Below are 55028 nucleotides of genomic sequence, written 5' to 3'. Positions count from 1 at the left end.
CCTACGGTCATGGCCCGATCGCGGTGGTGACCGATCACGGTGCGCCCACCGTGGGTGGTCCGGTCGTGGTGGGCCTGGACGACTCGCCTGAGGCTGAGGCGGCGCTACGGATCGCGGTGACGGAGGCTCTTCGTCTGGAAGTCCCCGTCAAGGCGGTCCACGCCTGGGATCTCACTCCCTGGATGGTGGGTCCCATGGGAGTCTCCTCGCTGATGGCGTTGCCCGACACCGAGAAGTTGGCCGCAAGGATCGACGACATCGTCGCCCCGTACCGGGAGCAGTACCCGGCATTGACCATCACCGTTGATGTCGTCGAGGCACGGCCGTCGGCGGCCCTGGTCGAGGCCAGCGAGGGTGCCTCCCTGGTCGTGGTCGGATCGCGCGGGCTCGGTGGGTTCACCGGCCTGCTGCTGGGCTCGACGAGCAAGGAAGTGCTACGCGACGCGGCCTGCCCCGTCATCGTCACGCGCGCCCCTGCGCAGGCCTAGCTCTGGGTGGTACGCGGGGCGTCCGAGTGGTGGGACAATCGCTCCCGCGTGCCACTCCTAAGGTGGTGCCATGCAGTGGAGCGAAGGCACCTGGACGCATGATCCTGGCGCAGTAATCATGGAGGGCGACGACCTCGTGGTTGAGGCCGTGGAGGGATCCGACGCCTGGCGGATCACCTCGTATGGGTTCATCCATGACAGCGAACACGCGCTGGTGGCGCCGTTCCCGCCCGACAGCGCGGTCGAGGTCGAGTTCACGTTGACGCTGGAGGAACAGTTCGACCAGGCGGGCGTCTTTGTGCGCGCGGACGCGGAGAACTGGGTGAAGGCGGGCGTCGAGTTCGCCGACGGTACCCCAAACCTGGGGGCGGTGGTCACCCAGGGGCGGTCCGATTGGTCGTCGGCCCCGGTGCCCGAGTGGAGGGGGCGCCGCGTGACGATCCGTGCCAGTCGCAGCGAGGACGCGCTCACCGTGCGCGCCCGCGTGGGAGAGGAGCCTTTCCGCTTTGTTCGGCTGTGCCCCCTTGAGGCGACCCGTGCCCTGGTGGCTGGGCCCTACCTGTGCGCGCCAACGCGGTCGGGGCTCAGAGTCCGGTTCCACAGGTGGTCCCTCACCTCGCCGGACGCCTCCCTGCACTGACCCGGTGGCGCGGCGTCAGCCGGGCACAGTGGGTCGCTGAGGGGACACGACCACGTCAGCTCACCGTCGCGCACCGACGGCCAACTGGGGTGGATGTGCCCGGGACACGGACGGACGTCCCGGCCCCAGGACTCCTCAACGATGGCGTCGTAGACCTGCCCGACGAAGGCGTCGAGGGTGAGATCGTCGTTCCGTAAGTCGCCGCTGAACACGGGCGAGGTCGGCCACGAACGTCTCAAGCCCGGTGGGCATCACGGCGTCACCTCATTGGGGACCGCACCGCCGTAGCGGCGGTCCCGGCGGGCGTACATCTCCAAGGCTTGCCATAGGTCGCGGCGGTCGAAGTCGGGCCATAGCCGGTCCAAGAACACCATCTCGGCGTAGGCCATCTGCCACAAAAGGAAGTTGGAGGTGCGTTGTTCACCGGAACTGCGGATGAACAGGTCGACGTCGGGGACCTCGGGGGCGTACAGGTGGGAGGCGAGGGATTTCTCGCTGATCCGGTCCGGATCGATGCGTCCGGCGGCAGCGTCGCGGGCGAGCGCGCGAACGGCGTCGACGATCTCTGCGCGACCGCCGTAGTTGACGCAGAACTGCAAGGTGAGCGTCGTGTTGTGGGCGCTCATCTTCTCGGCGACTTTCAGTTCGTTGATGACGCTCTTCCACAACCGGGGAGCGCGTCCGGCCCACACGATCTTGACGCCTAGGTCGTTGAGTTCGGCGCGCCGGCGGTGGATGACATCACGGTTGAACCCCATGAGCCAGCGGACCTCATCGGGGGATCGCTTCCAGTTTTCGGTGGAGAACGCGTAGGCCGAGAGATAGCGCACCCCCGACTCGACCGCCCCGTGGATGGTGTCGAGCAGGGCGGCCTCGCCACGCGCGTGCCCATCGGTGCGGGGCAGGCCCCGTTCTTTCGCCCAGCGACCGTTGCCGTCCATCACGATGGCGACGTGGCGGGGCAGGAACTTGGCCGGAATGCGCGGCGCAGTGGCGCCGCTGGGATGGGGCCGGGGCGGCGTGGGAGTCACGCATGAAGGGTAGCGCGAGGCAACTGGCGGAGACCGGCCAGATGAGGGGGAGAGCGGCGCATGCTCTGGGTGACAATGGCGGGCATGCACGCATGGTTCGACATTTCCGCCGGGGTTGCCGGTGACATGCTCTTGGGTTCGCTGCTCGACGCGGGCGCGGACGCCGCCGCAGTCGAGGCCGCCATTGAGGCCGTGGCCCCCGGATCGGTGCGCTTGGAGGCTGAGGCTGTGGTCCGAGGTGGCCAGCGGGCCACCAAGGCACGGGTGCGGGTTCTGGTCGAGGATCCGCCGCACCGTCGCTGGGCGACGATCCGCGCAACCCTCACCACGGCGAACCTCGCCGAACCGACGCGCGAGCGTGCCCTGCACGCGTTCGGCCTGCTCGCCGACGCCGAGGCCCGGGCCCACGGCATCAGCCCAGATGACGTCCACTTCCACGAAGTCGGGGCGCTCGATTCCCTGGCCGACGTCGTCGGAACGTGCGAAGCGTTGCGGACACTCGGCGTCACGGCAGTCACCGCCTCGCCGGTGCGCCTGGGCGCGGGCCGGGTGCGTGCCGCGCACGGCGACATTCCCGTTCCCGTCCCCGCCGTCGCCGAGTTGGCGATCGGCTGGCAGGTCTATGCCACCCCCGAACGTGACGCGAACCACAGCCATGGACACACCCACGATGGTGGTCACGAGCACGAGCACGAGCACGAGCACGAGCACGAGCACGAGCACGAGCACGAGCACGAGCACGAGCACCACCACGGCGAGCACCACCACCACGGACATGGAAGCGACCACGACACCCCGGCAGTGGTGACGACGCAGGGGAGCGTGGGGGAACTTGCCACTCCGACGGGCCTGGCACTCGTGCGCGCCCTGGCGGACACCTGCGGTCCGTTGCCGGCGTTCACCGTCACCGGAGTTGGCGTGGGCGCCGGGGGGAAGGACTTCGTCGGGTGGCCCAACGTCGTCCGGGTCGTCGTGGGCCAGCCCCTCGAGGACGGGCCTCCCGAGCCCGCCGCCGCCCACCCGTCGGCCGCGCCTGGCCGTGCGCCGATCGCTGATCGGGGCAGGATTGCGGCGAGCGATCACCCCGGGAGGGACCTGAGTGAACTGCGTGCCAACGTCGATGATTTCGATCCGCGGCTGTGGCCCGGGGTGCTGGACGCGCTGATCGATGCGGGCGCGGTGGACGCCTGGCTGGTTCCGATCTTGATGAAGAAGGGGCGCCCCGGCTTCACCCTGCATGCCCTCGCCCCGGAGCCGCTCCTGCAGGCCGTCACGAGCGTGACACTGACCCGCACGAGCACGCTGGGCGTGCGCGCCACGCCCGTCTCCCGGACGGTCGCGCAGCGGCACTGGACGCGAGTGGAGGTCGTGGGGGAGCTGATCACGGTCAAAGTCGGATCCCTCGACGGCGTCATACTGCACGCCGAACCCGAGTTCGACTCCCTCGCTGCGGCAGCCGCCCGACTGCAGTACACCGAGTACGACCTCGCGCAGCGAGCGGTAGCCGCGATCGCTGCCGCGGGACTGCTCCACGGGCAGCCCCTGCCTGCAGGCCTCGACGCCGAGGAGTGACCTCGCGCCTGGCAACGGGTGGCAACACCCGGCGGCAACACGCCGTGATGGGGTGATGGTCCGCGACTAAGGTGGCGCACGAGGAGAGGAGTGCCGTGACGACGTCATCCATCGAGGCGGCCGACGTGTGGGAAGACCTCAGCGGCCAGGCACGCGCGGACGCTCTCGCGGTGGCGGCCTGCCTGCCAGCGACGGGACGCCTCGGCGTCGCCTATTCCGGCGGTGTGGACTCCGCGACCCTCCTGGCGGTGGCCGTCCTTGCGCTGGGCCCAGATCGCGTCGTCGCGCTGATGGGTGTCTCACCGTCCCTGGCAGCCGACGAAGCCCAGGAGGCTCGCGAGGGGGCCGCCATGATCGGGTCACGGCTTGTCGAGTTCCCCACACGTGAGGGTGACAAGCCCGAATACCGGGCGAACGGCGCGGATCGCTGCTTCCACTGCAAGGACGAACTGTTCACGCGCATCGGCGACGACATCGCCCAGCGGGAGGGACTCACGCACGTCGCCTACGGCGAGAACGCCGACGATGCGATCCGGATCGATCGTCCCGGTGCTGTGGCGGCAACCCAGCACCAGGTCCTGCGTCCCTTGGCCCAAGCGGGGCTGACCAAGGCCCGCGTGCGGGCGCTCGCGCGCGCGTTGGGGTTGCGCTCCGCCGACAAGCCCGCTGCTCCGTGCCTGGCCTCCCGGATCCCGCACGGTCAGCAGGTCACTCCCGAGAAGCTCGCCCAGGTCGAAGCAGCGGAGAAGGCGCTACGGGCGGTCGGTATTGAGGACTCACGCGTCCGTCACCATGGGGACATCGCGCGCATCGAGGTCGCCCCATCCGATCTGGGCACCCTCGTGTCGGACGGCGTCCGAGAGGACGTGGTGCGGGCAATCAAGGCGGCAGGGTTCGCCTACGTGGCCCTCGACCTCGCCGGGCTGCAATCGGGGGCCTTCACGCTGCAGGTGCTGACGCGACGTGGCTGACGACGACATCGCCGAACTCGACCTCGACCGGGGGGCGCGCCGCGGATACCCCGAGGCGATCTATTGCGAGGGCAAGTCGGTCGACCAGGTAGCCGCCATCGCCGAGCGCATCGCCCGACGCCCTGACGTGACGACGATCTTCACACGAGCCGACGAAGCCAAGGCCGCCGCGGTGCTCGCTGTCTTGCCCGACGCCTTTCATGACCCGGTGGCGCGTGCCCTGGTGTGGCCGCCTCGTATGCCAGCACCGAGCGGCGAATCGGTCCTCATCGCGTGCGCGGGAACCTCGGACCTCCCGGTGGCCCGCGAGGCGCTGGTCACCGCCCGCCATTTGGGGCGGCGAGCCGAGTTGGTCGTCGACGTGGGGATCGCGGGCCTGCATCGCACGCTTGCCAAACTCGACGCCTTTCGCGCGGCGGGCGTCATCGTCGTCGTCGCGGGCATGGATGGGGCGCTGCCCGGGCTGATTGCCGGGCTGGTGTCGTGTCCCGTGATCGCCGTGCCCACCTCGGTGGGCTACGGGGCCGCGTTCTCGGGTCTGGCGCCGCTGCTGACGATGCTCAATGCGTGCGCCCCGGGCGTCGGTGTGGTGAACATCGATAACGGGTACGGGGCCGGGCACTTGGCGGCGCAGATCGCGGCACCGCGCGGGTGATGCCGGAGGCCGCCCTGCTACGTCAGCGGGCGACGTGTTCGAGCGTGCGCAGGCCGCGCTCCAGATGCCAACTGGCGAATGCGGCGATCAGCCCGGAGGCACGGCGCTGCGTCGCGGAGTCGATCTCGCGCATGGCGGGCCAATCCCCGGCCAGCAAGGCAGCCAGGTACGTCAACGTCTCCGGGCTCACCAGCGGGGTTCCCGGTGGGCGGCAGTGGCGGCACACGGCGCCACCGGCAGCGGGCGAGAAGGCCGAGTGCGGGCCCGGCTCCCCACAGGTGGTGCATTCGCTCAGACTGGGGGCGAACCCCGCCGTGGCGAGGGCCCGCAGCAGGTAGGAGTCCATCACCATCGTCGCGGGGCGCTCCCCGTCGTTGGTGCCCCGGGTCAGGGCGTGCAACCCCCCGGCGAGCAGCCGGAACTGCGGCGGGGCGGGTTCGTTCTCGATACTGACCAGACGATCAGCGGTCTCCAGCATCACCTGACCGACCGTGTAGCGGGCATAGTCGGTGCACAGCGGCTCCGACCAGGCATGGAGGGTGACCGCCTCGGTGATCACATCCAAGGTCTTGCCCGTGGCGAACTGCAGGTCGACATGGCTGAACGGCTCCAGACGGGCCCCGAACTTCGACGAGGTACGGCGGACGCCGCGGGCGACGGCCCGCACCTTGCCGTGGCGTCGCGACAAGAGCGTGACGATGCGATCTGCTTCGCCCAGCTTGTGGGTGCGCAGCACCACCCCCTCGTCACGGTAAGTAGGCATCAGACCAGGCTGCACGCAGGACACAACCCACGCAACTCGATGGAATGCTCCACCTCGGAGTAGCCATGCTCGCCCGCCACCCGGCTGAGCAGATCTTCGATGCCGTCGAGTTCGAGTTCGACGGTGCGGCCACACTGGCGGCAGATCAGATGATGGTGATGATCGTGGGTGGCTTCTCCGCAGCCGCGATAGGACGCCTGCCCGTCGGGGGTGCGGATGACGTCCACCTCGCCGGCATCCGTCATGGACTGCAGGTGTCGGTACACGGTCGCGAGGCCGATCTTCTCCCCGCGGGAACGCAGCAGATCGTGGATGTCTTGAGCGGTCTTGAACTCGTCCAGGTCCGCCAGCGTGGCAGCGATCGTGGCCCCCTGCCGGGTCCGCCGCTGGGGTGTGCTGGTCATGGGTCCTCCTTGAACCGCCAGCGTACCTGGGTGCCGTTAGGGTGAGGCGCATGCTCGCCTTCAGCAGGTTTCGTGTCCCGGTACCCGAGCAGGAAGCCTTCGTGGCCCAAGCCGAGCAGGCCGCTGCCTGGTTCGCTGCGTGCCGCGGATGCCGCTTCGCCGAGGTGGTGGTCAACCTGGACGAACCCGAACTGCTTGCCCTGGCGTCAGGCTGGGACGACGTTGGCTCCTACCGCCGGGCGTTCCACGGCTACGAAGCGAAAATGCTGCTGATGCCCGTCCTCAACCGGGCGCTGGACGAACCCAGCGCCTGGGCAAGGCCAGACGAGGTCGGCTTCACCGTGCCGGGTGGGCGATGAGACCTCCCTTCGCACTGACGCCGTGGGGGAGCGCCGCTCAGGCGTGCGCGTCGTAGTAGCGGGCGTGCAGGCTACGCACGCGGTCGGCTAGCTGGGGAGCGGGCCCGCACACCAGCGCGTCCGGCACCACCGTCTCGATGGGCAGCGGCGCCACGCGTCCGGCGGCGAGGCCGAACCCACGGAGCCAGCCGTGCAACTGCTCGGAGGAGGAGGCGTAGACGATTCGTCCCAGGCCGACCCAACCGTGGGCGGCGGCACACATGGGGCAATGCTCGCTGGAGGTGTAGACCGTGGTGCGCGCTCGCTCGGCGGGTGCCATGTGGTGCGCGGCCCACCGGGCCAGGTTGAGTTCGGGGTGCTGCGTGTCGTCGCCGTTCGCGATCCGGTTCCGCTCGGCGTAGACCTCCTTGCCGTCAGCGTCCACCAGCACGGAGCCGAACGGCTGATCGCCAGCGGCGAGGGCTTCTTCGGCCAGGCTCAGGCAGCGTTCGAGGCGGGGGAGGTCGGTGTCGCGCAGGGGGGTGACGGGCATACCCCGATCCTAAATGAACCCTGAGAAAATGGCGAGTGTTCTCAGAATGGCGGGGCGTGGGGTCGGGACGACGGTGCGGAGGCAGGGCGGGGAGCCGATACGATTGGCCGACAGATTCACAGGGGATGCCGGCCGGGCACCCCCCGCCGACTAGGAGGCACCAGGTCACATGGCCAGCAAGCTCGACAACGTCATCAGCCTCACGAAGCGCCGCGGCTTCGTCTACCCCTCAGGCGACATCTATGGCGGCACCCGAGCGGCGTGGGACTACGGCCCCTACGGCGTGGAACTGAAAGAGAACATCAAGCGTCAATGGTGGAAGGCCGTCGTCCAGCAGCGCCCCGACGTGGTCGGCCTGGATTCCTCCATCATCTTGCCCCGGCAGGTGTGGGTGGCCTCGGGTCACGTCGGCGTCTTCTCGGACCCGCTCACCGAATGCCTGCACTGCCACAAGCGATTCCGCGCGGATCAACTCGAAGAGGCCTTCGAGTTCAAGAAGGGCCGCAAACCCACCGGTTTGGAAGAGATCAACTGCCCCGAGTGCGGGACGCTGGGCCAGTTCACCGAGCCGCGCGACTTCAACATGATGCTGGAGACGCACCTGGGCGTCATCAAGGACGAGTCGGGGCTGCATTACCTGCGCCCGGAAACGGCCCAAGGCATCTTCGTGAACTTCGAGCACGTCCAGCAGACGTCACGGATGAAGGTCCCCTTCGGCATCGGCCAGGTGGGCAAGAGCTTCCGCAACGAGATCACACCGGGCAACTTCATCTTCCGTACCCGCGAGTTCGAGCAGATGGAGATGGAGTTCTTCGTCGAGCCGGGCACCGATGAGGAATGGCATCAGCACTGGATCGACCAGCGCCACGACTGGTACGTCGACCTGGGCATCGACCCCGAGCACCTGCGCTTGTACGAGCACCCGAAGGAAAAGCTGTCGCACTACTCCAAGCGGACCGTCGATATCGAGTACGACTTCGGATTCGCGGGCGGGGACGGCTGGGGCGAGTTGGAGGGTGTGGCCAACCGCACCGACTTCGACCTGGGAACGCACAGCAAGCACTCCGGGGAGGACCTGTCCTACTTCGACCAGGCCAAGGGCGAACGCTACCTGCCGTACGTAATCGAGCCTGCAGCGGGCCTGACGCGCTCGCTGATGGCCTTCCTGGTCGAGGCCTACACCGAGGACGAGGCCCCCAACGCGAAGGGCGGCGTCGACAAGCGCACGGTGCTCAAGCTTGATCGGCGACTCGCGCCGGTCAAGGCTGCTGTCTTGCCGCTCTCGCGCAACGAGGCCCTCTCCCCGAAGGCCCGGGATCTGGCTGCCGAACTGCGCAAGCACTGGAACATTGAGTTCGACGACGCCCAGGCCATCGGTCGCCGCTACCGTCGCCAAGACGAGATCGGCACCCCGTTCTGCGTCACCGTCGATTTCGACACGCTTGAGGATGATGCCGTCACGATCCGCGAGCGCGACACCATGGCGCAAGAGCGCGTCGCACTGGATCAGGTGGCGTCCTACCTGGCTGCGCGCCTGCTCGGCGCTTAAGCCTGGCGTCCAGCGCTGCCCCCGGTCGTCATCGGCCGGGGGCAGCGCCGTACCACGGCGAGCGCCGACCTAGGTGTTCGGCCAGGACCACCGTTCCTGGTCGGAGCAGGTAATCGTGACCTGGGCTGTGGGGGAAAGAACGAGGCGTACCTCAAGCCAGGCGTCCCCACTCGTGGCGCGGTAGGTGATCCACGTGTTGTCCTTGCCCGTCACCTGCACGGCGGCTCGGGTGAGCCACGGGTGCCGACGACGAAGGCCGATCAGGGCGGTGTAGATCTCCTTCAGCCATGCACCCTGAGGAGCGAGATCGCCTGGTGTGGCGGGCAGCGGCGGACGGATGGGGAAGTCCGCGTGATAGCCCTCCCCGCGAACCCCGGTGAACCCCTGCTCGTCGCCGTAGTACACGCTGGGCATGCCGGGAACGGTGAAGAGGATCGCTGCGGTCAGCGGAGCCCGCTCCTCCCCGACGAGGGAGGCGATGCGGTCCACGTCGTGGTTCCCGACGAAGGTGTTGAGCACGACCGAGGCGCTGAACTCCGCGTGGCGGGTCAGCGCGTGGGCCAACTCCCAGAAGTTCTCGGCCTGCAGGGAACTCCAGATCCCCTTCCACAACTCGTAGGCGGTGATCGAGTCCAGGTGACCCTCCCGTGCCAGGGTCGCGTAGTCGCCGTGGATGACCTCACCGAGGAAGGTGGCCTTGGGGAACTCGCCACGCACCCGCGTCGTGACCTCCGCCCAAAACGCTGGCGGGACGGCGTAGGCGACGTCGAGACGCCAGCCGCTGATCCCGCGTCGCAGCCAGTGCAGCATGATGTCGGTGACGAAGTCGGCAACGTCGGGGCGGGTGTGGTCGAGTTCGACCAGGCCGTCGTGCCCCTCCCACACCGCCAGGGCGTCGCCTTGATGTTTGAGCATGGGGCTGTTCGCCGCCACGAGGGGGTGCTCCACGCCCACATGGTTGAACACGCCATCCAACATGAGCACTAGGCCCCGCTCCCGGCAGGCCTGCACGAGACGGTCGAAGTCTGCGTCGTCGCCCAAACGCGGATCGATGCGCCCATGGTCGATGGTGTCGTAGCCGTGTGCGGTGGAGGCGAAGATGGGGCCCAGGAGCAGGCCCGAGCAGCCCATCTCGACGACGTAGTCCAGCCATGGCTCCAGCCGCTCAAGCCGGTGATGGAGCCCGTCCTCTCGCTCCAGGACGGGGGCGCCGAGCGCTCCAAGGGGATAGACCTGCCACCAGATCGCGTGATCCACCAGGCCCATTCGCTCCTCCTGACGTTGCGTGCGGACGCTCGTTGTTGCTTGCCTGACGACGCTAGCGGACCCGCGCGGCGCATGCGACACGACCCCGAAGGTAGAATCCGCCGACGTGCCCCTTTACCCGCCGCTGAGTCTTCGCGCCCCTTCGGGGGGAACCGTCGAGGTTGCCACCCCGGTGGTGTTGGCCCCGATGGCTGGCATCACCAACCCCGCCTATCGCCAGTTGTGCCTTGAGCAGGGCGCCGGGTTGTACGTCTGCGAGATGATTACCTCGCGGGGGATCGTCGAGCGCAACCCCAAGACCTTCGACATGCTGGCGTTCGCGCCAGGGGAGACCGTCCGCTCGGTGCAGTTGTACGGCGTCGATCCGGAGGTGATGGCGCGCGGCACGCGGATCGTGTGCGAAGAACTGGGGGTCCACCACATTGACCTGAACCTGGGCTGCCCCGTCCCGAAGGTGACTCGCAAGGGCGGCGGTGGCGTCCTGCCCTGGAAGACGGACCGGCTCGCGGCGATCCTGCGCGCCACCGTGGCTGCAGCGGACGCCTACGGGGTTCCGGTGACCATCAAGACGAGGATCGGCATCGACGCTGACCACGAGACCTTCCTCGACGCCGGACGCATCGCCCAAGACGCAGGTGTCGCCGCGATCGCGCTGCATGCCCGCACCGTACAAGAGGCCTACGCGGGCCACGCGCATTGGGACAGGATCGCCGAACTGGTGGAGGCGGTGGACATTCCCGTTCTCGGCAACGGGGACATCTGGGAGGCCAGCGACGCGACGGACATGATCGCCCAGACTGGCGCCGCCGGGGTCGTGGTGGGCCGCGGATGCCTGGGGCGTCCGTGGCTGTTCGCCGACCTGGCGCGCGCCTTCGCCGGGCTCGATCCGCGGCCGTATCCCACGTTGGGTGAGGTGGCCGCGATGCTGCGGCGTCACGCAGAACTCCTGGCCGGCCTTCATGGCGAACGGTGGGGGCTGATTGACCTGCGCAAGCACATGGCGTGGTACTTCAAGGGGTTCCCCGTCGGTGGGGAAGTGCGTCGCGGCTTGTCGACGGTCTCCAGCTTTGCCGAACTCGACGACTTGCTCGGGCGCTTGGATCCCGACGCCACGCTGCCGGCCGACGAGTTGGGTAAGCCGCGTGGGCGACAGGGGACGTCACGGGCTCAGGTCACCCTTCCCTACGGCTGGCTCGACAGCCGCGAGGTGGGCGACGCGGACCTCTCCGACGCCGAGTCCGACGTGTCGGGGGGCTAGCTCGGCACCGGGGATTTGGCTGCCGTGTGTTGCCTTAGGGCTGGATGTAGGGCGCGAGCACGAACCCGATCGTGAGGATGGCGATGATCGGTGCGGCGATGCCCAGCAGGATGCCGCCGACGGCGTACTTGCGGCCTGCCCGGCGGGCGAACGCCACGATGCTCGTGATCCAGGCCGCGATCCCGGCGAAGACCGAGAAGGTCGCGAGGTAGCTGACCCCTTGGATGCTTTGGGCCAATGCCACGAACAGGGGGTTGGTGGAGTCGGCATTCTCCAGAACTTCGATGCCGTTGGTCTGCACGAAAGCGCCGATGGCATGCCCCATGAGCGCGCTGGTCACGACCAGCACGACGGTGAACACGGCGACTCCCGCGAACCCGATGATGCCCAGCGTCGGCTTGTTCTCTGGACGCGTTGACCCGACGGGCGGGTAGCCCTGCCCGGGATAGGTCGGGGCGTAGCTCTGCTGCGGATAGGTCTGCGGCGCGTACCCCCCGTCGTAGCTTTGTCCGGGGTAGCCCGACTGCGGTTCCTGTGCTCCATATCCGTAGGAGTAGCCCTGGGCGGGCCCGCCATAGGGCTGGCTGCCATAGGGCTGATCGGGGTAGCTCTGCGCGGGCGTCCCGTAGGGCTGGTTGGGGTCGGGGTAACCCTGCGGCGGCGCTCCGTAGGGCTGCTGTGACTCGGGGGTCGCCTGGGGGGCGTAGGGCGACTGACCGTAGTCGGGCTGGGTTCTCGTTCCCTCGGAGGAGGCAGGCCACTGCTGTGCGCCCGGCTCCGGCGGCAGGGGATTCTTGGGGCTCGGGTTGGGATCGCTCATGGTGTCCATTCCTCACGTCGGTGAAACCAGCATAGGGAACCGGCCACAATGGCTGCATGAGCGATGCCTTGAACCCCCGCACGGTGGCCTGGGCGACGACCATGCGCGGGCATCAAACCGGTGACGTCGTCGTCGCGCACGCGGACTCATCCGCGCGCGTCCGCCTCGGTGCACCCATCGGACGGGAAGCGCGCGAGGCGCGGGAGCGTCAGATCCTCGTCCCGGAAGCGTCCTTTGCGGTCGGTGCGGGCAACCGGGCCCGCCCTGAGGAGCCCGACATCGAGCGGACGTGCTTCGAGCGCGACCGGGACCGCATCGTCCATTCGCCTGCCTTTCGTCGACTTGCGGGCAAGACGCAGGTCGTCGTCTATCCGACCGACCATCAGCGCACCCGCCTGACGCATGCCCTTGAAGTGGCCCAGGTAGCGATTTCGCTGGCCCGAGGCGTTGGCGTGAACGTCACTTTGGCTGACGCCATGGCACTGGGGCACGACTGCGGCCACGGCCCGGGTGGACATGCCTCCGAGGACGCCTTCGACGCGTTCCTTCCCGGCGGCTATGACCACGGCCCTTGGGGCGCAGACGTCGTGCTCGCGCCCTTGAACTTGTGCCGCGAAACCCTCGACGGCATCCGCAACCACTCCTGGTCGAGGCCTGCCCCGGGCAGCATCGAAGGCGAGTTGGTGAGCTGGGCTGACCGCATCGCCTATTGCGCCCACGATCTCGAAGACGCCGTACACGCGGGCATCATCGAACTCGACGATCTGCCTCCCGAGATCACCGAGGTTGTCGGGGCGACACGGCGTGAGCAGTTGGCCGCCTTCATCCGGTCGATCATCACCACCGTCGCCGAGACGGGCGTGGTCGGGATGGATGCCGACGCTGGGGCGGCGCTGGCCGCGATGCGCCGGTTCAACTACGAGCGCATCTACACGCGTCCTGATTCCGTGGCGCAGTCCAATGCGGTCATCGGCGTCCTGCGGGGGCTGGTCGAGTACTACGCGGAACATCCCGAGGCGATGCCGCCCGACTACCGCCACGACGCGCAGGCCGACCCGATCGTGACGGCCGTCACCTACGTAGGCGGGATGACGGACCGGTTCGCCTTCGACACCGCCGAGCATCTCTTGGGCTGGGATCCTGACCGGCTTCCCGCGGGTATCGGCCGGGGTGCCTGAGCCGACCACGTCCGACGCCGCCGCGCGACTACACTGCCGGGCATGGCCGGCCTGATCCATCCCGAGGACTTGGAGACGGTCCGTGAGCGGTCCCGGATCGAGGACGTCGTCGGAGCGTCGGTCCAGTTGCGTCCAGCGGGCGGCGGAGCGTTGGTGGGGCTGTGTCCCTTCCACGACGAGAAGACCCCCAGCTTCCGCGTCACGCCCTCCAAGGGTTTCTACTACTGCTTTGGGTGCGGCGAGGGCGGGGACGTCATCAGCTTCGTCCAAAAGATCAACAACATGGGTTTCACCGAGGCGGTGGAGTATCTCGCTGACCGGGTGGGCCTGCAATTGCGCTACACCGAGGGTGACGGAGCGCCTCGGCACGAGCCGGGGCTGCGGATGCGCGTCTTGGAGGCCAACCAGCTCGCCGCCGAGTTCTTCGCTCGGCAGTTGAGCAGCCCCGACGCTGTGGAGGGGCGCGTGTTCTTGGATCAGCGGGGCTTCACCCGTGAGCACGCCGAACACTTCGGTATCGGGTTCGCCCCTCGTGGGGGGCGTGAACTGCTCAACTACCTGCTGGAGAAGAAGTTCACCAAGGACGACCTGGTGAAGGCGGGGCTGGTGCGCGAAGCGGGCTGGGACTTCTTCCAGGGGCGCCTGGTGTGGCCGATCAGGGACGCAGGGCGCTCGACGTTGGGGTTCGGGGCGCGCCGGATCTTCGACGATGACCGGATGCCAGCCAAGTACCTCAACACTCCCGAGACCCTGGTCTACAAGAAGAGTCACGTGTTGTACGGGCTCGATCTGGCACGGCAACCCATCGGGAAGAAGAACCAGGCCGTGGTTGTCGAGGGCTACACCGACGTGATGGCCTGCCACATTGCTGGCGTGGACACGGCGGTGGCGTCGTGTGGCACGGCCTTTGGCTCAGACCACAGCAGGATGATCGCCCGTCTCATGACCAGCGACGCGCTCGCCGGAGAGGTGGTGTTCACCTTCGACGGTGACGCTGCGGGCCAGGCTGCGGCCCTGAAGGTGTTTTCCTCTGATGCCACCTTCTCGGCACAGACCTATGTGGCGATCGAGCCGGGCGGCATGGATCCGTGCGAACTGCGCATGAGCGGCGGTGACGCTGCCGTGCGCGAACTGGTTGCTCGTCGCATTCCCCTGTACCGGTATGTGATGAAGAACACGCTGGAGCGCTTCGATCTGGATCGGGCCGACGGACGCCTGGCCGCCGTCCGGGCGGCTGCGCCCCTGGTTGCTAGCGTGCGCGACGTGGCGCTGGTGTCGGGCTACATCCGGGAACTGGCCGGTCTCGTGGGGATGAACCCCGACGAGGTGCGCGGCGAGGTGCAGCGAGCGAACCGTCGCAAGACCGCCCCGGATGCGCGTCCGTCCGGCCCGCCCACACCCACCGAACAGCATGCTCCCGGCCAGCACGCTCCCGACCAGCCAGCGATGGTGCCGCTCCCCGATCCGGGGGATCGTCGGCTGGCGACCGAGCGGGGAGTGTTGAAGGTTGTGCTGCAGCAGCCGGGCCTGTTCCCGCCGGACTGGGGCGGTATCGAGGCGGATGATTTCTTCCACCCCGCCTACCGACTGGTGTTTGAGACGTTGGCGGCCACGCCGCGAGGTGAGGCCGGGTTTGCCCAGCGCGTCGTTTCGGCTCTTGCTGACCCGGTGGCTGCGCAATTGGCGGTCGCCTTGTCCGTGGAGCCCTTGCTGGCTGAGCCGAACGCCACGTACGCGCGGGAGTATGCGGCGCGGTTGCGGCTGGCGCGCGTGCTGCGGGAGATCGGCGATCTGAAGTCTCGGTTGCAGCGCACGAATCCGATCGAGGAGCAGGCTGCCTACAACAGAATGTTTGCCCAACTGCTTGAACTGGAGACGCGCCGCCGCACCCTGCAAGCGATGGCGGTCGGGGAACCCGCCTGAGGCAACCCCTTTCGCGCTCTCGGTGTTGTCCAGGTGCGGACTGGGGAAAGCGGGTTCAGGGGTCCTCCCGGGCTTTGTGCGCGACCAGGCTGCCGCTATGACGACATCGCAACCTGGTGCCACGACCACGGTGGCCAAGCAGACCATGCTGAGCAGGCAGGAAGAAGCCGACCTCGCTCGGCGTAGTGAAGCAGGATTGGCGGCCGAGGCCGCGCTCGCCGGGGCGATCACGGCGCCCGTAGACGCCACGGTGGGGGAGTTGGTGCGGGTGGCCGAGCAGGGCAGGCAGGCTTTCTTCGACCTTGTGGAGCGCAACCTGGCGCTGGTCGGATTCGTGGTCGCGCCCATCGCTCGCGCTACCGGCCTCGACCGCGAAGAACTCATCCAGGAGGGCCGTGTGGGGTTAGTGGAGGCGGCGCAACGGTTCGATCCTTCGCGGGGCTCGTTCGCCAGTTGCGCGATCCCGTGGATCAGGATGCGGGCCTGGGACGAGGCGGTGACGGCGCATGGCTCGTTGGGTATCCCTCCTCGGCGTGCCCGGCAATGGCGGCGTGCGGTCGCTATGCGTGATGCCTTGGCCGGTGACTTGGCCCGTGCGCCCAAAGTCGAGGAGGTGGCGGCGCAGGTGGGCGAGTCGGTGACGGTGGTCCGCTCTTTGCTCGGGTTTCGGCCCGCCTGCCGTCTCACGCCCGAGCATGAGTGCGCGGTGCCCGCCGCGGCTCCTGACGATGCAGATGCCCCGGATGTCTCTGCGATGCTGGCAGGGCTGTCGCCCCTGCATCGGCGGATCCTGATCCTGCGTCATGGGCTTGCGGGCACCCCGGCACATTCCACCTCAGAGATCGCTGCGGTGTTGCGGTGTAGCGCCTCCACCGTGCGGCGCTACGAGCAGGCCGCCCTGGAGGCCGTGCGGGGCGTGAGCGCGATTGCCCACGCGGCTTAGGCGATTCCGGGTCAGGCACAATGGACGCTGTGAAGCTGTTCTCCCGTAAAGGCAAGGTTCCCGACGCGCTTGCTGCCACCGTCAGCCAGCATGTGGGCGGTGCTGTGCGGATCCTGGCCTGGGCCGCGACCAGTGACGGTTATCTGGTCGCCCTCCCCGACCGCATGCTCGTCGCTGGCGGCGAGGGGGAGTGCGAGGAGGTGGGCTGGCACGACATCCTCCACGGCGGGTATACCGACCAAGGAAACCTGCGCTGGGAGCGCATGTCGACCGGTGAGGTGAGCGAGGAACATCTCACCGACCCGCAGAGCTTCCCCGAGGCGTTCCGCGAGCGCGTGGAGTCCACGTTCTTGCTCCAGCAGGTCGTGACGCCCTTCCCCGGGCGGCACGTCACGATCACCGCGCGCCGAAACTTGATGGATCCCCAGCAGCGAGTCATGTGGACCGCCCACCCAGCCAGGGGAACCCGGATGGACGACGAGACGTTGGCCTTCGCGGAAACCGAGTTGGCACGTCTACGGGCCGAGTATGCGTTCTAGCTGAGGGTTTGCTAGAGTTTCTTCTCGCGTCGAGCGATCCCCTGTAGCTCAATTGGCAGAGCATCTGACTGTTAATCAGAGGGTTACTGGTTCGAGTCCAGTCGGGGGAGCCACGCAGAAGGCCAGGCCCATGAGGGCCTGGCCTTCTGACTGTCACGATGGTGTCTGCTCAGCCGTGGAGCAGGCTCGTCCAGTTCGGCGGGACGCGACCAGCAGGGCCGGGCGCAGGCTGGTCGGCGGGGCGGCTGTCGGGGGCTGCGAGCACTGGCCCCTCATACATGGCATCGCGCGGGTAGTGGTAGAACCAGTCTTCGCCCGGTTCGAAACTCTGGATGAACGGGTGTCCGGTGGCTCGGTAGTGGGCGGTCGCGTGCTGCGACGGCGAACTGTCGCAGCAGCCGACGTGACCGCATTGTGCGCACCGGCGCAGGTGGAACCACCACCCACCCTCGCGCAGGCATTCCTCGCAGCCAGTGCCGCTAGGGGGAACAGTGGGATCAATGCCATCCATGAAGGCTCCTTCGTGATCGAGAGGTCGGTTCCTCGGCGAGGGTCTCATGCCCGACGCCTCCCCGACTAGGAGCGCGCCGCAAGCGTCCGGAGCGCTGCCTCAGTGGTGCGCATGCCTTCACCGTCGTCGGTTTCGGCGAGGCCCACGATGACGCTCATCGAATCGCCCCCGGTGGCGACGGCGGTCAACGTGACCTGGAACGTCGGCTCTTGTCCGCCACCCGTGGTAGCCACGAGATGGCAGGCCGGGCGACCCGCGACCGTCACATCGGTCGTTGTCGAGGACAGCGTGCGGAAGGTGCCGATCTCCGACAACGTCTGGTCGAACACGTTGGCGCAGGTGGCATCGAGAGGACTCGTGCCGCCGGAGGCCGCCCTGCCGACCCACAGCTGGGCTGTGCCATCGCCAGCCAGAAGCCGACCCCCCTGGCCGCAGGTCAGCCAGTCGGGTGCGCCATCGCGCGTCCAACGGCCCTCAACCTGCACCGTTACGACCCCATCGGACAGCGTCGCCGCATCAGGACGCACCCCAGCGCACCCGGGTGCGGGAACAGCCGAGGAATCCGAAGCACGGACTCGGGTGGACGCGGAGGGAGACGGGTGGGACGTCGCCGAAGCGGGGGACGACGGCTCCGCGGGTGCTGTGGGAGCCGGGGACGTGGCGACGGGCCTGCCCGAACCGTCCGACATGCCGCGAGGCTGTGCGGCCAGGGGGAGCGGCGTGCCTCGACCGAACGAGGCGTCTGTCGCGGCCGCGAGCCCGGTAATCACCACCACGAGCGCGATCGCGAGAGTCCCGTAGCCCAGCGCGCGAGCCGAACTCCGCGGTGGCTGGGCGTCGGCACCGTTGAGGAGAGCGTCCAAATCGCCCGGAGCGTCACGCACCTCCTGCGTCCACGATTGACCGTCCCACCAGCGGAAACGCCCCGGCGCGCCCGCAGGGTCGGGATACCAGCCTGGTTCGTGCACGTGACCTCCCCTCGTGTGCCTTCCATAGTAGGTCGCGTCCATCGCTGACCCAGTGGTCGCCGGTGGGGGCGAAAATGCCCTAAGGTGCAGGGCATGGGTCACATCATCGCCACGACGCACTGCGTCATGATGATGCCCCAGTGCTGTCGGCGAATGTCGGCCTGACGGCACGGTTCCGGTCGCTCCCCGGGAGGGTCGAGCGATTCTGGACACCTCACACATCTGCCAGCTTTCGCTCGCGGTCCCGTGCTGTCGGCCTTGTCACATGCCCACCACGCATACTGAGGAAAATCCATGTTTCGACGTTTGATCACCACCACGGCAGCCCTTCTCGCGACGGGACTCGTGTTGACCGGCTGCGGTGCGGCCAACTCCGGGAGCACCAGCACCCCCGATACGTCGAAGCCGCTGCGCATCATGGCCGACGTCACGCCCCACTCGCTGCTGCTGAAGGAAGCGCAAAAGGAGGGGCTTCTCGGCGACGTGAAGCTGGACATCACCGAGATCTCCGGTGACATCGACCCCAACCAGCTCGTCGAGAGCGGCGACCTGGACGCCAACTTCTTCCAACACGTCCCCTACTTGACTGACTGGAACGCCAAGCACACGGGCTCTGACCTGGTGGCGTTGTCGCCCGTTCACGTGGAGCCGCTGGGCCTGTACTCCAAGAAGGTGAAGCTGGACACCGTCCCGGACGGGGCTGTCGTCGCGATTCCTGCCGACGCCACCAACCAGGCCCGCGCCCTGTTCCTTCTCGCGCAGGCGGGCCTCATCACTCTCGACGTCAAGCCGGACCAGCCCGGGCTCGACTACAGCCAGATCACCCCGGAGAAGAACGTGACGGGCAACCCGAAGAACCTCTCGTGGCTGAAGATCGATCGTCCGCAGTTGGCCGCGACGCTGTCCGACCCGAAGGTCACCTTGTCGATCATCAATGGGAACTACGCCATCGAAGCGGGCCTCGTGCCGACCACCGACGCGCTGGCGCTGGAGTCGGCCGACAACAACCCGTACGCGAACGTGGTGGCGGTCAAGGCGACGCTGAAGGATGATCCTCGTGTGAAGAAGCTCAACGAGGCACTGACCAGCCCGCAGATCCAGAAGTTCATCACGGACACCTTCAAGGGGTCCGTCCTTCCGGCGAAGTGACGCTGACGTGATCGAGGTCACCTCCCTGACGAAGGTTTACTCCTCCGCTGCCAGCACCGTCACGGCCGTGGACGACGTCTCCCTGCGCATCGATTCCGGCCAGATCTTCGGCATCTTGGGCCGCTCGGGAGCAGGCAAGACCACGCTCATGCGATGCCTCACCGCGCTGGAGAGGCCGACGTCAGGGACGGTGACCATCGGTGAGTTGGAACTCACCTCCTTGTCGGGCGCCGAACTGCGCCGCGTCCGGCACACCATGGGCATGATCTTTCAGCACTTCAACCTGCTCGCGAGCCGCACCGCCGCCGCGAATGTGGCCTTCCCCCTGGAGGTCCAAGGGGTTCCGGCGGCGGAGCGCAAGCAGCGGGTCGCCGAACTGCTCGACCTGGTGGGGCTCAGCGACCGGGCGGGCAACTACCCGGCCCAACTGTCGGGTGGGCAAAAGCAGCGCGTCGGGATCGCCCGTGCGCTGGCCGCTCACCCGCAGGTGTTGTTCTGCGACGAGGCCACCTCCGCGCTGGACCCGGCCACCACCGAACAGATCCTCGACCTCATCGCGGAAATCAACCGCCGCACTGGGGTGACGGTGGTGCTCATCACCCACGAGTCCGAAGTGGTGCGACGGATCTGCTCAGGGGCAGCGTTGATGGAGAACGGCAGGATCGTCGAACAGGGCGCCCTGCTGGAACTGTTGACCGCCCCCCGCAGCCGACTGGCCGACATTCTGCTGCCGGTCGGCGAACCGGCGAACCTGGGGGCCGAGTCGTCGGTGGTCTTGAGCTTTGCGCAGGGGCATGCCCAGGAACCGGTGATCTCCGGGCTGACGCGGCGTTTCGGCGTCGACGTCTCGATTCTGGGCGGTGCCGTGGAACTGATTGCCGGGCGCAAAGTCGGACGCCTGCGCGTCGTCATCTCCCACCCCACAGGGGCGTTCGATCGCGCTGGCGTCGACGCCTACCTGGCTGAGCATGAGGTGAGTGTCCAAGCATGATTCCCTCGACATCATGGCAAGAGGCGTTGCCGGAACTGCTCCGCGCGCTCGGGGAGACCGCCTGGATGGTCGGCTGGTCGTTCCTCATCACGGCGATTCTCGGTATCGCCATCGGCGTCCTGTTGCGCCTGTGGGCCCCCGATGGGCTTGCGCCCAACCGGTTCTTGTACTTCGCGGTCGGCGCGGTGGTCAACATCGCCCGCTCGCTGCCCTTCCTCATCTTGATGATCGCGCTGATCAGCTTCACCCGGCTCATCGTCGGGACGGCCTACGGGCCAACCGCGGCGGTCGTGCCGCTCGCGGTCGGCGCCATTCCGTTCTATGCCCGCGTGGTGGAGGCGGCGTTGCGGGAAGTCGCCTCCGGAAAGCTGGAGGCCGCACAGGTGATGGGCGCCTCCACGTGGGGCATCGTCAGGAAGGTCCTTCTCCCCGAATCCCTCCCCGGACTGGTCTCGGGTGCCACGCTGACGCTGGTCACGCTGATCGGCTACTCCACCATGGCGGGGGTCATCGGCGGGGGTGGCGTGGGTGACTTCGCCATCCGGTACGGCTACCAGCGATTCAACGGGCCGGTCCTGGTGGAGGCCGTCATCGCGCTGATCGTCATCGTCCAGGTCGTGCAGTCGGTCGGTGACTGGATCGTGCGCGGGATGGGTCACCTCCGCGGCTGACCCGCGCGCGGTGGGCTAGCCGATGGAGGCGACCACGCGCCCGTCGACGATCGTGACCAGATCATCAAGGGTGTCGCGGTGAACCAGGTCGTGGGTGACCAGCAACGTGGCCGTGTTGCGTTCGTGCGTGAGGCGCGCAATCAGGCGCATGATCTCTGCGCCACGCTCCTGATCCAGGGCGCTGGTCGGCTCGTCCACCACAAGGACGTCGGGGGAATGCACCAGCCCCCGGGCGATGGCGACGCGCTGACGCTGCCCGCCCGAGAGTTGGTGCGGCCGCTTATGGGCTTGCGTGGACAACCCGACGGCGTCGAGGAGATCGTCGACCCGGCTCTCGATCGTGGTCCGCTCGGCGCGGCTTTGCCGTCCGCCCAGGTGCGCCATCACCAGCAACTGCTCGCGGGCGGTCAGCGCGGGCAGCAGGTTGGACTGCTGGAACACGATGCCGATGCGCTCGCGTCGCAGGGCGGCAGCGTTCGTGCTGGACAAGGCGGCGGCGTCGATGACGTCGGCACCCTCACCGATGAGGACGTGACCTGAATCGGGCCGGATCAAGGTGGCGGCCACGGCGAGCAGGCTGGACTTGCCCGACCCCGAGGGGCCGGTGATGCCGGTGACCTGGCCATCGAGCCCACGCAGGTTGACATGGTCCACAGCCGTGATGCGCTGGTCCCCATCAGGGAAGGTCAAGGTCACATCGCGAAGGTCAATCATCGGTTACTCCCCAAAGCGGTCAACGGGTCAGCATGGGTGACGGTGCGCAGGGCGAAGCCGGCGCCAGCCAGGCCCAAGACAGCCATGACGGCGGCCGGAGCCAGCGTCGTCAAAGGGCTGAGCACGAACGGGAGGGCGCGTCCGGCGAGCGTGCCGAAACCCGCCACGGCGACAAGACCGACGCCGATCCCGACCGTGAGGACGACCAATGCCTGGCCCAGCGCGTCCCGCACCAGGGACGCGGTGGTGGCGCCGAGGGCTTTCAGCACGGCGATGTCGCTGGCGCGCTGCATGGTCCACACAGTGAAGAAGGCGCCCACCACGAGGGCAGAAATGCCGAAGAGCAGGGCGATCATGAGGCCCAGGGAGCCGATCTCGGAACGGAAGGCCTCCAGGGCGGTGAGGCTGGCAAGAGGCGTAGCAGCCTGCGTGTGGGTGGCGGTCGCGACGGCGTCCCAGTCGGGTGTTCCCGACACGGCCATCACGGTGGGGTCGCCGGTGCCGCCGGTGCGCTGACTGGCCGCACTCCAGGCCGTCGGCGTCATCGTCATCACGGGGGTGTGGGAGTACCACAGGTCCGCGCCCACCGATGCGACCGTGTAGTCCTTCCCCACGATGCTGAGCGTGTCGCCCACGCGGGCATCCAGCTTGGCCGCCGCGCCTGCGGACAGTCCCACCTCGTCGTCTCGGGAGGGGGCCAGGGCCAGGACGTCGTTGGGTTCACTCTCCGATGTGGCCGTCGGGACGCCGAACAGCGCCACTCCGGTGAGATCGTCGACCCCGGCCCGGCTGGCTCGTGACTGCGTGATGCCCACAGGCGTCGCCTCCGTGACGCCAGGAGCGGCCTCCCACGTGGCAAGGGCATCACTGGGGAGAGTTGATGTGGCGAAGCTGGGGGAGCCGTCATCGGGCTGCTGCAGGACCAGGCGCGTCCCGGGCAGTGCAAGCACCCCCGAGATGTTCTGGGCCGCCAAACCTCCCGTCAAGCCAGAGAGGAAGCCCACGAGCACTGTGATGAGGGCTACGACGGCGCCGATGAGGACGAAACGTCCCCGGGCGAAGCGCAACTCCCGCCATGCGACGAACACGGTGTGCCTTTCCGATCCCGACCCTTGCGTGACCTGGTGTCCAGCCTGGTCGTCGGGGACGCCGAGGTCATCGCCCAAAGCGTGGCCTTGCCCGTACAACTTTTGATGGATGGAGGGCGGCAGGGTGCCGGTTACTCTGGGAAGGCCATGCCGCATTCGACCTTGACCCCCGTCTTCACGGGCCTGCGTCTTGGCCTGCATGCCCTCTTGCTGGGGCTGGTGTCCTTCGCGGTCGTGCGTGCCTACCTCGCCTCCTCGGCCACCGCGCCGTTCGTCGTGCTGTCTGGCGTCGCTTTCGTGGGCGTCTATTACGCAGGGGCCCGGCTGGGACGCCGCATCGTCGGGTCGGGGATCACGCGTGGCGGGCGACGCCTCGCCTACGCCTGGCTGGGCTTGTTGACGGCGATCTGGGCCGTCCTCGTGTGGCTGAGCCCCGAGGGGGCCTACCTCGTCTTCCCGTTGTTCTTCCTCTATCTACATGTTCTGCCCGGCCGGGGCGGTGTGGGCGCGATCGTGGTGACGACCGGGTTCGCGATCCTCGCCTTGGGGGTGCATTCCGGTTTTAGCGTCGGCGGCGTGGTCGGCCCCCTGATCGGGGCGGGCGTCGCGGTGCTGATCGGTTTGGCCTCCAAAGCGCTGCGGCAGGAAGCGGCCGAACGCGAGGCGCTGCTCGCAGAACTGGTGAGCACCCGCCAGCAACTCGCCGATACCGAACGTGAGCAGGGTGCTTTGGCGGAGCGCGCCCGGATCGCCCGTGAGCTTCACGACACGGTCGCCCAAGGGCTGTCCAGCATCCAAATGCTCCTGCGCGCAGCCGAACGCGACACCCCGGAGCCGGGGGCCGGGTATTTGCGCCTCGCGCGTGAAACGGCGGCCGACAGCCTGGCTGACGCCCGCCAACTCATCGGCGCCCTGCGCCCAAGCCGACTCGACCAGGGGTTAGGGGCGGCGCTGCGCCGCCTAGGGGAGGACCAGGCGCGCCGCACCGGGATACCCGTTGAGGTGACGGCGGGAGACCCTGACCTCCCCATGGACGAACAGATCGCCCTGCTGCGGGTCGCTCAGGGCGCATTGTCCAATGTGGCCCGGCATGCTCATGCCACGCAGGCTTGGGTGGTGCTCCGCGTGGAAGGGGATCGGGTCGCTTTGATGGTCACAGACAACGGCCGAGGGTTTGACGTGGAGCGGGCCGTGGCCGCACCGGAGTCGCCGTCGTTCGGGTTCCACGCCATGCGCGAGCGCGTCCAGCAACTCGACGGGACGCTGAGCGTGGAATCCCAGCCGGATGAGGGAACGACCATCACCGCCGAACTTCCCCTCACCCTGTCAGGGGCGCACGCATGATCAGGATCGTCTTGGCCGATGACCACCCCGTCGTACGGGCGGGGCTGAAGGCCCTGCTCGCGGGGGATCCCGACGTCGACGTGGTGGGTTCGGCCGCGACCCCGGAGGAAGCGGTCGCGTTGGTCCGGCAACTGGCCCCCGATGTCGTGTTGATGGATCTTCAGTTCGGCGGGGAGCGCACAGGTGCCGACGCCACCGCGGAGATCCACACGTTGCGCCAGCGACCCGCCGTGTTGGTGCTCACCAACTACGACACCGACGGCGACATCCTCAGCGCGGTCGAGGCCGGCGCCTGCGGGTATCTCCTCAAGGACGCCCCACCCGATGAACTGGTGGCTGCGATCCGCGCGGCCGCCGTCGGGGAGAGCGCGCTCGCCCCGGCCATCGCAGGGCGACTCTTGGATCGCATGCGCGTCCCCCAGCTAAGCCTCAGCGCACGCGAGGTCGAAGTCCTCACCTGGGTGGCGGCTGGGGCCTCCAACAGCCGGATCGCGCGTGAACTCCGCATCACCGATGCCACCGTGAAATCGCACCTGGTTCACATCTTCACCAAACTCGGTGTGACGTCGCGAACGGCCGCCGTCGCCGCCGGACGTTCGGCGGGTATCGTCCGGTAGCGCGAAGTGGGGCGTGCGGGGCTCGAACCCGCGACCCAGGGATTATGAGTCCCCTGCTCTGACCTGCTGAGCTAACGCCCCGATTGCACAATGCCTAGTCAACGTGCTTCGGCTCCTGCGCGATGTGCCCGCGCAGGCTAACACTATGGCTAACAATCCACGGTGCTCCCCGGTGAGCATAGTGGTCAGTCCGACGACCTGGGCGGCGCCAGGCGCCGAGTGCCGGTGTTGGTGCCCGTGCGCCTCACCCGTGCTCGCGCTGCGCCTTTGATGACGCGAGCGCGTCTTCAAAGGCAGTTCGTGTCAGGGGAGGCAAGGCTCCTGGGTGATCCCACAGCGCGGCGCTCACTCGTTGCTGGGCGAGGAGCAACGCACCCGTCGCGGTGGCGAACTGATCCAACTCGGTGAGCCGTACCGCTGGTGCCACCTGGAGGCGAGAGCCCAACGCCTCCACGAATTCAGGAAGCGCCGATTCCAAGGCGGGGGCCAATGCGCCACCGATCACGACCAACGCGGGGTCGGTCAAGCCTGCAGCGTAGGCGAGTTGCGGGGTGATCTCGGCGAGGAACGCGCGCGCACCCGCCCGAGCGGCAGGATCACCCGCCGCGGCGGCGCGCAAGGCATCCCCCTGGGGATCGCGCCCATCGGCAACGGCCCAGCGATACCCGTTGGTGGCGGGCAACAGCTCATTGAGTGACAACTCTCCTGCGCTGCCGTGGGCACCCAAATGCAGCCGGCCATCCAGCAGCAAGGACAACGACGGGCGGCGTCCCAAGCTCACGAACATGACGTCGCGAGCGTCGCGTGCCGCCCCGCGCATGAACTCGGCCCACAGTGCCGAGCGCGTGTCGTGCGTGGTCCACACCTGCCCGGGCAGCACGTCGGCCAGGGCGTCGGCGGGACGACGACCGACGAGTTGCGGCAACGCCAGCGAACGCGCCAGGCGCCCCTCGGCATCCAGCGCCCCGGAGATGGCCAGGCCCGTCATCCAGACGCGGGAATGATCGACGGGGGAGAGCGCGTCGGCGAGCGCGGCCCGAAGCGCGAATGGGTCGGGGGAAGCAACGGGAGCCTCACCGACGACCTGCGGTTCCCCGAACAAGTCGCTGACGACCACCCGCACCGCATGGCCACCCAGATCGACGCCAAGGATCAAGCCGTCGGGGTGAGCACGCTGGAAGGTGCGGGCAGGACGCCCCATCGCTCCCGCCTGCTCAGGCTCAAGCCCGCACACCCAACCCTTGGCGGTCAGCGTCCCCAAGACGGCGCGGACCGACGCGGGGGTCAGCCCCGTGGCCTCGGCGATGTGCGCCGCACGACGAGGCAGCCCATCGGTGAGGGTGGCGAGGACGGCGCGTTCGTTCCAGATGCGCACCGTGGACGGATCGGCGCTGGCAGGGAGGACGGGCGACCGCATGATGTCACCCTGCCAGGTGCAAGACCCTCTCGTGGACACCGCCACTCGGACGCGTCACCAGAACACTGGAGGAGTCCCGGTGGTGAGGGAAGGCCGAGCGGTAGGTGTCCAGCCACGTCGAGGCGAAGCTCTCGGCGTCGGACGCCCCCACCAACGCCCAGACGCTGCCGCCGTAGCCTGCTCCGAAGGCGGAGGCAGCATGGGCTCCCAGGGCCAACGCGGACGCGTACAGCGACGACGTTTCGGGGATCTGGTTGCCCAGGCCCTCTTCGGCACCTCGCTGCGAGGCGTCCACGTGGGATCGGACTGCGGAGAGATCGTTCGCGGCCAAGGCGTCCGTCGCACGAGGAATGATCACCGTGGATTCAGTGACGAACTGCTCGACGCGTCGGCTCAGCGCCGGAGCATCCAGCAGGAGCTTGCTTAGGTGCGCCTGCGCATCGGCGTCACTGCGCAGCGCTTGCCCGAGGTTGGCGTCGCGTCGCCCCGTCGCGGCGTTCCAGACGTCAACGGCCTCGCGGGCCAGCCTGCTCGCACGGTTATACAACGCGAGTGCCGGCCCGGTCTTCTCCGCCAGGACCCCGCTCATGATCACCACGAAGGCAAGGCTGTCGGGCAACCGAAGGCGACGCTGTTGGGTGGGTACCTGGTCGGCGAAGTCGAAGACGCCGAGTTCACCGTCGCGGGAACAGATCATCGCGGTGTGATCCTCCGAGCCGCCATGCGTCCCCACCCCGGGATGGCCGTCGAGCGGCCCGAAGCCAGAACCGTTCTCGACGCAGGCCAGGTAGGTCGCCAGGGCTTCTGGTGAGGTGAGGGTTTCGCGCCAACGGGGACGCTGCATGAGGCCGTTGTCGTGCGCCAAGGCGAGCGTGGCGGCCACGACGACCGCCGACGAACTGCTCATGCCGCTGGCGAGGGGGAGGGTGGAGTCGAGGGTGATCGTCCCGGGCGTCAGGGGGCCGAAGTTGTGCTCAAGCCGCGCGACCGCGGTCTGCAAGTAGCGTCCCCAATGCCCGGCCGGAAGGGGAGGGTCAGCGTGCACATCGACGGCGTCGGGCATCGCCGTGCTGCGCGCGTGAATCCCCTGGCCGCCCGGGGTGAAGGAGGCCGTCACACCCCGATCCAGCGCCACGACCAGGCAGCGTCCGCCCGCATAGTCGGTGTGTTTGCCCAACACCTCAATGCGTCCCGGGGAGAACCAGGTGCTCACAGGTGCACCTCGCGGCTGGCGAGCGCTGCGGTGACGGCGGCGATATCCCCCCGCTCGGAAAGGTCCAAGACTCCGGCGGCGCTGGGGACGATCGTGAACGGTTCGCCGACGGACAGCGCCGCGGCGACCGCGTCGGTCAGTTCGTACTCGCCTCGCGGGGAGGGTGCGACGGCCGCAGCTTGCTCGAAGATGGTGGGTGTGAACGCATAGCAGTTCATGCTCACCAACGCGCTCGCTCCGAAGCGGGCCAGGGTCGCGTCGTCGGGCTTCTCCACGATGGCCGTGAGCGACGTGCCTTGGCGTTCCAGGAGCGCGAACGCGCGGACGCGCTCGGCCGGAATGTTGCCGTAGCGCACGAGTCCGGCGGGGTCGAAGCCGACCAGCCCGTTGTCGGGGACGCCTCGCAGGGCGGCCATGGCGTCCACCGGGTAGTAGTTGTCGGAGTTGAGGAGCAGAAAACGCCGCCCATCCACAGCATCTTTCGCGGCGAGGACGGCATCGGCCGTGCCACGGGGCTCCTGCTGGACGGCGAAGCGCACGCGGATGCGCCGCGTGGGTAAGGCGTCGTAGTACTCACGCACCTGGGTGTGCTCGGGGCCGATGACGAGGATGACCTCGGTGATCCCTGCGTCGGCGGCCGCCGACATGGCGAAATCCAGAAACGGGCGTCCGACGTCGATCATGCCCTTGACGCCACGCTCGGCCATGGCGCGCTGGGCGTCGCTTAAGTCAACGCCGGCCGCAGCTTTGCGCATCCGGCTGCCCAGCCCGCGGGCCATGATGACAGCGGTGGTGATGTCGTTGCTGGCTGTGCTCACGTCCCTCATCCTGACAGAACCAACGCTTTTTTGTAAGACTCTTTTCAAAGTAACGAGCCCTGGTTAGGCTGCCGCCATGATCAACTTCGGTACCGGGGGATGGCGCGAGATCATCGGCGATGGCTTCACACGCGAGAACGTGCGGCGTATCACGCAGGCGCTGTGTGAACGGATGGCCGCCGAAGGAGTCGAGGACAGAGGAGTCGTCATCGGGCACGACCGGCGCTTCCTCTCCGCGGAGGCGACCGGTTGGGCCGTGGAAGTCTTCCTCGGCAACGGGATCCCGGTCACCTCGATCGCGCGCCCCGCGCCCACACCGATGTTCATGTGGACGGTGCGCGACAAGGGCTGCGCCTACGGCATGGCGATCACTGCCAGCCACAACCCGGCGCTCTACAACGGCATCAAAATCTTCACCGAGGGAGGCCGCGACGCAGAGGTCTCCGTCACCGATGAGATCGCTGCACGGGCCAACGCGCTCCGCGACGCCGACGTGGTGGCCGTCGCGCCCGAAGACGTGAGCGGCCATCCGCTGCTCACCGTCCAAACCTCCCTGAACTGGTATCTGGACGCCATCATCGACAAACTCGACATGGAGACCATCCGGCATCGCCACCTCTACGTCGTGCTCGACCCCATGTTCGGGGTGGCCCAAACCAGCCTCCAGACCGTCTTGATGACCGCGCGATGCCAGGTCGACGTCATCAACGATCGGCACGACACCCTGTTTGGCGGACGCCTCCCGTCCCCGACCGCGGCGACCCTGGAGCCCCTACGCCAGGCCGTTGTGGAGCGGGGGGCCGACCTGGGGGTGGCCACCGACGGTGACGCCGACCGGCTAGGCGTCATCGATGACCAAGGGCACTTCCTGCACCCCAACCAGATTCTGGTGCTGCTCTACGACTACCTCCTCGATGGCAAGGGGTGGAAGGGGCCTGCGGTCCGCAACATGTCCACCACCCACCTGCTGGACCGGGTCGCCGCCGCGCATGGCGAGGTCGTCTACGAGGTGCCCGTCGGGTTCAAGTGGATCTCCGCGAAGATGGCGGAGACCGACGCCGTCATCGGAGGCGAGTCTTCCGGCGGCCTCACGGTGCGCGGCCACATCGCAGGCAAGGACGGCGTCTACGCGGGCAGCCTGCTCGTGGAGATGGTCGCAGCCTCCGGCAAGAAGCTCTCCGAACTGTATGCCGACATCCTCGCCAAGTACGGGGTCATGGAGATGATCGAGGCGGCCTATGCGTTCGCGGGCGAACGCAAGGCCGATCTCGAACACCGGGTGTTCGTCCAGCACGACCTGCCCGAGTTCCCCGTGCCTGTGGAGCGTGTGCGCTGGGACGATGGCTGCAAGGTCTACTTCGCAGGCGGCGGGTGGGTGACGATCCGGTTCTCCGGAACAGAACCGGTCCTGCGTGTCTTCTGCGAGATGCCGACGCTGGCTGAGGCCCAGGCGATCAGCGGGCTCGTGGCCAGCCACCTGGGCTTGAACTAGCGCGGGGCGGGTTCCCTAGCCGCGTGAGGCGGCGGCGAGTTCCTCATCTTCGATGGCCGCGATCAAGTTGAAGCGCTCGGCGAAGATGCCGCCCTTGAACTCGGCACCCAGGAAGGCGTCGGTGATGGCGCAGGCCATCTGGGGGCCCACGACGAAGGCCCCGAAGGCGATGATCTGGCTTCCGTTGTGTTCGCGGGTGTGCTGGGCGGTGTAGGGCTCCGAGCACACGGCGGCGCCGATGCCCCGAACCTTGTTGGCGGAAATGGAGATGCCGATCCCGGTGCCGCAGATCAGGACGCCTCGCTCCACGTCCTCGTCACGGATCAGGTGCGCGACCTTGCGCGCATAGTGAGCGGAGTACTCCGCCTCGCCCGTGCCATCCCAGCCGACATCGGTCACGTCGTGGCCCGCGTCCAGGAGGTGCGCCACGACGATGTTCTTCAACTCGATGCCGGAACTGTCGGAGCCGATGGCGATCTTCATGTGATTCCCCCTAGGTGCCCACGTGTGGTGGCGTCAGCCTAACGGGGCCACCTACGAGGGCGCTGGCGGTTGCCGTGCCTCCACATCAGCGTCGAGGGGTGCGGGCTGGGCTACGCCTGCGCACCAGATGGCTAGGGTGAAAGCGTGATCGCCATGTCCGACGATGAGTTCGAGACCCACGTCAACGATGCCCTCGATGCGATCCCCGAGCGCCTCCTCGCCCTCCTGGAGAACTGCATCATCGTCATCGAGGACGAGCCACCCGCCGGGGAGCCTGACCTCCTCGGCGTCTACGACGGCGTCCCGCTCACCGAACGCGACACCCAGTACGGCGGTGTGCTACCCGACCGGATCGTGATCTTCAAGAACCCCACCCTGCGCCTGTGCCAGACCCGGGACGAAGTCATCGAGGAGGTCGGGATCACCGTGGTGCATGAGATCGCGCACTACTTCGGCATCGACGATGACCGCCTGCACGATCTCGGGTACGCCTAGCTCGCCAGTTCAGCAAGCAGGGCGCGCACCGTCACGCCGACGCCGCCCTCGCGGTTGCTGGGCGCCACGCGGAAACGCGATCGCAGCAGCGGGTGCGCGTTCCCCATCGCAAACCCTCGCCCGGCGAACTCCAGCATTGCCTCATCGTTGGGCATGTCCCCAAAGGCTGCCACCGCACAGGGATCGACGCCGAGGCGGTCACAGACCAGCGCCAGAGTGGTCGCCTTCGTGACGCCCGCTGCACTGATCTCGACCATCCCCCGGCTATCGGAGGGCGAGGAATGCGTGACCGTGACGCGGTCACCCACCAGTGAGGCGACCAACTCGGTGAAGGCATCAATCGGCAGATCCTCGGCGGTCGCCACCAGTTTGACGATGGGGGACGCACCGGTGGCCAGCCCGTCCCACGCCGCGCGGGTGGGGAGGCGAGGATCCGTCACCAAGACGCCGGAGGGATCGAATTCGCGTAACGGCCAGGTCGGTTCGCAGTGGAACCCGTCACCATGCTCACTCCCGAACAGCACGTCAGGTCTGGCAGCGCGAAGCCGCGCCACCACCGAGGCGACCACGTCACCGGGGATGGCCTGCACTTGCGTCAACGCTCCCGACGTCAGATCCATGACGGCGGCGCCGTTGCTCACGATGACGTGCGGGTGTGCCGCCGCAAGGGGCTTCAGGCACCCGAGCCATCGGGCTGGTCGACCGGTCGCGACAACGAGGTGGACGCCGCGTCGACTTGCCTCCAGCAGGGCGTCGGCGTCCGCCTCGGAGATCTGTCCATCGGGCCCCAGGAGCGTGCCGTCCAGATCGGTGACGATCAGCCGGACCGCGGTCATAGCCGACTGTCCGGCGTGGGAGAACTCGCGCTGGCCGAGGCTGAGCCCGAGGCCTCAGGGGAACCAGAGCTGGGTTGAGGGCTCGCCGACCCGCTTTGCGGGGAGGGGGAACCCGACTGTGGCGACGGGGAACCGGATCCACCACTGGCCGACGCAGAGGCCGAGTTCGGCACCGGGTCGGGTGCGTTCTGGGGCGGAGTGGTCTGGAAGAGCAAGATGGCGATCAAGACGGCCAGCGCCATCATCAGCATCATGATGATCCATGAGATGAGGATGCTGGCCCACCCTGCCCGCTGAGGCTTGCCGGGCCACGGCAGCGGCCACTGCCGCGAAACCCCTGGGGCGACCTTGTCGATCCAATGCAACGCATAGCTGGGCCCGTGCTCGGCACCTTGATTGGGCAGCCAGGACAGATCCACCTCGGACAGGACGCGCTCCGCCTCCGCCGTCGCGGCGGGCGAGGCATCGTAGGCCAGGGCCGCCCAGGGGGCGTTCGGCGTCGGGTCGGGGGCCTGCGGGGTGTCGTCGGGGGCAATGTACTTACCTGCGAGACGCCCGCTGTCTTGCTGATGCCCGCCGCGCGCCAGAACGGTGTCGATGTGCATCTTCTCGATCGTCCCGGCGAACCGGTCGACGGCGGCGGCATCATCGGCCGCGCCTTCGCTGAGCATGATGACCATCGCGACGGTGCCGTCGGTGGCATGGGCGGCATAGGCGACGCCGGACGCCGACGCCGTCACGCGGGCCTCCAGCCAGTAGGGGCCGATGCGTGGCGGGTCGACCGGCAGCAGGGGATAGAGCGGGGCGCTGCCGTCGTCGGGCTCGGAGCGCTGCGGGAACTCGTGCTCGGTCATCGCCCCTATTGTGCCGCATCGACGAGACGGGCCGGTTGAGGCGGCCTGGGGGAGGCAGGGGGCTGTGTGAGCCCGGGACGTAGTCTGTTGCTCTTAGCCTCACCGGGTAAGGTCGGTCGCGTTCGTTCAGCGTCCGCCCGCACCAAGGAGAACACGCGCGTGACAGCATCTAGTCAGCCCGCCTACTCGACGGCCGAGGCGGCCACGCTCTTGGGCGAGGCGATCGCTGAAGTCCAGCGGGTCATCGTCGGCCAAGAGCACATGGTCGAGCAGTTGATGGTCGGCCTGCTGGCCAAGGGGCACGTGCTGCTCGAAGGCGTCCCGGGCACCGCCAAAACGCTGGCCGTGCGCACGTTCGCGACGGTGGTCGGTGGCGACTTCGCCCGCATCCAGTTCACCCCGGACCTGGTGCCTTCCGACATTGTGGGCACGCGGATCTACTCCGCTAGCCAGGAGAAGTTCGACACGGTGCTCGGCCCGGTGTTTGTGAACTTTGTCCTGGCCGATGAGATCAACCGTGCCCCCGCCAAGGTGCAGTCGGCGATGCTGGAGCTGATGGCCGAGCGGCAGGTCTCCCTGGGCGGCAAGACGTACCCGCTGCCGAAGCCCTTCAGCGTCATCGCGACGCAGAACCCGATCGAATCCGAGGGCGTGTATCCGCTGCCCGAGGCGCAGCGGGACCGCTTCTTGCTCAAGATCGACGTGCCGTATCCGCGCGGCAACGAGGAGTTCGAGATCCTGCGGCGGATGAGCGTCCAACCGCCGGAGGCGCGCAATCTACTGGACACCCAGCGGGTCTTGGCGTTGCAGGACATGGCCAGCAACGTCTTCGTGCACAACCTCGTGGCCGAATACATCGTGCGGTTGGTCATGGCCACCCGAAACCCGGTCGAGTTCGGCATGCCGGATCTGGAGCCGGTGATCTCGGTGGGCGCCTCGTCGCGCGCCACGTTGGGCCTGGTCGCCGCCGCTCGGGCCCTGGCGCTCATCCACGGCCGCGATTACGTGTTGCCCACCGACGTCCAGGCGGTAGCCAAGGACGTGATGGCGCACCGCCTCGTGCTGGGCTTCGACGCCATCGCCGACAACATTTCACCCGTCCAGGTGGTCGAACGCCTCATCGCGATGGTCCCTGCGCCGACGCCGGTGTGGAACGACCAGCAGCGCCAGCAGGCCCGCACCGAGCACCATTACGAGCCTGGTCGCGTCCACCCGTAAGGAACTTGTGACGAATCAGGACCGACCAGACTTCGCCACCGCCGACGACCTCGGCGCTGTGGCGTCGGTGCTGCGCGAACCCACCGGGGCCACCATCCCGTTGAGCAAGCTGGCACCCGAGCAGGCCCTCAAACGGCTGGAGTTGGCCGTGGTGCGCCGGATGGAGGGTTACCTTCACGGCGATCATCGTGGCCTGCTGCCCGGCTCCGGGTCGGAGACGAACGACGCGAGGCTGTACGTTCCGGGCCAAGACGACGTCCGCAAGATGGACTGGGCCGTCACGGCACGGACGCAAACCCCCCACGTTCGCGACACGATTGCCGATCGCGAACTCGAAGTGTGGGCGCTGCTGGACGCCACCCCATCGATGAACTGGGGGACCGAAGGCGTCACCAAGCGGGATCTCGGCATTGCCGCCATCGCCACCATCGGCTTCCTCAGCCAGAAGATGGGGGACCGCTTCGGTGCTTTCATCATGCGACCCGAGGCGCTGGTACGGATCCCTGCCCGATCCGGCCGCATGGCTCTGTACGCCCTCTTGCGCAAGATGCTCACCGAGCCCGTCGTCCCCGACCATGCCAGCGGCCCCTACTCGCTCACCCAGGGGATCGATCAGCTGGCGCGGACCCAGCGGCGGCGCGGGCTGCGCGTGGTCGTGTCGGACTTCCTCAGCCCCGACGACACCGAACTCGATCCGAGTACCCCCCCGGAATGGGAGCGCCCCTTGCGCCGCCTGGCCGTGAAGAATCAGGTCATTTGCGTGGAGGTCGTGGACCGCCGCGAGGTGGAGTTCCCTGACGTCGGCGACATCCTGATCCGCGATCCCGAAAGTGACTTCGCCCGCTACATCAACACCTCCGATGCTGCGGCCCGGGAACGGTTTAATGCGGCGTCCTCGGCGCAGCGCGAGCGCATCCGCGTCGCGCTCAGGCGTGCGGGGGTGGCGCATATCCAACTGCGCACAGATCGTGACTGGGTCGAGGACATCGCACGTTTCGTCTTGTCCTACCGGCGCGTCGCGAGCCAGTTGCACCAGCCGCCGCAGGGGGTCAGCCGATGAACCTCAGCGACCTGTTCCTGCAGCCTGAACGGTTGTGGATGCTGGCCGTCGTCCCGGTCCTGATCCTCGCCTACGTTCTCGCCACCCGGCGCCGTAAGCGCACCGGGATGCGGTTCACCAACACCGCCGTGCTCGGACGCGTGGTGCGCAAGCAGTCGCAGTGGCGGCGTCACCTCGCCGTCGCGCTCTCCTTGCTCAGCCTGATCACGCTCGTGCTGGCCTGGGCTCGTCCCAACGGCGTCGACCGCGTCCCCCGGGAGCGGGCCACGATCGTGCTGGTCATCGACGTTTCTCAGTCGATGGCGGCCACCGACGTGGCGCCGAGCCGGCTGGAGGCGGCCAAGTCGACGTCGATCGACTTCGTCAAGTCGTTGCCCGAGCAGTACAACGTGGCTGTCGTGTCGATGTCGGGTAATCCGGCGACGCGTCTGGGGCCGACGACGGACCGCACGATGGCGGTGCGCGCCATCACGGGCCTCACGCTGCAAGACTCCACGGCGGTGGGTGATGCCATCTACGTCGCGCTGAGCGCCATCGAGATGGCCCCCAAGGGCAATGACGGATCGGCGGCGCCCGGCACCATCGTGTTGCTCTCCGATGGTCAAAACACCGCGGGGCGTGCTCCGTTGGGGGCGGCCGCCCAAGCCAAGAGCGACTCAGTGCCGATCCACACCATCGCCTATGGCACCGAGAACGGTTCGGTCGATCTCGATGGCAAACGTGAGCGTGTCCCCCCGGACGCCGACCTGATGCGCACGATCGCCAGCGAGACCGGTGGAACGTTCGCGGCTGCGGAGTCCGCCGGGGATCTGAGCCGCGTGTACCAGTCGATTCGCTCCGAGATCGGCTACGACGAGGTCAAGAAGGAAACCACCGCGAACTGGGCCGGGTATGGTCTCGCGTTTGCCGTCGTCGCCGCACTGGCGGCCGTGTCGTTGGGGGCTCGATGGCCGTGACCGTTGTTCCGATGATCTCGTTCTTCCACCCCGAGCGGCTGTGGCTGCTTGCCCTGGTGCCCGTGTTGCTGCTGCTCTACGCCGCTCTGGTGCGCCGCAGCGCCACGCGCAACAAGAGATTCGGGATCGACAACCTGAGCAAGGTGCTCCCCAAACAGGCGGCCTGGAAGCGGCACGTCGCTGTCGCCGCAGCCGTGCTCAGCCTGGCCTCGCTGACCGTTGCCTTCTCACAGCCCAAGGACAGCGTGATGGTCCCGCGCGAGCGGGCCACCATCGTGGTCGCCATCGACGTCTCACGCTCCATGGAAGCCACCGACATCGAGCCGAGCAGGCTAGTGGCCGCCAAGGCAGCGGCCCAGGATTTTGTGGGGATGCTGCCGACCGGCTTCAACGTCTCCCTGGTCGCGTTCGCCGGGTCCTCCTCGATCATCGTGCCACCGACGCAGGACCGCGGACTGGTGAACCGCGCCATCGACAACCTGCAATTGGCGCCGTCCACCGCGATCGGTGAGGGTATCTACAGTGCGCTGGACGCCATGGCGCTCGTGCCCCCCGACCCGGACCACCCCAACGACCCGACGCCGGGCGCCATCGTGTTGCTGTCGGACGGCTACACCAACATTGGGCGATCCAGTCAGCAGGCGGCGCGCGATTCCAAGCAGGCCGGGTATCCGATCTACACTATCGCCTACGGCACCGCGAACGGGTACGTGATTAGTAACGGCCGACGCGAGCCGGTTCCGGTGAACCCTGCCGAGTTAGCCACCGTGGCGCGCGAATCCGGCGGGGAGGCCTTCCGGGCGGGGTCGGCGGACGAACTCGAGAAGGTGTACTCCAGCATCGCCCGGTCCGTGGGCTACGAACAGGTCGACCAGGAGGTCACCGAACTGTATGCCGGGATCGCCCTGGCCTTCGCTGTGCTGGCGAGCTTGGCCGTCGCGTCGCTGGCCGCGCGCTGGCCCTGAGCCGAGCCTCGGTCGTCCCGGTTTGGCGTGGTCGAGGCGGACGTTTGGCGCACGGAGATTGATTGTTCTACTGTTGCGCCACCGGCCTGTGGCCGGTCCGCGCAACTCATCCCAGCGCCCGGCGTCCGTTTCACGCCTCGGTGACCCGATGATGAGGAGCTCACGCTCCTCGGTCACGTCACCGAGGGAGGAAATCACCCATGTTCACGTTCGCCGCCACCCCCGTCATGTATGTCGGCCTGCTCGTCTTGTTTGCCTGGTGCACCCTGTGGAGCGCCGTCGAGTTGATTCGTTCCACGACGCCCCAGCATGGCGTCTCTAACGCTCTCCACCTCGTCATGTCGGTAGTCATGCTGGCGATGGTGCCCCGCAGCACGTATGCCGCGCTCAGTGCGGTGGTGCCGGTGGGCGTGCAGGCTGGTTTCTTCCTGCTCGCTGCCTTGTGGTTCGTGGCGTTGGCGGTACGCACCGCGGGGCCTGGGCGTGGGCACTTCATCGGGCACGCGCTGATGTTCGCCGCGATGACCTGGCACCTGGTGGGCATGATGGTCAAGATGGCGCAGATGGCTGGGCACGGCATGGGGGAGCACGCGGCCCCGGGGATGACGGGTTCGGTCGATGTGATCGCCTGGGTGGGGTTGCCGTTCATGGCGGCACTCGCCTGGATGGGTTGCGCGTCGCTGGTGGCGTGGGTGCGGCCGGTCGCCGGGCAGGTTCCTACGGTCCGGCAGACGACGCTTGCCTCGGTGCACGCTGCCGACCACCACCGTCCCCCCGTGGCCGCCGAGGCAAGCTGCCACGACCCGCGTCCGGTCGGTTCAGCCGCCGAACGTGCCCACCACGCAATGGGTGCGGCGATGAACCTGGGCATGTTCTGGATGAGCGTCGGGCTGGTCACGCCGCTGTTGCCCTTCCTGGCGGTTCTGCACGCCTGATCGTTCCCACCCGCCCCACCGCGTGGGTGTGGTAGTCCTGGGGCCATGGTGGACGTCGTGGAGAACCTGGTCGAAGCCCGCGCCCGGATCGATGCGGCGTGCGCACGCGTCGGACGCGATCCCGGCGAGGTGGAGTTGCTTCCCGTCAGCAAGACCCATCCTGATGAGGCGGTCCGGGCCGCGGCGGGAGCTGGCTACCGCCGGTTCGGGGAGAATCGCCCCCAAGAGCTGGCGCGACGCACCGCCGCCCTAGGAGACCTTTCCTTGTCGTGGGTAGCGATCGGTCGCATCCAAAGCAACAAGGCGAAACTGATCGCCGAGTATGCCGCCGAGCTTCAGTCGCTGGATTCTGTGGCCCTGGCCGAGGCGCTCGAGCGACGCCTGGCCGCCCTCGGGCGGCGCCTGACCGTCTTAGTGCAGGTCAATACGTCCGGCGAGGAGGCCAAGGCAGGCTTTCAGCCGGAAGAGATGATGGATGCTGTGGCGGCGCTCAGCAGGTTCCCTCATCTGGACGTTCGGGGCCTCATGACGATGGCGGCACACACGAGCGACGCCACGGCCATCCGCCACAGCTTTGCGACGCTGCGCTCTCTGCGCGATCAACTCCAAGCCGTCCACGGCCCCCGCATCAGTGCCCTGTCCATGGGGATGTCGGGCGACTTCGAGTTGGCCGTCGAGGAGGGTTCCACGTGCGTGCGGTTGGGCAGCGTCATCTTCGGGGCTCGGCCCAACCCCGCATAAGGCCTCCTAGCGCACGGCGACATCCCGCAAGGTCAGGGGGTGCGGGCTGCGCAGTTCCGCAACCTGGGCGAGATAGAGTTCCGCGCACGCGAGCGCGTCGGTGAGGGCATCGTGGGCCGGGTAGGCGGGCAGTCCGAAGCGCTCGCGCGCCGCCCACAGCCGCAGTTGCCCCGCGCGCGCCTCGTCGTCGAATCCGCGGTTGATCAGGCGATCGTGGAGGGTGAGCGTGCACACCACGGGGACGACCAGGGGTGCTCCGTAGAGACGTTCGCACAACCGCGAGAGGAAATGGCGCTCGATGTAGGCGAAATGGGCGAGCAGCGCGCGGCCCGTCAGGGCTGTCACCGCATCGGCCACGACCGTGTCCCACGCGTCCCCGCGCGCGAGGGCGTCGTCGGTGATCCCGTGGAAGGTAGCCGACTGCCCGACCGCCACCCCGGCGTCCACGAGGTGCCCCGAGGCCGTGCCGAGCGCGATGCTGAGGCCCTGGACCAGCACGTGACCGACGCTGAGGACCGTGTCGCGGGCCGGATCCAGCCCCGTCGTCTCGACATCGATCGCGACGAGGTCCAGTTCGTCGAGCGGAGTTGCGGGTGCGGGGGGCGGCGAGGCGTAGAAGTCCCGGAGGGGGCCGGTGGCGAGCCGGGCCGCGCGACGCCGACGCAACGCAAAGGTGGAGGGCCAGTTCATGGTCAGGTGACGTCCGTTCGATACCGGTACGCGAGTGCCTTCTGCACGGTTCGGATAATCGCGAACGCCTCCTTGAGGTGGCGGCGCTCGAACGGGCTCAACGAGGTCGGATCGATGTAGTTGTCGGCGTCATGCCCGGCAGCGATCTGACGCACCTGATGCTGCAACCGCACGTAACCGATGAACTCGAAGGCGTCGGCGAGGCTCGCGGCGTCCTCATGAGACAACGACGAGGTGCCCGCCGCGTTGCGGAGGCGCTCCCCGGTGCTGACCGCCGATGAGCCGGTGGCCAGACTCGCGAGCCGTGCCACCTGCACGATCGGGGTGAGCCCACCGGCCTTGAGGTCCAGTGCGTGGCGATGGTCGCCGGCAGTTTCGACGACAAAGTCCCGGAAGAACCCCAGCGGCGGTTCGAAACGCTGGGCCTGCTTCGCCAGGTGCGCCTGGAAGCGGGGGGAGCCGGGCACCAGCGCGACGGCGTGGGCGTGGACCTGCTCGGCCAAGGCACGATCCCCGTCGACGGCGCGCAGATCCAGGAACGTCTGCGCATGCAGGAGCGCGTCCGGCTCCGGGGTAGTGATCCAGTGCGCGAAGCAGCGCTCCCACGCGGCCACCGACTGCCGCCACCGGGGTTGGGTCGCCATCATGTCCCCTGGGCAGCGCGGGAAGCCGCACCGCTCCAAACCGTCGACGACGAACGTCGCCAACGCCTCGAACCAGGACGCCGCCTGCGCAGTGGGTTCGGTTTCCAGGATGAGCGCGTTGTCTTGATCCGAACCCAGCCCTGCTTCGAATCGTCCTTGTGAGCCGAGCGCCACCCAGCAGAAGGCGGCAGGGGCGGGCCCCAGGGATTCCTGCGCGATCGCGATCAGTCTGCGCGTCAGGGCATCCGCGGTGGCGGTGAACACCCGCGCGATATCCGCGGCGGTGGCGTCTTGGGCAGCGGCGAGGGCGACGACGCTGGGCAGCCGTGCCGCAACCTCAGCCAGGCCCGCGACGGTGGTTTGTCGTTCGATGAGCCCCACCAGATAGCTGGGGTTGGCCTGCTCGAGCCGCATCAGGTCACCTGCGGTGACCATCCCCAGCAGACGAGCCCCGTCGACCACGGGCAGATGATGAAAACCGCGCTCGGTCATGGACACCAGCACCTCGAACGCCAGGGTGTCGGGGGAAACGGCCACGGGATCGGGTGACATGACGCAGGACACCGGCGTGCTGGCGGGTCGCCCCTCAGCGACGATCTTGGCGCGAAGATCGCGGTCGGTCAGGATCCCGACCAGGGCATCGTCGGCGGTCACCAGCAGGGCTGAGACGCGGTGCTGTGTCATCACCTGAGCGGCGACGGCGACACTCGTGTCCGGCGTGACGGTGATGGGGGCCGTTCGTACGATGTCGCGCACCCGGGTCCGCAGGATGGCTGAGCCCGCCTCGGGCGTCCGCACCTGGTCGATGGCCGCCTTGATCCGCCCCGCCTGCTGATCGAGGTAATGCCGGTTGAAGGCAGACGAGGACGCCATGAGTTCGCGGAAGGCTTCCCGGGGCAGGAGCAGGCACAACGTATCGGCGTGGGCGACGAGGCGGTAGGCGCTGGGCCCCCCGGTCATCACCGATGACAACCCGAACGACTCGCCGACTTCAGCCCGCTCCACCAACGTGCCGTGGGCGTCCACGATGTCGACCGCGCCTGAGCGCAGCAGGAAGAGGAAGGCGTTCGATGCGCCCACCTCCACCAGCACGCTGCCCCGCCGGAAGTACCGCGCTTGGAGGCGCGACGGCAGCGAATCCAGGACGGCTGCGGGCAGCGCGCTGAAGGGTTCATGCGCGGCGAGGAAGTCCCGCACCATGGCGAGGTCGGCATCCATGAACGCCAGCCAACCATGGACGCGGACGATCCGGTATCCCCGGGGGTGTCACCGAGCCCTGTGAAAAGCGCCTATGCTGGAGGTCCGTGGGAGACGCGCAAGAGACCAAGCACATTTTCGTGACCGGGGGCGTTGCCTCCTCGCTCGGCAAGGGCCTGACGGCCTCAAGCCTCGGATCGCTTCTGGTAGCGCGCGGCATGCGCGTGACGATGCAGAAGCTGGATCCTTACCTCAATGTGGATCCGGGAACCATGAACCCGTTCCAGCATGGTGAGGTGTTCGTGACCGAGGACGGCGCCGAGACCGACCTCGACATCGGGCACTACGAACGCTTCCTGGATGTGAACCTGACCGGCGAGGCCAACGTGACCACCGGCAAGGTGTACTCCACGGTCATCGCCAAGGAGCGCCGCGGGGACTTCCTGGGGGACACCGTCCAGGTGATCCCGCACATCACCAATCAGATCCGCGACGACATGCTGGCCATGAACGATGGCCGCACCGACGTCATCATCCATGAGATCGGCGGCACCGTCGGCGACATCGAGTCGCTGCCGTTCCTGGAGGCCGCCCGCCAGGTTCGCCGGGAGGTCGGCCGGGAGAACGTGTTCTTCCTTCATGTGTCCCTGGTGCCCTACATCGGCCCCTCGGGCGAACTGAAGACCAAGCCGACCCAGCATTCGGTGGCGGCGCTGCGCCAGGTGGGCATCACGCCGGACGCCGTCGTGGCCCGCTGCATCCGCGACGTGCCCGACAGCATCAAGCGCAAGATCGCGCTCATGTGTGACGTGGACGAGGAAGCCGTCATTTCCTGCCCCGACGCTGGCTCGATCTATGAGATTCCGCGGGTGCTGTTCAACGAAGGCCTGGACGCCTATGTGGTGCGGAAGCTGGGCGTGAGCTTCCGAGACGTCGACTGGCGGCGGTGGAACGATCTCCTTGACCGGGTGCACCATCCCAAGGAGGAAGTGACCGTCGCGCTGGTTGGTAAGTACATCGATCTGCCTGACGCTTACCTGTCGGTGTCGGAGGCGTTGCGCGCGGGCGGGTTCGCCAACTACGCCAAGGTCAACGTGACGTGGGTCGCCTCCGACGAGTGCGCCACACCCGAAGGAGCGGCACGCCATCTCGGTAACGTCGATGGCGTCCTTATTCCCGGCGGCTTCGGCATTCGCGGCGTGGAGGGCAAGCTCGGCGCCCTGACCTACGCCCGCGAGAACCAGATCCCCACCCTTGGCCTGTGCCTGGGGCTGCAGTGCATGGTCATGGAGGCCGCGCGCAACCTCGCCGGGCTGGAAGGGGCCGCCTCGACCGAGTTCGACCCCGACACCGAGTTCCCCGTCATCTCGACGATGGCCGAGCAGGAAGCCTTCGTGGAGGGGGCAGGAGATTTGGGGGGCACCATGCGGCTGGGCGCCTACCCGGCCGTCCTGACACCCGGTTCGGTGGTGGCGGACGCTTACGGCACCACGCGGGTCTCGGAGCGTCACCGCCACCGCTACGAGGTGAACAACGCCTACCGTGAGCAGATCGAGGCGGCGGGGCTGAAGGTGTCGGGTACCTCGCCGGACGGGAAGCTGGTGGAGTTCGTGGAACTCGACTCCGACCTGCATCCCTACTACGTGGCCACCCAGGCGCACCCGGAGTTCAAGTCGCGCCCGACGAAGGCGCACCCGCTGTTCGCCGGGCTGATCTCTGCGGCCGTGGAGCGTCGCCGCAGCCAGCGCCTGTTCACCGAGGAAGCCGCGCATGCGTGAGCTCCCCGTGCTCGGCGTCGACGCGATCGCCGATGCGCCGGTGAACTGGCCGATTCTGAGCCATCGGGTGCTGGGGGAGGGTGCGGTGAGCACCTTCGTCAGTGACACGGTCGCGACCCCGCAAGGGGAGACGATGGTGCGCGACTACCTTCAGCATCCCGGGGCCGTCGGGATCATCGCCGTGGACGACCAAGAACGCGTCGTCGTCGTGCGGCAATACCGGCATCCGGTCGGCTTCCGGCTGATCGAACCACCGGCGGGCCTGCTGGACGCCGAGGGGGAGACGTGGCTGTCGGCAGCCGAGCGCGAACTGGCCGAGGAGGCCCGGCTGGGGGCTGGCGATTGGCGGGTTCTGGTGGACTACCTCACCTCCCCCGGATGCCTGGCTGAGACGTTGCGCATCTTCTTGGCGCGGGATCTGCGCGACGTCCCGCGTCCGGACGGCTTCACCCTGCACGGTGAGGAAGCCGACATGGACGTGTGTTTGGTGCCGTTGGAGGAACTCGTTGAGGCGGTGTTGGCCGGACGCGTTCAGAACCCGACACTCGTGGCCGGCTCGCTGGCCGCCTACACCGCGCTGCGGTCAGGCCGCGTTGAGGACCTGCGCCCCGCGGACGCCCCGTGGCCCGCACGCGATGCGGCGAGTCGTCGAACCGCCGAGGTGGCGGCGCTGACCTCTTCCTCATAATGGGGAGTCCGCGACTGTTCGACGGCGGCGTGGTGTGACGTCTGTCCCTCGGGTCGTCGCGGCCTACCTCGACCATCTGGAAGCCGAGGTGGGCGCGTCAGTCCATACCGTCGCGGCCTACCGTCGCGACCTGGCGCGCTATGCGTCCTGGCTGGACGAGCAGGGCGTCCGAGCGATCGACCAAGTGGACGCCGCCCAGGTGGCCGCGTTCGCGGCATGGCTGCGCGCTGGTGACGCGTCCAGGCCGGGGCTGGCCGCCTCCTCGGTGGCCCGTGGTGTGGCGGCCGTCCGGTCCTTGCACCGGTTCGCCGTCCGCGACGGGGACGCCCCCGACGATCCGTCGGCTGAGGTGGTGGCGCCACGGCGGGCCAAGCGCTTACCGAAGGCGCTCTCGGTGGATCAGGTCCAGGCGCTGCTGAACATTCCCGACACGGAAACGCCGTGTGGGCTACGGGATGCGGCACTGCTGGAGCTGTTATACGGGACGGGGGCACGGGTCTCGGAAGTGCTGGCTCTCGACGTGGACGACTTCACTGCTCAACGGGAGGATCCCGATATCGGGCTTCGGCTGTTCGGCAAGGGACGCAAAGAGCGCATCGTCCCGCTCGGCTCCTACGCGCGGGCCGCAGTGGGGGCGTGGCTGGTGCGTGGCCGCCCGGCGATGATCGGCGCCGCTCGTCGGCCGGGCCCCTCGTTGTTGCTCAACGCGCGCGGTGATCGTCTCAGCCGCCAGTCGGCTTACAACATCTTGGCCGCAGCGGGAGAGGCGGCCCAACTCAGCGTGCCGGTGAGCCCGCACACGTTGCGGCATTCGTTTGCCACGCATCTCCTCGACGGGGGCGCGGATGTGCGCGTCGTCCAGGAGTTGCTGGGGCACGCCTCGGTGGCGACAACCCAGCTTTACACCCTGGTTACCGCCGAGCACCTGCGCGAGGTGTTCATCGCGGCGCACCCGCGCGCCCGGTAGCGGGGCCGCGGCCTCGGCGGGCCGACGCCGGTGCGGGGCGGGTCAATCGAGGCAGAACTCGTTACCTTCGGGATCCTGCATCACGAGGTGGCCTTTGCCGAACCGGTCGGGCTCGTGTCGCTCCACGCGCGTGGCACCCGCAGAGACCAGGATCTTGGCCGTGCTCTCCAGGGCAGCCATCCGGTCCTCGGGCGCCACGCCTTCGGCGGCGCGCACATCCAGGTGGACCCGATTTTTGGCGGTTTTGCCCTCGGGGACGCGCTGGAAGAAGAGGCGCGGACCAGTGCCGTTTGGGTCGCGCAACGCGGAGGCCCTGTTCCGGTCGTCGGCGGGGATACCCCAGGCGTCGAGCGCCTCATCCCAGGTGGCGAACCCCGCCGGAGGAGCTTCGAGTTCGTAGCCGAGGGCCAGGGCCCAGAATTCGGCCAGTCGTGCTGGATCGTGAGCATCGACAGTGATCTGGACGGTGAGAGCCATGAGACCAGAGTGCGGGTCCTGAGGCCGTCGGGCAACCCTGGGAGCCGGGCGTCAGCGCGAGGTGACGATCCCGTCGGGGTCGATTCGGTCCAGGATCACGTCGCAGATGCCACCGAGTTGGTGCAACTGCTCGGGGGTGAGGGCATCGATCAGTGAGGAGCGAACCTGGCACACGTGACCCGCGGCGGCCGCCGTCAGGGCCGTCCGGCCGGCGGACGTGAGGTGCACGTTGGTGGCGCGCCCATCCTTGACGCAGGCTTGGCGCTCGAGCAGCCCGCGGGCGCTCATGCGGGTTACCACGTGCGACATGCGCGTCAGTGTCGCGTTGGAGCGTGCGGCTAGGGTCGACATGCGCAGCGTTGCGTCGCTCGTCTCGGAGAGCATCGCGAGAACCTGATACTCCATGTGCGTGAGGTTGGCGTCGCGGCGCAGTTGGCTGTCCAATACTCCAGGCAGCACCTCGATGACGGCACGGAACTTCAACCATGCCGCGATCTCGTCATCGTTTAACCAGCGCACCTCAGCCATGCCGCCATCCTACCAACAAACTTGAACTGTCAAGTAGTTGTCGGCGGGGAGCCCTCCGCCGATGTCATTTTGTCTCTATTTGAGGCGTAGGCTTCTCCCGACGTCCACAATCCGAGGAGGAACCCGTGAGCAAGAACCCCGCCCTGGTCGACGAGGAACCGGCGGAAGCGGGAGCACAGGGGCCCACCGGGCGCCCCTGGCCCGACCTGGGCGACGCCCGGCCACCCCGCCCGGGCCCCAAGAACGCGGCCATCATCGCGATGACCAACCAAAAGGGCGGCGTCGGCAAGACCACCACGACCATCAACCTGGGTGCCGCCCTCGCCGAGACAGGGCGCAAGGTGCTGCTGGTCGACTTCGACCCGCAAGGCTCGGCATCGGTGGGCCTGGGCGTCAACCCGCACAACCTCGACACGTCGATCTACAACCTCTTGCTCGGGCGTGACGTCGCCATCGACGAGGTGGTGCTTCCCACCAACGTGGACGGCCTGGATCTCCTCCCCGCCAACATCGACCTGTCGGCAGCCGAAGTGCAGTTGGTGTCCGAGGTCGCCCGCGAGCAAACGTTGCGTCGCGTCCTGGCGCCGGTCAAGAGCCACTACGACGTCATCATCATCGACTGTGCTCCGAGCCTGGGGCTGCTGACCGTCAACGCCCTCACCGCGTCCGACTATGCGCTGATCCCCCTGGAGTGCGAGTTCTTCGCGCTGCGCGGTGTGGCGCTGCTGACCGACACCATCGCCAAGGTCACCGAGCGCCTCAATCCCGACCTGAAGGTCTTGGGGATCGTCGGGACCATGTACGACGGACGCACGCTGCACAGCCGCGAAGTGCTCGAGAGGGTCGTGGAGGCGTTCGGTGACAAGGTCTTCCACACCGTGATCAAGCGCACCGTGAAGTTCCCCGAGACCACCGTGGCCGGTGAGCCCATCACGACCTACGCCAGCTCCAGCCCCGGTGCCGAGGCATACCGCAACCTGGCCAAGGAGGTGCTCCTGCGATGCCCCGACGTGTAGGCCTCCCCGGAGCCTCCGAGCTGTTCCGCTCCACGGGGCTCGGCAGCGAGAACGCTGAGGACTCGCCAACCCGAGAAGGGCAGGCAGCGGTGCGGCGGCGGCGCAGTGCGGCCGCGGACGCGAGCAGCCCCCACGAGGAACTGCGCGCCCCCGGTGCTCCCGCCAAGGCCCCAGCCTCAAGCGAGGCGGCCACGCCCAAGCGGCGTCGCACCCCGGCAGGGGTGGAGCACAGCGGCCGCGTCCGGCACGAAGAGAAGATCACCGTGTACGTGAGCAGCGAGGAACTCCTCGCCCTCGAGCGGCTGCGCCTCGAACTGCGAGCCGAGCATGGGCTAGCGGTGGATCGCGGACGCATCGTCCGGGCAGCGATCGCGTCGGCGCTGGCCAGCATCGAGGCGGACGCCGAAAGCGCCGACGTCTTGCAGCGGCTGGCCGCCGAGTCGTGACGCAGGCCGAGCCGTCGGGGGAGTTCACGGTCAAGCTGACCAACTTCGAAGGCCCATTCGACCTCCTGCTCCAGCTCATCTCCCGTCACAAACTCGACGTCACCGAGGTGGCGCTTTCGGCGGTCACCGACGAGTTCATCGCCCATCTGCGAGCCATGGGCAACCAGTGGGATCTGGACCAGACCAGTTCCTTCCTCGTGGTGGCCGCCACCCTGCTCGACCTCAAGGCCGCACGCCTGCTCCCCGCGGGTGAGGTGGAGGACGCCGACGACATCGCCATGCTGGAGGCGCGAGATCTGCTGTTCGCCCGGCTCCTGCAATACCGGGCTTTTAAGCAGGTGTCGGGGCAGTTTCGTGACCGTCTCGACTCAGAGGCTCGCCGGTTCCCACGCCCGGGAGGGCTGGAGGAGGCGTTCGCGCGGCTTCTGCCCGAGGTGGTGCTCACCGTCGAGGGCGATCACCTGGCCTGGCTCGCAGCGGCAGCCCTGCAACCCAAAACCGAGGACGCGATCTCGTTGGCGCACCTGCACGCTCCCGCGGTCAGCGTCCGTGAACAGGCCGACCTCATCGTGGCGCGGCTACGGGAGTCAGGGTCGATGACCTTCCGCGCCCTCGTTGCGGACGCGGGGGAGCGGCTGGTGGTCGTGGCACGCTTCCTGGCGTTGCTGGAGTTGGCGCGGCAACGGGTGGTGTCCTTCGATCAGGTGGCGCCCCTGGGGGCGTTGACGATCCGCTGGACTGCCCCCGAGGCCGTGGGGTTCGAGCCCGCGAGGATCGACGAATTCACTGGCGTCCCGCCGCAAGGAGACCCGCATGCCTGACTATCCAGACGCCACGCTCACGGCCCCCTTGGAGGCGCTGCTACTGATGGCGACCGAACCGCTCAGTGCCCTCGAACTCGCCCAGGCCGTCGAGGTGCCTGTGGCCGAGGTGACAGCCGCCCTGGAGATGCTGGCGCGGTTCTACGACGACACCGGGCGTGGGTTCGAACTGCGCCACGTCGGGCAAGGCTGGCGGTTCTATACCCGTGCGGAGCACGCCGATCTGATCGGGCGGTGGGTGATGGAGGGGCAACAAGCCAAGCTGTCCCAGGCCGCCTTGGAGACGTTGGCGGTCGTCGCCTACCTTCAGCCGATCTCCCGCTCGCGCGTCTCGGGCATCCGAGGCGTCAACGTCGATGGTGTGATGCGCACGCTGGTCACCCGCGGGCTCGTCGAGGAGGCGGGGTCCTCCGAGGAGACGGGTGCCATGCTGTTTCGTACCAGCGCGGTGTTCTTGGAGAAGATGGGGTTCACCAGCCTGGATGACTTCCCACCGATCGCGCCCTACCTGCCCGAGGCCTCCTTGTTGGAAGCCGAACTGGCAGGGCAAGCCGAGGCCCTGGCGCGTGATGACGCGTCGACCCACCCAGCACACGAGGCGGCGCTGCCGCACAACAAGGAGGACGCATGAGCGAACCCGAAGGCATCCGGCTGCAGAAGGTCCTCGCCCAGGCGGGCGTCGCCTCCCGCCGCGCCGCTGAACTGATGGTGGCTGAGGGGCGGATCGAGGTGAACGGCGAACTGGTCACAGAACAGGGACGCCGGGTGGACCCACGCCGCGACGTGATCCGCGTCGACGGCGCCCGCATCCCGCCGCCCCGCGAGCACGTCTACCTGGTGTTCAACAAGCCACGCGGAGTGGTGTCCACCATGAGCGACCCGCAGGGCAGGCCGACGCTGAGCGACTATCTCGGCTCGTACTCCCGTCAAGGGCTGTTCCATGTGGGACGCCTCGACACCGACACCGATGGGATGCTCCTGCTGACCAACGACGGCGATTTTGCTCAGGCGATGATGCACCCCAGCTTCGAACTCACCAAGACCTACGTCGCCGAGGTGGAGGGCGACCTCAACGAGGCGACCGCGAAGCGGCTGGCGTCCGGGATCCGGTTGGAGGACGGCCCCGTCAAGCCCGACCGGATCCGGGTGGGGGCCAAGGCGCGTCACCGCAGCATGGTCACCGTTGTCCTGCACGAGGGGCGCAACCGGATCGTGCGCCGGATGTTCGATGCCGTCGGGCACCCCGTCACGTCGCTGTCGCGCATCCAGATCGGCCCCGTCCGTATGGGCCGCCTGCGCCCAGGAGAACTGCGCGACGTGACCTCGGAGGAACTGGGCGCTTTGCTGGACGCCGTCAAACTGTAGGCGCCGCCCGCGTGCGGTGCGACGGGGCCACAGAAAGGCTCGGTAGGATGCCGGGGTGCAGAATTCCCTCAAAGCCGCCGCGTCCGTTGCGTTGGGCTTAGCTTTGGCCGTGACGCTCACCGCGTGCGGCGGAGCGCCCGAACCGAGCGCGACCCCGACACCCAGCGATACCGCCACCGCGACGGCGACCCCGTCCGCGACGCCGAGCCCGACGCCGATCACGCCGTCGGCCAGCCTGGATGGCATCACGGTGACGGGCGAGGCCGGGGCAGCACCTGCCGTCACGGTGCCCTCCCCGTGGGCGATCGACCAGACCCGCACGCGCGTCGTGACCGAGGGTCACGGCGTCAGCGCGGCGGGCGACTCCTACGTGAAGGTCAACTACGTGGGCGTCAACGGCCGCACCGGGCAGGTGTTCGATTCGTCGTGGGCGAAGGGCACACCCGCAGTATTCTCCCTCTCGCAGGTCGTCCCGGGGTTCACCAAGGGGCTCACGGGTGCCAAAGTCGGGGAACGCGTTCTGATCGGGATGCCCGGCACCGACGGCTATGACAGTTCGGGCGGCTCGCCGCAGGCAGGGATCCAGGTCGGCGATTCGCTGGTGTTCGTGGTGGACGTGCTGGCGACTTCCGTCGGTCAAGCGTCGGGAACGATCAACCATCCCACCCTGCCGGTGACCGTCCATGACGACGGCGGCAAGCCTGTCGTCACGATCCCCAGCGGCGCCACGCCGCCGAGCACCCTGGTCGCAGAGAACCTCATCACCGGGGATCAGCCTGCGGTCGCCGAGGGGGACGTCACGCTGGTGAAGTATCGCGGCTGGTCCTGGAAGACCGGCCAGATGATCGATGATGGCTTCGACGCCGCCGACGCGGCACAGTTGTCGGAGATGATCCCGGGGTGGCGCGCCGGTTTGGTGGGGCGCCCGATTGGGTCCCGCGTCCTGCTCATCATCCCGCCTGACCAGGCCTACCCCAACGGCAATGCGTCCGCACCCACCGTTGAGGCGGGGGACACGCTCGTCTACGTGGTGGACATCCTCTTCTCCACCGCGAAGAGCTGAACCCGAGGCCGCCTCTTGGCCAGGGGTGGGGTCGTCGTCGGCTGACGTCTGGGCCGGATAGGGTGACGCCATGAACCTGGAGAAGGTGGTCTTCGGCTTCTTCGTGCTGCTCGCGGCGACGCTGAACTTCGGCTATGTGACGGGCGACATCGGCAACCCTGACCTGCACAACGTTGCTGAACTGTATGCGGCTGTGGTGGTCAACGTCGTCGCCACGATCTTGAAGTTCGGCGACCGCACCCAAATAGGAGCAATGCACCTGGCCACCAGCCTGGTGGCGACGATCCAGCTCATCGGCGCGGCGACGGTGTGGATCTGGATCACCCAGATTCAGCCCCAGGCGCTCACGGCCAGCGCCATGTCGAGCGTCGTGTCCCTGGCCTTGGGCGCCTTGCTGGCCAACATCGTCTCCGTCGTCTTGATGGTGATCGAAACCGCGAACTTCCGCCATCACTGAGGCACCCATGCGGCGCACCCGAACATCCGCGCGGACGCCGCGGCGGCGCAACCCTCTACGTCGGCGCACCGTCCGCATCCCCGACCCGGTCCAACCGACTGATGCGCTCTTTCTCGCCCTGCGCAAGCTGCGAGCACCGCTCATCACCGTCGTGGCCGTGTTCAGCGTGGGGGTCACCGGCCTGACGCTCATTCCCGGCACCGACCCGGCCGGGCGGCCCTGGCACATGAGCGTCTTCGATGCGCTGTACCTGATGAGCTTCACCGCGACCACCATCGGCTTCGGTGAGATCCCCTACCCGTTGTCCTATCCGCAGCGGGCCTGGGTGATCGTGTGCATTTTCGCCTCGGTGATCGGGTGGGCCTACTTCATCGGCATCACGCTGGGGCTCCTGCAAGATCGCGCATTTCGCCTCGCGCTGGCCCGGCAGTCCTTCGTGCGCAAAGTCACGAGCCTGCGGCGTCCGTTCCTGATCGTTGCCGGATACGGGCAGATGGGCCAGATGGTCGCCGAGAAGCTGGATGCCCGAGGGCGCAGTTGCGTGATCTTGGACGCCGACCCCGCCTCCTTGGCCGCACTGGCCAACGCTCAACTGTCCAGCGACATCCCCGCGCTGGTGGCCGACGCCCGCGACCCGGCGTCCCTGGGGCTGGCCGGGCTCGGCAGCCCCTACTGCGCCGGGGTACTGGCGCTCACCCATGACGACGAGGTCAACCTTGCGATCGTCATGGCCGTGTCGTTGCTCCGCGACGACGTCCCGGTGATCGCGTGTGCAAACGACCGGCTTACCGTCGGAGCCATGCACGACTTCGGCGCCGATGCCGTGGTCAACGCCTTCGAACGGTACGGGAACTATCTGGTGATGCGCCTGCGGCACCCGGATACGTACCGGCTCGTCATGTGGCTGACCGCTATGAGCGGGGAGCCGCTGCCGCCCGACACCGAGGAACACGAGGACGGCCATTGGGTCATCGCGTCCAACGACCATTTCGGACGCGAGTTGGCGCAAGATCTCGATGATGGTGGCCTGAACTGGTCCCTGGTTCGGCCTGAGGATGGGCCACCTGACGTGAGCGGCTCGGTCGGTTTCGTGGCAGGCAGTGATCAAGATGCCGTGAACCTGGCCCTCGCCGGGCACGCACGCCTCCAGAGCCCCGACATCTTCGTGGTCGTGCGGCAAAGCTCGTCACGAGCCAAACCGCTCCTGGAGGCCATGGCCCCCGATTCGGTCTTCATTCCCGCGCAACTGTCGGTCTCGGAGGCGCTGTCGCGCGTCATCACGCCAGACTTTTGGGAGTTCGTGTCCTACCTGTGGACGCTGGATGACAAGGCCGCCGACTCCTTGCTGTCACGCATCGTGCAGCGGATGGGGCGCGGCTCGCCCGACAGTGATCGGTTCGTCATCGACGACGTCCAGGCTCCGGCGGTGGCGCGTTGGCTTCACGCCGGGCACCCGCTGCGGCTGGGGGATCTGTTCCGGCATCCCGACGATCGCAGCATCCCTCTACGCGCCCTGCCCGTGACCCTCATTCGCGGTGGCGAGACGACCTTTGAGCCCGCCTTCGAGACGCCGCTGCGTCTAGGCGACACCGTGGTGCTGATCGGGCAGACGTCCGCGTTCGCCACGATGACGGCCGGGTTGATCTATGACCATGTGGTGGCCTACCTGGCCTCCGGCATCCAGGTGCCTGCCACGTGGGTGGGCAGGCTCCTGGCGCGCGGACGACGTGCCGAACTGCTGGCCTGGCAATCAGGACAGCACTGAGTCGACCACCTGCTTGGCTTGGGCCTGCACCTCAGCTAGGTGAGCGTCGCCCTTGAAGGACTCGGCATAGATCTTGTACACGTCCTCGGTGCCCGAGGGACGTGCGGCGAACCAGGCGTTCTGCGTGACGACCTTCAACCCGCCGATGGGTGCATTGTTTCCCGGGGCGCGGGTCAGCTTGGCGACGATGGCCTCACCAGCCAGTTCGGTGGCGGTCACGTCTTCGGGGGTGAGTGCCCCGAGCTTGGCCTTCTGCTGCCGGTTCGCGGGGGCGTCCACGCGAGCGTACGAGGTCTGGCCGAACTCCTCGGCCAACGCGGCGTAGTGCTGGCTGGGCGTCTGGCCGGTCACGGCCAGGATTTCGGAGGCGAGCAGGTCCAGCAGAATGCCGTCCTTGTCGGTCGTCCACGTGCGCCCGTCCAGCGTCAGGAAGGACGCCCCGGCGGATTCCTCGCCGCCGAACCCGATCGATCCATCAGAAAGTCCTGGAACGAACCACTTGAACCCGACGGGTACCTCCACCAGGGTGCGACCGAGCTTGGCGGCGACCTTGTCGATCATGGAACTGGAGACCAGCGTTTTGCCGATGCCAGCCTGCGGATCCCAGCCGGGACGGTGCGCGTACAGGTACTGGATCGCCACAGCAAGGTAGTGATTCGGGTTCATCAGCCCGGCGTCGGGGGTGACGATCCCGTGCCGGTCGGAGTCGGCATCGTTGCCGGTCGACAGATCGTAGGCGTCCCGGTTTCCGATCAGCGAGGCCATGGCGTAGGGGGAGGAGCAGTCCATGCGGATCTTGCCGTCCCAGTCCAGGGTCATGAACGGCCAGGCGGGGTCAACGGTGCGGTTGACCACGGAGATCCCCAGATCGAAGGTGTCGGCCAGGTATTCCCAGTACTGCACCGACGCACCGCCCATGGGATCGGCCCCGATCGAGAGGCCTGCATCACGGATGGCGTCCAGGTTGATCACCGAGGACAGATCCTCCACGTAGGGAGTCCGGTAGTCGTGCCGGGTGATCTGGGCGGCGGCCCGCTCGTAGGGCGTGCGGGCCACGGAACGCCAGGTGCCCAGCAGTTCGTTGGCGCGGGCCGCGATGACGGAGGTGGCATCGGAGTCGGCAGGGCCACCGTGCGGAGGGTTGTACTTGAACCCGCCGTCGGTGGGCGGGTTGTGCGACGGGGTCACGACGATGCCGTCGGCTCGCGGGCCGGAATGGTCGCGGTTGTAAACGATGATCGCGCGGGAGACGGCCGGGGTGGGGGTGTACTCGTCCTCCCGCTCGGCGCGCACGTCGATGCCTGCGGCGTGCAGCACCTCCAAGGCAGTCTTCCAGGCGGGCAGCGACAACGCGTGGGTGTCCTTGCCGATGAACAGCGGACCCGTGATCCCCTGGGATGCCCGGTACTCGATGATCGCCTGGGTGGTCGCAGCAATGTGCGCCTCGTTGAACGCAGTCTTCAGGCTGGAACCACGATGGCCGGAGGTGCCAAACACGACCTGCTGGTCGGGGTTGGCCGGGTCGGGAACCAGGTCGTAGTAGGCGGCGATGACCTGATCGACATCGATGAGGTCCTCGGGGGTGGCGGGTTGTCCGGCGCGTGGGTGAACCATGGCCCCATCATGCCGCGCCCACCGCCGGTGCGCAGCCTGGTATCCGGATCGTCTCGCGGTTCGCTGAAGAGCGAGTCTTGGTCCTCAGTACATCGGTGGAAGAATAGGGCCCATGTCTTCTATGCCGTTGCGTGGCGGAGCGATCGATCTGTCCGCCCTCAAGCCCACACCGCCGCCGCCGCCGGGTGCGTCGTGGGTCGTCGAAGCCGACGACCAGTCCTTCGAGTCGGTGCTCGGCTTGTCCATGCAGCACCCGCTCGTGTTGGAGTTCTGGTCATCCCGGGCGCCTGACCCGCAGTTCGCGGCCACGTTGACCGAACTAGCCAACGAGGCGGCTGGCGCATACCTGCTGGTCCGTATCGACGTGGATCGTGCGCCGACCATTGCGCAGGCGCTGCAGATCCAAAGCGTCCCGCTGGTGGTGGGTGTGCTGGGTGGCCAACTCGCGCCGCTGTTCCAGGGCACCACCGACAAGGCGACGGCGAAGGGCGCCATCGACCAACTCCTGCAGGTGGCAGCGACGAACGGGGTATCCGGGAAGGCGCAGCCGGTCGTCGATCCGAACGCCGCTCAGGCTGCTGGCCCCGATCCCCGGTTCGACGCGGCGGACGCCGCCTTGGAGCGCGGCGATTTCGCCGCGGCCGTGGAGGAGTTCGACAAGCTGCTGGAAGCCAACCCGGCCGACAGCGAAGCCGCGGCGGGCCGGGCGCAGGCGGCCCTGATGGTGCGCCTGGGTGGGGCCAACCCGGCTGAGGTGAAGGCGAAGGCCGACGCAGACCCCGCCGATGTGGACGCCCAACTCGCCATGGCCGACCTGGAGTTGGCCTCGGGCAACGTGGCACCCGCGTTCGCCCGGATCATCGAGGCGATTCGTCTCACCGTTGGCGATGATCGCGAGCGCGCACGCAAGCGGTTGCTGGAACTCTTCGAGACGGTGGGTGCGAGCGATCCGGCCGTGCTGAAGGCGCGTCGCGATCTCACCTCCGCACTGTTCTGAGCACTCTGCCTGCAACCGGCCGGTGACGCAGACGGCGGCGGCCCGTCCCCACGCAGGGACGGGCCGCTGGCTACCCGCGTGGCTCTGG

Annotated in this window: 58 protein-coding genes and 2 tRNA genes (1 of these 60 only partly in view); 38 read left to right on the top strand and 22 right to left on the bottom strand. The window is 67.9% G+C overall.

All coding sequences use genetic code 11. The annotated features are described in order from the left end of the window. Both C1706_RS02685 and C1706_RS02680 read left to right on the top strand, forming a co-directional pair. On the top strand, positions 1–488 hold the 3' portion of the coding sequence (locus C1706_RS02685; protein WP_129457633.1) for a universal stress protein. 421 nt of this gene lie to the left of the window's left edge; 488 of the gene's 909 nt are visible here — the last part of the coding sequence; its start codon lies beyond the left edge, outside the window; its stop codon occupies positions 486–488. Between the two features lie 70 nt (positions 489–558). Next, positions 559–1128, top strand: coding sequence for a DUF1349 domain-containing protein (locus tag C1706_RS02680; RefSeq protein WP_129457632.1), 570 nt, complete (start codon positions 559–561; stop codon positions 1126–1128). A 251-nt stretch (positions 1129–1379) separates the two neighbouring features. Here C1706_RS02680 and C1706_RS02675 read toward each other — a convergent pair whose 3' ends face one another. Continuing rightward, complete coding sequence (locus C1706_RS02675; RefSeq protein WP_129457631.1) at positions 1380–2159, bottom strand: isoprenyl transferase; 780 nt, start codon at positions 2157–2159, stop codon at positions 1380–1382. 84 nt (positions 2160–2243) lie between these two features. Between C1706_RS02675 and larC the strand changes: the two genes are divergently transcribed. The 3 genes from larC (at position 2244) to larB (ending at position 5357) form a co-directional block, all read left to right on the top strand. After that, positions 2244–3731, top strand: a complete 1488-nt coding sequence (larC, locus tag C1706_RS02670; RefSeq protein WP_241653381.1) for a nickel pincer cofactor biosynthesis protein LarC — start codon at positions 2244–2246, stop codon at positions 3729–3731. 95 nt (positions 3732–3826) lie between these two features. Continuing rightward, the gene (gene larE, locus C1706_RS02665; protein ID WP_241653380.1) at positions 3827–4702 is read left to right on the top strand and encodes an ATP-dependent sacrificial sulfur transferase LarE; all 876 of its coding nucleotides are present in this window, start codon (positions 3827–3829) and stop codon (positions 4700–4702) included. Continuing rightward, positions 4695–5357, top strand: a complete 663-nt coding sequence (gene larB, locus C1706_RS02660; RefSeq protein WP_129457630.1) for a nickel pincer cofactor biosynthesis protein LarB — start codon at positions 4695–4697, stop codon at positions 5355–5357. Before larE ends, larB begins: the two co-directional genes overlap by 8 nt. Positions 5358–5379: 22 nt before the next feature. Here larB and recO read toward each other — a convergent pair whose 3' ends face one another. Together recO and C1706_RS02650 are read right to left on the bottom strand one after the other, a co-directional pair. Then, positions 5380–6120, bottom strand: a complete 741-nt coding sequence (gene recO, locus C1706_RS02655; protein ID WP_129457629.1) for a DNA repair protein RecO — start codon at positions 6118–6120, stop codon at positions 5380–5382. Next, a complete protein-coding gene (locus C1706_RS02650) occupies positions 6120–6524 on the bottom strand; it encodes a Fur family transcriptional regulator (protein WP_129457628.1) in 405 nt (134 codons plus the stop codon). Before C1706_RS02650 ends, recO begins: the two co-directional genes overlap by 1 nt. Before the next feature lie 50 nt (positions 6525–6574). On the opposite strand from C1706_RS02650, the gene C1706_RS02645 reads away from it, so the two are divergent. Next, complete coding sequence (locus C1706_RS02645) at positions 6575–6883, top strand: antibiotic biosynthesis monooxygenase (protein WP_129457627.1); 309 nt, start codon at positions 6575–6577, stop codon at positions 6881–6883. Between the two features lie 37 nt (positions 6884–6920). Here C1706_RS02645 and C1706_RS02640 read toward each other — a convergent pair whose 3' ends face one another. Next, positions 6921–7415, bottom strand: coding sequence for a nucleoside deaminase (locus tag C1706_RS02640; RefSeq protein WP_129457626.1), 495 nt, complete (start codon positions 7413–7415; stop codon positions 6921–6923). Positions 7416–7584: 169 nt separating this feature from the next. Here C1706_RS02640 and C1706_RS02635 point away from each other — a divergent pair, with 169 nt between their 5' ends. After that, the gene (locus C1706_RS02635) at positions 7585–8964 is read left to right on the top strand and encodes a glycine--tRNA ligase (RefSeq protein ID WP_129457625.1); all 1380 of its coding nucleotides are present in this window, start codon (positions 7585–7587) and stop codon (positions 8962–8964) included. A gap of 69 nt (positions 8965–9033) precedes the next feature. Here C1706_RS02635 and C1706_RS02630 read toward each other — a convergent pair whose 3' ends face one another. Further along, positions 9034–10230, bottom strand: coding sequence for an alpha-amylase family protein (locus tag C1706_RS02630; protein ID WP_129457624.1), 1197 nt, complete (start codon positions 10228–10230; stop codon positions 9034–9036). Positions 10231–10336: 106 nt separating this feature from the next. Here C1706_RS02630 and dusB point away from each other — a divergent pair, with 106 nt between their 5' ends. Then, positions 10337–11488, top strand: a complete 1152-nt coding sequence (gene dusB, locus C1706_RS02625) for a tRNA dihydrouridine synthase DusB (protein WP_129457623.1) — start codon at positions 10337–10339, stop codon at positions 11486–11488. Positions 11489–11522: 34 nt separating this feature from the next. On the opposite strand, the gene C1706_RS02620 is transcribed toward dusB, so the two are convergent. Next, complete coding sequence (locus tag C1706_RS02620; RefSeq protein WP_129457622.1) at positions 11523–12308, bottom strand: chromosomal replication initiator protein DnaA; 786 nt, start codon at positions 12306–12308, stop codon at positions 11523–11525. A 101-nt stretch (positions 12309–12409) separates the two neighbouring features. On the opposite strand from C1706_RS02620, the gene C1706_RS02615 reads away from it, so the two are divergent. The 5 genes from C1706_RS02615 to C1706_RS02595 all read left to right on the top strand — a co-directional run bounded on the left by C1706_RS02615 (position 12410) and on the right by C1706_RS02595 (position 17004). After that, the gene (locus tag C1706_RS02615; RefSeq protein ID WP_431830683.1) at positions 12410–13486 is read left to right on the top strand and encodes an HD domain-containing protein; all 1077 of its coding nucleotides are present in this window, start codon (positions 12410–12412) and stop codon (positions 13484–13486) included. Positions 13487–13528: 42 nt separating this feature from the next. After that, complete coding sequence (dnaG, locus tag C1706_RS02610) at positions 13529–15409, top strand: DNA primase (RefSeq protein ID WP_129457620.1); 1881 nt, start codon at positions 13529–13531, stop codon at positions 15407–15409. Positions 15410–15506: 97 nt separating this feature from the next. Further along, on the top strand, positions 15507–16352 hold the full coding sequence (locus C1706_RS02605) for a sigma-70 family RNA polymerase sigma factor (RefSeq protein ID WP_129457619.1): 846 nt from the start codon (positions 15507–15509) through the stop codon (positions 16350–16352). A gap of 29 nt (positions 16353–16381) precedes the next feature. Beyond that, positions 16382–16891 carry a hypothetical protein gene (locus C1706_RS02600; RefSeq protein WP_129457618.1) on the top strand — a complete coding sequence of 170 codons (510 nt, stop codon included), beginning with the start codon at positions 16382–16384 and terminating at the stop codon, positions 16889–16891. A 37-nt stretch (positions 16892–16928) separates the two neighbouring features. Beyond that, a tRNA-Asn gene (locus tag C1706_RS02595) sits at positions 16929–17004 on the top strand. Positions 17005–17060: 56 nt separating this feature from the next. Here C1706_RS02595 and C1706_RS02590 read toward each other — a convergent pair. Further along, positions 17061–17402: a UBP-type zinc finger domain-containing protein gene (locus C1706_RS02590; RefSeq protein WP_129457617.1), complete on the bottom strand. Its 342-nt coding sequence runs from the start codon at positions 17400–17402 to the stop codon at positions 17061–17063. Positions 17403–17467: 65 nt separating this feature from the next. Then, entirely contained in the window at positions 17468–18370 is a 903-nt protein-coding gene (locus C1706_RS02585; RefSeq protein WP_164987391.1) for a DUF2510 domain-containing protein, read from the bottom strand. Positions 18371–18664: 294 nt separating this feature from the next. On the opposite strand from C1706_RS02585, the gene C1706_RS02580 reads away from it, so the two are divergent. Genes C1706_RS02580 through C1706_RS02570 form a run of 3 tightly spaced genes read left to right on the top strand, consistent with a single transcriptional unit; the run spans position 18665 to position 21181 of the window. After that, positions 18665–19519, top strand: coding sequence for a MetQ/NlpA family ABC transporter substrate-binding protein (locus C1706_RS02580; protein WP_129457615.1), 855 nt, complete (start codon positions 18665–18667; stop codon positions 19517–19519). 7 nt (positions 19520–19526) lie between these two features. Next, a complete protein-coding gene (locus tag C1706_RS02575; RefSeq protein WP_129457614.1) occupies positions 19527–20510 on the top strand; it encodes a methionine ABC transporter ATP-binding protein in 984 nt (327 codons plus the stop codon). Beyond that, positions 20507–21181: a methionine ABC transporter permease gene (locus C1706_RS02570; protein WP_206660932.1), complete on the top strand. Its 675-nt coding sequence runs from the start codon at positions 20507–20509 to the stop codon at positions 21179–21181. Before C1706_RS02575 ends, C1706_RS02570 begins: the two co-directional genes overlap by 4 nt. Before the next feature lie 15 nt (positions 21182–21196). On the opposite strand, the gene C1706_RS02565 is transcribed toward C1706_RS02570, so the two are convergent. Together C1706_RS02565 and C1706_RS02560 are read right to left on the bottom strand one after the other, a co-directional pair. Next, positions 21197–21895, bottom strand: a complete 699-nt coding sequence (locus C1706_RS02565) for an ABC transporter ATP-binding protein (protein ID WP_129457613.1) — start codon at positions 21893–21895, stop codon at positions 21197–21199. Next, on the bottom strand, positions 21892–22983 hold the full coding sequence (locus C1706_RS02560; protein WP_129457612.1) for an ABC transporter permease: 1092 nt from the start codon (positions 22981–22983) through the stop codon (positions 21892–21894). The genes C1706_RS02565 and C1706_RS02560 overlap by 4 nt, the downstream gene beginning before the upstream one ends. Before the next feature lie 3 nt (positions 22984–22986). Here C1706_RS02560 and C1706_RS02555 point away from each other — a divergent pair, with 3 nt between their 5' ends. Together C1706_RS02555 and C1706_RS02550 are read left to right on the top strand one after the other, a co-directional pair. Next, positions 22987–24327, top strand: coding sequence for a sensor histidine kinase (locus tag C1706_RS02555; RefSeq protein ID WP_241653379.1), 1341 nt, complete (start codon positions 22987–22989; stop codon positions 24325–24327). Beyond that, positions 24324–24944 carry a response regulator gene (locus tag C1706_RS02550; protein WP_129457611.1) on the top strand — a complete coding sequence of 207 codons (621 nt, stop codon included), beginning with the start codon at positions 24324–24326 and terminating at the stop codon, positions 24942–24944. The genes C1706_RS02555 and C1706_RS02550 overlap by 4 nt, the downstream gene beginning before the upstream one ends. 7 nt (positions 24945–24951) lie before the next feature. On the opposite strand, the gene C1706_RS02545 is transcribed toward C1706_RS02550, so the two are convergent. The 4 genes from C1706_RS02545 to C1706_RS02530 all read right to left on the bottom strand — a co-directional run bounded on the left by C1706_RS02545 (position 24952) and on the right by C1706_RS02530 (position 28353). Then, positions 24952–25025: transfer RNA gene (locus tag C1706_RS02545), tRNA-Ile, on the bottom strand. 163 nt (positions 25026–25188) lie between these two features. Continuing rightward, positions 25189–26361, bottom strand: coding sequence for an ROK family transcriptional regulator (locus C1706_RS02540; protein ID WP_129457610.1), 1173 nt, complete (start codon positions 26359–26361; stop codon positions 25189–25191). A gap of 4 nt (positions 26362–26365) precedes the next feature. Continuing rightward, positions 26366–27574 (bottom strand): galactokinase family protein, encoded by a 1209-nt coding sequence (locus C1706_RS02535; protein ID WP_129457609.1) that lies wholly within the window; start codon positions 27572–27574, stop codon positions 26366–26368. Beyond that, positions 27571–28353 carry a sugar phosphate nucleotidyltransferase gene (locus tag C1706_RS02530; protein WP_348981019.1) on the bottom strand — a complete coding sequence of 261 codons (783 nt, stop codon included), beginning with the start codon at positions 28351–28353 and terminating at the stop codon, positions 27571–27573. The genes C1706_RS02535 and C1706_RS02530 overlap by 4 nt, the downstream gene beginning before the upstream one ends. Positions 28354–28468: 115 nt before the next feature. On the opposite strand from C1706_RS02530, the gene C1706_RS02525 reads away from it, so the two are divergent. Next, entirely contained in the window at positions 28469–29884 is a 1416-nt protein-coding gene (locus C1706_RS02525; RefSeq protein ID WP_129457608.1) for a phosphoglucomutase/phosphomannomutase family protein, read from the top strand. Between the two features lie 15 nt (positions 29885–29899). Here C1706_RS02525 and rpiB read toward each other — a convergent pair whose 3' ends face one another. Next, positions 29900–30367 (bottom strand): ribose 5-phosphate isomerase B, encoded by a 468-nt coding sequence (gene rpiB / locus C1706_RS02520; protein ID WP_129457607.1) that lies wholly within the window; start codon positions 30365–30367, stop codon positions 29900–29902. 153 nt (positions 30368–30520) lie between these two features. Here rpiB and C1706_RS02515 point away from each other — a divergent pair, with 153 nt between their 5' ends. After that, positions 30521–30862 (top strand): metallopeptidase family protein, encoded by a 342-nt coding sequence (locus C1706_RS02515; RefSeq protein ID WP_129457682.1) that lies wholly within the window; start codon positions 30521–30523, stop codon positions 30860–30862. On the opposite strand, the gene C1706_RS02510 is transcribed toward C1706_RS02515, so the two are convergent. After that, entirely contained in the window at positions 30859–31698 is an 840-nt protein-coding gene (locus tag C1706_RS02510; protein WP_129457606.1) for an HAD hydrolase family protein, read from the bottom strand. The genes C1706_RS02515 and C1706_RS02510 overlap by 4 nt on opposite strands. Then, entirely contained in the window at positions 31695–32552 is an 858-nt protein-coding gene (locus C1706_RS02505; protein WP_129457605.1) for a hypothetical protein, read from the bottom strand. The genes C1706_RS02510 and C1706_RS02505 overlap by 4 nt, the downstream gene beginning before the upstream one ends. Positions 32553–32711: 159 nt before the next feature. Between C1706_RS02505 and C1706_RS02500 the strand changes: the two genes are divergently transcribed. The 6 genes from C1706_RS02500 (at position 32712) to C1706_RS02475 (ending at position 38427) form a co-directional block, all read left to right on the top strand. Beyond that, positions 32712–33770, top strand: a complete 1059-nt coding sequence (locus C1706_RS02500) for an AAA family ATPase (protein ID WP_241653377.1) — start codon at positions 32712–32714, stop codon at positions 33768–33770. A 58-nt stretch (positions 33771–33828) separates the two neighbouring features. Next, positions 33829–34830, top strand: a complete 1002-nt coding sequence (locus C1706_RS02495) for a DUF58 domain-containing protein (RefSeq protein ID WP_241653398.1) — start codon at positions 33829–33831, stop codon at positions 34828–34830. Next, positions 34827–35786 (top strand): VWA domain-containing protein, encoded by a 960-nt coding sequence (locus C1706_RS02490; RefSeq protein WP_129457604.1) that lies wholly within the window; start codon positions 34827–34829, stop codon positions 35784–35786. Before C1706_RS02495 ends, C1706_RS02490 begins: the two co-directional genes overlap by 4 nt. After that, positions 35783–36751 carry a VWA domain-containing protein gene (locus C1706_RS02485; protein WP_129457679.1) on the top strand — a complete coding sequence of 323 codons (969 nt, stop codon included), beginning with the start codon at positions 35783–35785 and terminating at the stop codon, positions 36749–36751. Before C1706_RS02490 ends, C1706_RS02485 begins: the two co-directional genes overlap by 4 nt. A gap of 200 nt (positions 36752–36951) precedes the next feature. Beyond that, positions 36952–37686, top strand: coding sequence for a DUF5134 domain-containing protein (locus tag C1706_RS02480; protein WP_129457603.1), 735 nt, complete (start codon positions 36952–36954; stop codon positions 37684–37686). A 45-nt stretch (positions 37687–37731) separates the two neighbouring features. Then, entirely contained in the window at positions 37732–38427 is a 696-nt protein-coding gene (locus tag C1706_RS02475; protein WP_129457602.1) for a YggS family pyridoxal phosphate-dependent enzyme, read from the top strand. A 6-nt stretch (positions 38428–38433) separates the two neighbouring features. Here the strand turns inward: C1706_RS02475 and C1706_RS02470 are convergent, their stop codons facing one another. Both C1706_RS02470 and C1706_RS02465 read right to left on the bottom strand, forming a co-directional pair. Next, positions 38434–39117, bottom strand: coding sequence for an exonuclease domain-containing protein (locus tag C1706_RS02470; RefSeq protein WP_129457601.1), 684 nt, complete (start codon positions 39115–39117; stop codon positions 38434–38436). A 2-nt stretch (positions 39118–39119) separates the two neighbouring features. Beyond that, positions 39120–40979 (bottom strand): putative nucleotidyltransferase substrate binding domain-containing protein, encoded by a 1860-nt coding sequence (locus C1706_RS02465; protein ID WP_129457600.1) that lies wholly within the window; start codon positions 40977–40979, stop codon positions 39120–39122. An 86-nt stretch (positions 40980–41065) separates the two neighbouring features. On the opposite strand from C1706_RS02465, the gene pyrG reads away from it, so the two are divergent. Genes pyrG through C1706_RS02450 form a run of 3 tightly spaced genes read left to right on the top strand, consistent with a single transcriptional unit; the run spans position 41066 to position 44391 of the window. After that, entirely contained in the window at positions 41066–42736 is a 1671-nt protein-coding gene (gene pyrG / locus C1706_RS02460) for a CTP synthase (protein ID WP_129457599.1), read from the top strand. Further along, positions 42729–43424 (top strand): NUDIX domain-containing protein, encoded by a 696-nt coding sequence (locus tag C1706_RS02455; protein ID WP_129457598.1) that lies wholly within the window; start codon positions 42729–42731, stop codon positions 43422–43424. The genes pyrG and C1706_RS02455 overlap by 8 nt, the downstream gene beginning before the upstream one ends. Positions 43425–43458: 34 nt before the next feature. After that, the gene (locus C1706_RS02450) at positions 43459–44391 is read left to right on the top strand and encodes a site-specific tyrosine recombinase XerD (RefSeq protein ID WP_129457597.1); all 933 of its coding nucleotides are present in this window, start codon (positions 43459–43461) and stop codon (positions 44389–44391) included. A gap of 42 nt (positions 44392–44433) precedes the next feature. Here C1706_RS02450 and C1706_RS02445 read toward each other — a convergent pair whose 3' ends face one another. Both C1706_RS02445 and C1706_RS02440 read right to left on the bottom strand, forming a co-directional pair. Next, positions 44434–44868, bottom strand: a complete 435-nt coding sequence (locus tag C1706_RS02445) for a VOC family protein (RefSeq protein WP_129457596.1) — start codon at positions 44866–44868, stop codon at positions 44434–44436. A 51-nt stretch (positions 44869–44919) separates the two neighbouring features. Continuing rightward, the gene (locus C1706_RS02440) at positions 44920–45396 is read right to left on the bottom strand and encodes a MarR family winged helix-turn-helix transcriptional regulator (RefSeq protein WP_129457595.1); all 477 of its coding nucleotides are present in this window, start codon (positions 45394–45396) and stop codon (positions 44920–44922) included. 125 nt (positions 45397–45521) lie between these two features. Here C1706_RS02440 and C1706_RS02435 point away from each other — a divergent pair, with 125 nt between their 5' ends. The 8 genes from C1706_RS02435 to C1706_RS02400 all read left to right on the top strand — a co-directional run bounded on the left by C1706_RS02435 (position 45522) and on the right by C1706_RS02400 (position 52329). Then, on the top strand, positions 45522–46412 hold the full coding sequence (locus C1706_RS02435; RefSeq protein WP_284690543.1) for a ParA family protein: 891 nt from the start codon (positions 45522–45524) through the stop codon (positions 46410–46412). After that, positions 46397–46858, top strand: coding sequence for a hypothetical protein (locus C1706_RS02430; protein WP_129457594.1), 462 nt, complete (start codon positions 46397–46399; stop codon positions 46856–46858). Before C1706_RS02435 ends, C1706_RS02430 begins: the two co-directional genes overlap by 16 nt. Next, positions 46855–47679 (top strand): segregation and condensation protein A, encoded by an 825-nt coding sequence (locus tag C1706_RS02425; protein ID WP_129457593.1) that lies wholly within the window; start codon positions 46855–46857, stop codon positions 47677–47679. The genes C1706_RS02430 and C1706_RS02425 overlap by 4 nt, the downstream gene beginning before the upstream one ends. Further along, complete coding sequence (scpB, locus tag C1706_RS02420; protein WP_129457592.1) at positions 47672–48310, top strand: SMC-Scp complex subunit ScpB; 639 nt, start codon at positions 47672–47674, stop codon at positions 48308–48310. The genes C1706_RS02425 and scpB overlap by 8 nt, the downstream gene beginning before the upstream one ends. Beyond that, positions 48307–49044 (top strand): pseudouridine synthase, encoded by a 738-nt coding sequence (locus tag C1706_RS02415; RefSeq protein ID WP_129457591.1) that lies wholly within the window; start codon positions 48307–48309, stop codon positions 49042–49044. Before scpB ends, C1706_RS02415 begins: the two co-directional genes overlap by 4 nt. A 55-nt stretch (positions 49045–49099) precedes the next feature. Next, on the top strand, positions 49100–50107 hold the full coding sequence (locus C1706_RS02410) for an FKBP-type peptidyl-prolyl cis-trans isomerase (RefSeq protein WP_129457590.1): 1008 nt from the start codon (positions 49100–49102) through the stop codon (positions 50105–50107). A gap of 70 nt (positions 50108–50177) precedes the next feature. Further along, on the top strand, positions 50178–50564 hold the full coding sequence (locus tag C1706_RS02405) for a DUF6394 family protein (RefSeq protein ID WP_129457589.1): 387 nt from the start codon (positions 50178–50180) through the stop codon (positions 50562–50564). A 7-nt stretch (positions 50565–50571) separates the two neighbouring features. Beyond that, a complete protein-coding gene (locus C1706_RS02400; RefSeq protein ID WP_129457588.1) occupies positions 50572–52329 on the top strand; it encodes a potassium channel family protein in 1758 nt (585 codons plus the stop codon). On the opposite strand, the gene pgm is transcribed toward C1706_RS02400, so the two are convergent. Beyond that, on the bottom strand, positions 52315–53943 hold the full coding sequence (gene pgm / locus C1706_RS02395; RefSeq protein ID WP_129457587.1) for a phosphoglucomutase (alpha-D-glucose-1,6-bisphosphate-dependent): 1629 nt from the start codon (positions 53941–53943) through the stop codon (positions 52315–52317). The two genes, C1706_RS02400 and pgm, sit on opposite strands and share 15 nt — an antisense overlap. 112 nt (positions 53944–54055) lie before the next feature. Between pgm and C1706_RS02390 the strand changes: the two genes are divergently transcribed. After that, positions 54056–54940, top strand: a complete 885-nt coding sequence (locus C1706_RS02390) for a co-chaperone YbbN (protein WP_129457586.1) — start codon at positions 54056–54058, stop codon at positions 54938–54940. Positions 54941–55028 lie beyond the last annotated feature (88 nt).

The organism is Propioniciclava flava (genome assembly GCF_004126535.1).
Lineage (GTDB): Bacteria > Actinomycetota > Actinomycetes > Propionibacteriales > Propionibacteriaceae > Propioniciclava > Propioniciclava flava.
The sequence above is the reverse complement of the archived record's forward strand: the minus strand, read 5'-3'. Positions and strand labels throughout refer to the sequence as shown.

What these genes read in the sequence shown, in the direction of transcription:
- C1706_RS02680 (WP_129457632.1), top strand. Translation starts at nt 559, where the DNA reads ATGCAGTGGAGCGAAGGCACCTGGACGCATGATCCTGGCGCAGTAATC.
- larC (WP_241653381.1), top strand. Translation starts at nt 2,244, where the DNA reads ATGCACGCATGGTTCGACATTTCCGCCGGGGTTGCCGGTGACATGCTC.
- recO (WP_129457629.1), bottom strand. Translation starts at nt 6,120, where the DNA reads ATGCCTACTTACCGTGACGAGGGGGTGGTGCTGCGCACCCACAAGCTG.
- C1706_RS02650 (WP_129457628.1), bottom strand. Translation starts at nt 6,524, where the DNA reads ATGACCAGCACACCCCAGCGGCGGACCCGGCAGGGGGCCACGATCGCT.
- C1706_RS02645 (WP_129457627.1), top strand. Translation starts at nt 6,575, where the DNA reads ATGCTCGCCTTCAGCAGGTTTCGTGTCCCGGTACCCGAGCAGGAAGCC.
- C1706_RS02640 (WP_129457626.1), bottom strand. Translation starts at nt 7,415, where the DNA reads ATGCCCGTCACCCCCCTGCGCGACACCGACCTCCCCCGCCTCGAACGC.
- C1706_RS02635 (WP_129457625.1), top strand. Translation starts at nt 7,585, where the DNA reads ATGGCCAGCAAGCTCGACAACGTCATCAGCCTCACGAAGCGCCGCGGC.
- C1706_RS02630 (WP_129457624.1), bottom strand. Translation starts at nt 10,230, where the DNA reads ATGGGCCTGGTGGATCACGCGATCTGGTGGCAGGTCTATCCCCTTGGA.
- C1706_RS02620 (WP_129457622.1), bottom strand. Translation starts at nt 12,308, where the DNA reads ATGAGCGATCCCAACCCGAGCCCCAAGAATCCCCTGCCGCCGGAGCCG.
- C1706_RS02615 (WP_431830683.1), top strand. Translation starts at nt 12,410, where the DNA reads ATGCGCGGGCATCAAACCGGTGACGTCGTCGTCGCGCACGCGGACTCA.
- dnaG (WP_129457620.1), top strand. Translation starts at nt 13,529, where the DNA reads ATGGCCGGCCTGATCCATCCCGAGGACTTGGAGACGGTCCGTGAGCGG.
- C1706_RS02605 (WP_129457619.1), top strand. Translation starts at nt 15,507, where the DNA reads ATGACGACATCGCAACCTGGTGCCACGACCACGGTGGCCAAGCAGACC.
- C1706_RS02590 (WP_129457617.1), bottom strand. Translation starts at nt 17,402, where the DNA reads ATGGATGGCATTGATCCCACTGTTCCCCCTAGCGGCACTGGCTGCGAG.
- C1706_RS02580 (WP_129457615.1), top strand. Translation starts at nt 18,665, where the DNA reads ATGTTTCGACGTTTGATCACCACCACGGCAGCCCTTCTCGCGACGGGA.
- C1706_RS02570 (WP_206660932.1), top strand. Translation starts at nt 20,507, where the DNA reads ATGATTCCCTCGACATCATGGCAAGAGGCGTTGCCGGAACTGCTCCGC.
- C1706_RS02565 (WP_129457613.1), bottom strand. Translation starts at nt 21,895, where the DNA reads ATGATTGACCTTCGCGATGTGACCTTGACCTTCCCTGATGGGGACCAG.
- C1706_RS02550 (WP_129457611.1), top strand. Translation starts at nt 24,324, where the DNA reads ATGATCAGGATCGTCTTGGCCGATGACCACCCCGTCGTACGGGCGGGG.
- C1706_RS02540 (WP_129457610.1), bottom strand. Translation starts at nt 26,361, where the DNA reads ATGCGGTCGCCCGTCCTCCCTGCCAGCGCCGATCCGTCCACGGTGCGC.
- C1706_RS02530 (WP_348981019.1), bottom strand. Translation starts at nt 28,353, where the DNA reads ATGGCCCGCGGGCTGGGCAGCCGGATGCGCAAAGCTGCGGCCGGCGTT.
- C1706_RS02525 (WP_129457608.1), top strand. Translation starts at nt 28,469, where the DNA reads ATGATCAACTTCGGTACCGGGGGATGGCGCGAGATCATCGGCGATGGC.
- rpiB (WP_129457607.1), bottom strand. Translation starts at nt 30,367, where the DNA reads ATGAAGATCGCCATCGGCTCCGACAGTTCCGGCATCGAGTTGAAGAAC.
- C1706_RS02515 (WP_129457682.1), top strand. Translation starts at nt 30,521, where the DNA reads ATGTCCGACGATGAGTTCGAGACCCACGTCAACGATGCCCTCGATGCG.
- C1706_RS02510 (WP_129457606.1), bottom strand. Translation starts at nt 31,698, where the DNA reads ATGACCGCGGTCCGGCTGATCGTCACCGATCTGGACGGCACGCTCCTG.
- C1706_RS02505 (WP_129457605.1), bottom strand. Translation starts at nt 32,552, where the DNA reads ATGACCGAGCACGAGTTCCCGCAGCGCTCCGAGCCCGACGACGGCAGC.
- C1706_RS02490 (WP_129457604.1), top strand. Translation starts at nt 34,827, where the DNA reads ATGAACCTCAGCGACCTGTTCCTGCAGCCTGAACGGTTGTGGATGCTG.
- C1706_RS02480 (WP_129457603.1), top strand. Translation starts at nt 36,952, where the DNA reads ATGTTCACGTTCGCCGCCACCCCCGTCATGTATGTCGGCCTGCTCGTC.
- C1706_RS02475 (WP_129457602.1), top strand. Translation starts at nt 37,732, where the DNA reads ATGGTGGACGTCGTGGAGAACCTGGTCGAAGCCCGCGCCCGGATCGAT.
- C1706_RS02470 (WP_129457601.1), bottom strand. Translation starts at nt 39,117, where the DNA reads ATGAACTGGCCCTCCACCTTTGCGTTGCGTCGGCGTCGCGCGGCCCGG.
- C1706_RS02465 (WP_129457600.1), bottom strand. Translation starts at nt 40,979, where the DNA reads ATGGATGCCGACCTCGCCATGGTGCGGGACTTCCTCGCCGCGCATGAA.
- C1706_RS02455 (WP_129457598.1), top strand. Translation starts at nt 42,729, where the DNA reads ATGCGTGAGCTCCCCGTGCTCGGCGTCGACGCGATCGCCGATGCGCCG.
- C1706_RS02445 (WP_129457596.1), bottom strand. Translation starts at nt 44,868, where the DNA reads ATGGCTCTCACCGTCCAGATCACTGTCGATGCTCACGATCCAGCACGA.
- C1706_RS02440 (WP_129457595.1), bottom strand. Translation starts at nt 45,396, where the DNA reads ATGGCTGAGGTGCGCTGGTTAAACGATGACGAGATCGCGGCATGGTTG.
- C1706_RS02430 (WP_129457594.1), top strand. Translation starts at nt 46,397, where the DNA reads ATGCCCCGACGTGTAGGCCTCCCCGGAGCCTCCGAGCTGTTCCGCTCC.
- scpB (WP_129457592.1), top strand. Translation starts at nt 47,672, where the DNA reads ATGCCTGACTATCCAGACGCCACGCTCACGGCCCCCTTGGAGGCGCTG.
- C1706_RS02415 (WP_129457591.1), top strand. Translation starts at nt 48,307, where the DNA reads ATGAGCGAACCCGAAGGCATCCGGCTGCAGAAGGTCCTCGCCCAGGCG.
- C1706_RS02405 (WP_129457589.1), top strand. Translation starts at nt 50,178, where the DNA reads ATGAACCTGGAGAAGGTGGTCTTCGGCTTCTTCGTGCTGCTCGCGGCG.
- C1706_RS02400 (WP_129457588.1), top strand. Translation starts at nt 50,572, where the DNA reads ATGCGGCGCACCCGAACATCCGCGCGGACGCCGCGGCGGCGCAACCCT.
- pgm (WP_129457587.1), bottom strand. Translation starts at nt 53,943, where the DNA reads ATGGTTCACCCACGCGCCGGACAACCCGCCACCCCCGAGGACCTCATC.
- C1706_RS02390 (WP_129457586.1), top strand. Translation starts at nt 54,056, where the DNA reads ATGTCTTCTATGCCGTTGCGTGGCGGAGCGATCGATCTGTCCGCCCTC.